Source organism: Kribbella sp. CWNU-51, assembly GCF_054073265.1.
Genome location: NZ_JBSXMZ010000004.1, coordinates 240,804 through 296,490, shown reverse-complemented (window position 1 = coordinate 296,490; position 55,687 = coordinate 240,804). Strand labels below are relative to the sequence as shown.

54 protein-coding genes, 1 tRNA gene, 1 pseudogene and 1 riboswitch (2 of these 57 only partly in view) are annotated in these 55,687 nt (G+C 68.7%); of the genes and pseudogenes, 18 read left to right on the top strand and 38 right to left on the bottom strand.

The annotated features are described in order from the left end of the window. Both ACXC9Q_RS03435 and ACXC9Q_RS03430 read right to left on the bottom strand, forming a co-directional pair. A protein-coding gene (locus ACXC9Q_RS03435) for a VOC family protein (RefSeq protein ID WP_328520679.1) crosses the window boundary here: on the bottom strand, positions 1–56 show its beginning. It extends 361 nt beyond the left edge of the window; the window shows 56 of its 417 coding nt (coding positions 1–56); its start codon is at positions 54–56; the stop codon falls past the left edge of the window. A gap of 175 nt (positions 57–231) precedes the next feature. Further along, positions 232–876, bottom strand: a complete 645-nt coding sequence (locus ACXC9Q_RS03430) for a CGNR zinc finger domain-containing protein (protein ID WP_457054988.1) — start codon at positions 874–876, stop codon at positions 232–234. A 51-nt stretch (positions 877–927) separates the two neighbouring features. Between ACXC9Q_RS03430 and ACXC9Q_RS03425 the strand changes: the two genes are divergently transcribed. The 3 genes from ACXC9Q_RS03425 to ACXC9Q_RS03415 are packed head-to-tail and all read left to right on the top strand — an operon-like array spanning position 928 to position 4,381. Next, positions 928–2,148, top strand: a complete 1,221-nt coding sequence (locus ACXC9Q_RS03425) for an MFS transporter (RefSeq protein ID WP_457054987.1) — start codon at positions 928–930, stop codon at positions 2,146–2,148. Then, the gene (locus ACXC9Q_RS03420) at positions 2,108–2,881 is read left to right on the top strand and encodes a fructosamine kinase family protein (protein WP_457054986.1); all 774 of its coding nucleotides are present in this window, start codon (positions 2,108–2,110) and stop codon (positions 2,879–2,881) included. The genes ACXC9Q_RS03425 and ACXC9Q_RS03420 overlap by 41 nt, the downstream gene beginning before the upstream one ends. Positions 2,882–2,920: 39 nt before the next feature. Beyond that, positions 2,921–4,381 carry a beta-N-acetylhexosaminidase gene (locus ACXC9Q_RS03415; RefSeq protein WP_457055759.1) on the top strand — a complete coding sequence of 487 codons (1,461 nt, stop codon included), beginning with the start codon at positions 2,921–2,923 and terminating at the stop codon, positions 4,379–4,381. Here ACXC9Q_RS03415 and ACXC9Q_RS03410 read toward each other — a convergent pair. Next, positions 4,378–4,653, bottom strand: a complete 276-nt coding sequence (locus tag ACXC9Q_RS03410) for a protealysin inhibitor emfourin (protein WP_329476918.1) — start codon at positions 4,651–4,653, stop codon at positions 4,378–4,380. The two genes, ACXC9Q_RS03415 and ACXC9Q_RS03410, sit on opposite strands and share 4 nt — an antisense overlap. Before the next feature lie 449 nt (positions 4,654–5,102). Here ACXC9Q_RS03410 and ACXC9Q_RS03405 point away from each other — a divergent pair, with 449 nt between their 5' ends. Next, on the top strand, positions 5,103–5,306 hold the full coding sequence (locus ACXC9Q_RS03405) for a cold-shock protein (protein WP_012921273.1): 204 nt from the start codon (positions 5,103–5,105) through the stop codon (positions 5,304–5,306). A gap of 111 nt (positions 5,307–5,417) precedes the next feature. Here the strand turns inward: ACXC9Q_RS03405 and ACXC9Q_RS03400 are convergent, their stop codons facing one another. The 9 genes from ACXC9Q_RS03400 to whiA form a co-directional block, all read right to left on the bottom strand. After that, a complete protein-coding gene (locus ACXC9Q_RS03400) occupies positions 5,418–6,272 on the bottom strand; it encodes an LLM class flavin-dependent oxidoreductase (RefSeq protein WP_457054985.1) in 855 nt (284 codons plus the stop codon). A 36-nt stretch (positions 6,273–6,308) separates the two neighbouring features. Continuing rightward, positions 6,309–7,289 carry an SMP-30/gluconolactonase/LRE family protein gene (locus tag ACXC9Q_RS03395; protein ID WP_457054984.1) on the bottom strand — a complete coding sequence of 327 codons (981 nt, stop codon included), beginning with the start codon at positions 7,287–7,289 and terminating at the stop codon, positions 6,309–6,311. Between the two features lie 125 nt (positions 7,290–7,414). Beyond that, positions 7,415–7,774, bottom strand: a complete 360-nt coding sequence (locus tag ACXC9Q_RS03390) for an RNA polymerase-binding protein RbpA (protein WP_405066820.1) — start codon at positions 7,772–7,774, stop codon at positions 7,415–7,417. Between the two features lie 13 nt (positions 7,775–7,787). Continuing rightward, a complete protein-coding gene (gene secG / locus ACXC9Q_RS03385) occupies positions 7,788–8,021 on the bottom strand; it encodes a preprotein translocase subunit SecG (RefSeq protein WP_328520671.1) in 234 nt (77 codons plus the stop codon). Further along, complete coding sequence (gene tpiA / locus ACXC9Q_RS03380) at positions 8,018–8,830, bottom strand: triose-phosphate isomerase (protein ID WP_457054983.1); 813 nt, start codon at positions 8,828–8,830, stop codon at positions 8,018–8,020. The genes secG and tpiA overlap by 4 nt, the downstream gene beginning before the upstream one ends. 5 nt (positions 8,831–8,835) lie before the next feature. Further along, a complete protein-coding gene (locus ACXC9Q_RS03375; protein ID WP_457054982.1) occupies positions 8,836–10,038 on the bottom strand; it encodes a phosphoglycerate kinase in 1,203 nt (400 codons plus the stop codon). Positions 10,039–10,127: 89 nt separating this feature from the next. Beyond that, complete coding sequence (gene gap / locus ACXC9Q_RS03370) at positions 10,128–11,135, bottom strand: type I glyceraldehyde-3-phosphate dehydrogenase (protein WP_457054981.1); 1,008 nt, start codon at positions 11,133–11,135, stop codon at positions 10,128–10,130. Positions 11,136–11,591: 456 nt separating this feature from the next. Next, a complete protein-coding gene (locus ACXC9Q_RS03365; RefSeq protein ID WP_457054980.1) occupies positions 11,592–11,978 on the bottom strand; it encodes a hypothetical protein in 387 nt (128 codons plus the stop codon). A gap of 92 nt (positions 11,979–12,070) precedes the next feature. Further along, positions 12,071–13,054 (bottom strand): DNA-binding protein WhiA, encoded by a 984-nt coding sequence (gene whiA / locus ACXC9Q_RS03360; RefSeq protein ID WP_328520667.1) that lies wholly within the window; start codon positions 13,052–13,054, stop codon positions 12,071–12,073. 137 nt (positions 13,055–13,191) lie between these two features. Here whiA and ACXC9Q_RS03355 point away from each other — a divergent pair, with 137 nt between their 5' ends. Together ACXC9Q_RS03355 and ACXC9Q_RS03350 are read left to right on the top strand one after the other, a co-directional pair. Further along, positions 13,192–13,698 (top strand): SigE family RNA polymerase sigma factor, encoded by a 507-nt coding sequence (locus ACXC9Q_RS03355; protein WP_457054979.1) that lies wholly within the window; start codon positions 13,192–13,194, stop codon positions 13,696–13,698. Then, a complete protein-coding gene (locus tag ACXC9Q_RS03350) occupies positions 13,695–15,137 on the top strand; it encodes a hypothetical protein (RefSeq protein WP_457054978.1) in 1,443 nt (480 codons plus the stop codon). Before ACXC9Q_RS03355 ends, ACXC9Q_RS03350 begins: the two co-directional genes overlap by 4 nt. Position 15,138: 1 nt before the next feature. Here ACXC9Q_RS03350 and ACXC9Q_RS03345 read toward each other — a convergent pair whose 3' ends face one another. From ACXC9Q_RS03345 to uvrC, 3 genes are read right to left on the bottom strand one after another with little or no spacing between them, the layout of a single operon-like run. Next, positions 15,139–16,080, bottom strand: a complete 942-nt coding sequence (locus tag ACXC9Q_RS03345; protein ID WP_457054977.1) for a gluconeogenesis factor YvcK family protein — start codon at positions 16,078–16,080, stop codon at positions 15,139–15,141. Then, positions 16,077–16,943, bottom strand: coding sequence for an RNase adapter RapZ (gene rapZ, locus ACXC9Q_RS03340; protein WP_328520663.1), 867 nt, complete (start codon positions 16,941–16,943; stop codon positions 16,077–16,079). The genes ACXC9Q_RS03345 and rapZ overlap by 4 nt, the downstream gene beginning before the upstream one ends. After that, entirely contained in the window at positions 16,943–18,973 is a 2,031-nt protein-coding gene (gene uvrC / locus ACXC9Q_RS03335) for an excinuclease ABC subunit UvrC (RefSeq protein ID WP_457054976.1), read from the bottom strand. The genes rapZ and uvrC overlap by 1 nt, the downstream gene beginning before the upstream one ends. An 82-nt stretch (positions 18,974–19,055) precedes the next feature. On the opposite strand from uvrC, the gene ACXC9Q_RS03330 reads away from it, so the two are divergent. Next, entirely contained in the window at positions 19,056–19,526 is a 471-nt protein-coding gene (locus tag ACXC9Q_RS03330) for a DUF6194 family protein (protein ID WP_457054975.1), read from the top strand. A 149-nt stretch (positions 19,527–19,675) separates the two neighbouring features. Further along, on the top strand, positions 19,676–20,899 hold the full coding sequence (locus ACXC9Q_RS03325; protein WP_457054974.1) for a S8 family peptidase: 1,224 nt from the start codon (positions 19,676–19,678) through the stop codon (positions 20,897–20,899). A gap of 62 nt (positions 20,900–20,961) precedes the next feature. Here ACXC9Q_RS03325 and ACXC9Q_RS03320 read toward each other — a convergent pair whose 3' ends face one another. Next, entirely contained in the window at positions 20,962–21,519 is a 558-nt protein-coding gene (locus ACXC9Q_RS03320) for a Rieske (2Fe-2S) protein (protein WP_457054973.1), read from the bottom strand. A gap of 293 nt (positions 21,520–21,812) precedes the next feature. On the opposite strand from ACXC9Q_RS03320, the gene ACXC9Q_RS03315 reads away from it, so the two are divergent. Further along, positions 21,813–22,709: a hypothetical protein gene (locus ACXC9Q_RS03315; RefSeq protein ID WP_457054972.1), complete on the top strand. Its 897-nt coding sequence runs from the start codon at positions 21,813–21,815 to the stop codon at positions 22,707–22,709. A gap of 82 nt (positions 22,710–22,791) precedes the next feature. Here ACXC9Q_RS03315 and uvrA read toward each other — a convergent pair whose 3' ends face one another. Next, the gene (gene uvrA, locus ACXC9Q_RS03310) at positions 22,792–25,785 is read right to left on the bottom strand and encodes an excinuclease ABC subunit UvrA (RefSeq protein ID WP_457054971.1); all 2,994 of its coding nucleotides are present in this window, start codon (positions 25,783–25,785) and stop codon (positions 22,792–22,794) included. Between the two features lie 235 nt (positions 25,786–26,020). Between uvrA and ACXC9Q_RS03305 the strand changes: the two genes are divergently transcribed. Together ACXC9Q_RS03305 and ACXC9Q_RS03300 are read left to right on the top strand one after the other, a co-directional pair. After that, on the top strand, positions 26,021–26,680 hold the full coding sequence (locus tag ACXC9Q_RS03305; RefSeq protein WP_457054970.1) for an MBL fold metallo-hydrolase: 660 nt from the start codon (positions 26,021–26,023) through the stop codon (positions 26,678–26,680). A 232-nt stretch (positions 26,681–26,912) separates the two neighbouring features. After that, a complete protein-coding gene (locus ACXC9Q_RS03300; protein WP_457054969.1) occupies positions 26,913–27,452 on the top strand; it encodes an N-acetyltransferase family protein in 540 nt (179 codons plus the stop codon). On the opposite strand, the gene ACXC9Q_RS03295 is transcribed toward ACXC9Q_RS03300, so the two are convergent. After that, positions 27,449–28,393 (bottom strand): S1C family serine protease, encoded by a 945-nt coding sequence (locus ACXC9Q_RS03295; protein ID WP_328520653.1) that lies wholly within the window; start codon positions 28,391–28,393, stop codon positions 27,449–27,451. The two genes, ACXC9Q_RS03300 and ACXC9Q_RS03295, sit on opposite strands and share 4 nt — an antisense overlap. Before the next feature lie 119 nt (positions 28,394–28,512). On the opposite strand from ACXC9Q_RS03295, the gene ACXC9Q_RS03290 reads away from it, so the two are divergent. Further along, positions 28,513–29,061: a TetR/AcrR family transcriptional regulator gene (locus ACXC9Q_RS03290; protein ID WP_457054968.1), complete on the top strand. Its 549-nt coding sequence runs from the start codon at positions 28,513–28,515 to the stop codon at positions 29,059–29,061. Between the two features lie 89 nt (positions 29,062–29,150). Beyond that, positions 29,151–31,322, top strand: a complete 2,172-nt coding sequence (locus ACXC9Q_RS03285) for an MMPL family transporter (protein WP_457054967.1) — start codon at positions 29,151–29,153, stop codon at positions 31,320–31,322. 123 nt (positions 31,323–31,445) lie between these two features. Here the strand turns inward: ACXC9Q_RS03285 and ACXC9Q_RS03280 are convergent. The 8 genes and pseudogenes from ACXC9Q_RS03280 to ACXC9Q_RS03245 form a co-directional block, all read right to left on the bottom strand. Next, positions 31,446–31,706, bottom strand: a pseudogene (locus tag ACXC9Q_RS03280) (group I intron-associated PD-(D/E)XK endonuclease); the annotation flags it as partial. Between the two features lie 478 nt (positions 31,707–32,184). Further along, positions 32,185–32,258, bottom strand: a tRNA-Pro gene (locus ACXC9Q_RS03275). 70 nt (positions 32,259–32,328) lie between these two features. Beyond that, positions 32,329–33,708: a ribosome biogenesis GTPase Der gene (der, locus tag ACXC9Q_RS03270; protein WP_328520649.1), complete on the bottom strand. Its 1,380-nt coding sequence runs from the start codon at positions 33,706–33,708 to the stop codon at positions 32,329–32,331. Next, positions 33,701–34,429 (bottom strand): lysophospholipid acyltransferase family protein, encoded by a 729-nt coding sequence (locus tag ACXC9Q_RS03265; protein ID WP_457054966.1) that lies wholly within the window; start codon positions 34,427–34,429, stop codon positions 33,701–33,703. The genes der and ACXC9Q_RS03265 overlap by 8 nt, the downstream gene beginning before the upstream one ends. A gap of 16 nt (positions 34,430–34,445) precedes the next feature. Continuing rightward, on the bottom strand, positions 34,446–35,132 hold the full coding sequence (gene cmk, locus ACXC9Q_RS03260) for a (d)CMP kinase (protein WP_457054965.1): 687 nt from the start codon (positions 35,130–35,132) through the stop codon (positions 34,446–34,448). 48 nt (positions 35,133–35,180) lie between these two features. Continuing rightward, positions 35,181–36,245 carry a prephenate dehydrogenase gene (locus ACXC9Q_RS03255; RefSeq protein ID WP_457054964.1) on the bottom strand — a complete coding sequence of 355 codons (1,065 nt, stop codon included), beginning with the start codon at positions 36,243–36,245 and terminating at the stop codon, positions 35,181–35,183. Then, positions 36,242–36,610 carry a chorismate mutase gene (gene aroH, locus ACXC9Q_RS03250; RefSeq protein ID WP_328520645.1) on the bottom strand — a complete coding sequence of 123 codons (369 nt, stop codon included), beginning with the start codon at positions 36,608–36,610 and terminating at the stop codon, positions 36,242–36,244. The genes ACXC9Q_RS03255 and aroH overlap by 4 nt, the downstream gene beginning before the upstream one ends. A gap of 32 nt (positions 36,611–36,642) precedes the next feature. Further along, a complete protein-coding gene (locus tag ACXC9Q_RS03245) occupies positions 36,643–37,581 on the bottom strand; it encodes a helix-turn-helix domain-containing protein (RefSeq protein WP_457054963.1) in 939 nt (312 codons plus the stop codon). A gap of 99 nt (positions 37,582–37,680) precedes the next feature. Here ACXC9Q_RS03245 and ACXC9Q_RS03240 point away from each other — a divergent pair, with 99 nt between their 5' ends. Beyond that, a complete protein-coding gene (locus ACXC9Q_RS03240; protein WP_457054962.1) occupies positions 37,681–38,556 on the top strand; it encodes a phytanoyl-CoA dioxygenase family protein in 876 nt (291 codons plus the stop codon). 1 nt (position 38,557) lies between these two features. Here ACXC9Q_RS03240 and ACXC9Q_RS03235 read toward each other — a convergent pair whose 3' ends face one another. The 7 genes from ACXC9Q_RS03235 to dop all read right to left on the bottom strand — a co-directional run bounded on the left by ACXC9Q_RS03235 (position 38,558) and on the right by dop (position 45,422). Further along, positions 38,558–39,403 (bottom strand): bifunctional 5,10-methylenetetrahydrofolate dehydrogenase/5,10-methenyltetrahydrofolate cyclohydrolase, encoded by an 846-nt coding sequence (locus ACXC9Q_RS03235; protein WP_457054961.1) that lies wholly within the window; start codon positions 39,401–39,403, stop codon positions 38,558–38,560. Positions 39,404–39,432: 29 nt separating this feature from the next. Next, positions 39,433–39,521: riboswitch (ZMP/ZTP riboswitch) on the bottom strand. After that, positions 39,522–41,270, bottom strand: coding sequence for a beta-N-acetylglucosaminidase domain-containing protein (locus ACXC9Q_RS03230; protein ID WP_457054960.1), 1,749 nt, complete (start codon positions 41,268–41,270; stop codon positions 39,522–39,524). Between the two features lie 12 nt (positions 41,271–41,282). Continuing rightward, positions 41,283–41,897: an NUDIX hydrolase gene (locus ACXC9Q_RS03225; RefSeq protein ID WP_457054959.1), complete on the bottom strand. Its 615-nt coding sequence runs from the start codon at positions 41,895–41,897 to the stop codon at positions 41,283–41,285. Then, positions 41,894–42,742 (bottom strand): proteasome subunit alpha, encoded by an 849-nt coding sequence (gene prcA / locus ACXC9Q_RS03220; RefSeq protein WP_457054958.1) that lies wholly within the window; start codon positions 42,740–42,742, stop codon positions 41,894–41,896. Before prcA ends, ACXC9Q_RS03225 begins: the two co-directional genes overlap by 4 nt. 39 nt (positions 42,743–42,781) lie before the next feature. After that, positions 42,782–43,624, bottom strand: a complete 843-nt coding sequence (gene prcB / locus ACXC9Q_RS03215; RefSeq protein WP_328520637.1) for a proteasome subunit beta — start codon at positions 43,622–43,624, stop codon at positions 42,782–42,784. A gap of 8 nt (positions 43,625–43,632) precedes the next feature. After that, positions 43,633–43,842 carry a ubiquitin-like protein Pup gene (locus tag ACXC9Q_RS03210; protein ID WP_344236069.1) on the bottom strand — a complete coding sequence of 70 codons (210 nt, stop codon included), beginning with the start codon at positions 43,840–43,842 and terminating at the stop codon, positions 43,633–43,635. Positions 43,843–43,901: 59 nt separating this feature from the next. Beyond that, complete coding sequence (dop, locus tag ACXC9Q_RS03205) at positions 43,902–45,422, bottom strand: depupylase/deamidase Dop (protein ID WP_457054957.1); 1,521 nt, start codon at positions 45,420–45,422, stop codon at positions 43,902–43,904. A gap of 73 nt (positions 45,423–45,495) precedes the next feature. Between dop and ACXC9Q_RS03200 the strand changes: the two genes are divergently transcribed. The 3 genes from ACXC9Q_RS03200 (at position 45,496) to ACXC9Q_RS03190 (ending at position 47,571) form a co-directional block, all read left to right on the top strand. Next, positions 45,496–45,996, top strand: a complete 501-nt coding sequence (locus ACXC9Q_RS03200; RefSeq protein WP_457054956.1) for an NUDIX hydrolase — start codon at positions 45,496–45,498, stop codon at positions 45,994–45,996. A 154-nt stretch (positions 45,997–46,150) separates the two neighbouring features. Next, a complete protein-coding gene (locus tag ACXC9Q_RS03195) occupies positions 46,151–46,732 on the top strand; it encodes an RNA polymerase sigma factor (RefSeq protein WP_457054955.1) in 582 nt (193 codons plus the stop codon). Next, positions 46,729–47,571, top strand: coding sequence for a hypothetical protein (locus ACXC9Q_RS03190; protein ID WP_457054954.1), 843 nt, complete (start codon positions 46,729–46,731; stop codon positions 47,569–47,571). The genes ACXC9Q_RS03195 and ACXC9Q_RS03190 overlap by 4 nt, the downstream gene beginning before the upstream one ends. Positions 47,572–47,587: 16 nt before the next feature. Here ACXC9Q_RS03190 and ACXC9Q_RS03185 read toward each other — a convergent pair whose 3' ends face one another. Beyond that, positions 47,588–47,941: a hypothetical protein gene (locus ACXC9Q_RS03185; protein ID WP_457054953.1), complete on the bottom strand. Its 354-nt coding sequence runs from the start codon at positions 47,939–47,941 to the stop codon at positions 47,588–47,590. 60 nt (positions 47,942–48,001) lie between these two features. Then, on the bottom strand, positions 48,002–50,830 hold the full coding sequence (locus ACXC9Q_RS03180) for an ATP-binding protein (protein ID WP_457054952.1): 2,829 nt from the start codon (positions 50,828–50,830) through the stop codon (positions 48,002–48,004). A gap of 124 nt (positions 50,831–50,954) precedes the next feature. On the opposite strand from ACXC9Q_RS03180, the gene ACXC9Q_RS03175 reads away from it, so the two are divergent. After that, on the top strand, positions 50,955–51,806 hold the full coding sequence (locus tag ACXC9Q_RS03175; protein ID WP_457054951.1) for an alpha/beta fold hydrolase: 852 nt from the start codon (positions 50,955–50,957) through the stop codon (positions 51,804–51,806). 63 nt (positions 51,807–51,869) lie between these two features. On the opposite strand, the gene arc is transcribed toward ACXC9Q_RS03175, so the two are convergent. The 3 genes from arc to ACXC9Q_RS03160 form a co-directional block, all read right to left on the bottom strand. Then, positions 51,870–53,615, bottom strand: coding sequence for a proteasome ATPase (gene arc, locus ACXC9Q_RS03170; protein ID WP_457054950.1), 1,746 nt, complete (start codon positions 53,613–53,615; stop codon positions 51,870–51,872). Between the two features lie 69 nt (positions 53,616–53,684). Then, complete coding sequence (locus tag ACXC9Q_RS03165) at positions 53,685–54,641, bottom strand: tRNA (adenine-N1)-methyltransferase (protein ID WP_329476838.1); 957 nt, start codon at positions 54,639–54,641, stop codon at positions 53,685–53,687. A 52-nt stretch (positions 54,642–54,693) separates the two neighbouring features. Beyond that, positions 54,694–55,687: the 3' portion of a site-2 protease family protein gene (locus ACXC9Q_RS03160; protein ID WP_457054949.1), read on the bottom strand. 158 nt of this gene lie beyond the right edge of the window; the window shows 994 of its 1,152 coding nt (coding positions 159–1,152); the start codon falls outside the window, past its right edge; it ends in the stop codon at positions 54,694–54,696.

Genomic DNA, 55,687 nt, shown 5'->3' with positions numbered 1-55,687 from the left:
ACCACCGAGCCGAGCCGCCCGGCAGTACTACCCGGCTGCTCTGCCACCTGCGTCATCTGTCCTCCAGCTTCTGTTACATGACTGCCTGCCCGTGTCGGGGCAGGACCGGCCAGGGCCCATCTGGTCGGAAGGCCCGGCCGCCTACGATGACAGGTCGAGTGGACACTTCGCATCTTTCGACACGCCTTCTTGACCGGTCAGGCGGTCGCGGACAGTCAACAGCTGCTGTTGTTACCGCTGACCGCCCTCGACGGTGGTAGCCCGGCGGCGCTCGCTCAGCTTCCGGATCTTGGCCTGGGTCCCGCAGTCCTCCATCGCGCACCAGCGCCGCGAACCGTTCCGGCTGCGGTCGAGGAACAGGAAGCCACAGCCTCCCTCCTCGATCGGACAGGCCCGCAACTGGCGCAGCTCGACCGTCCGCAGCAACTCGACCGCCGCCGCCACCAATCGGTCCGGAATCATCAGCGCCGGCGACGTGCCGACCTGAAGCTCGGCGAGAGCGCCGCCGGGCACAAGCACCGACCGAGCCGCGGCTGCCGACCATCGCAGCGTCAAAAGCTCAAGCGCAGCAGCCATTTCAGCGGATTCGTCCCGCCGGGCCAGCACGGTATAGACCGCCTCGCGGATTTCGATCGTCGCATGGAGTGCCTGCTCGGCCGTCCCAGCAGCGCTGTCCCACGCTGAGGCCACCGCAGTCGCCTCACTGTCGTCGGTCAACCCGATCCGCCGGCTCCAGGCCAGCAGTGCAGCCGGCGCCCGAAGGTAGTCGAGCTCGTCGGCCGCACCACCGGGCACGCGGGGCGCGACCGTATTCACCAAGTCGAGGGCCGGATGGCCACCGACGATCCGGAGTACGTCGTTGCGGTTGTCTGCCATGCATGACATGCTACCACCATAACCACTTTCACTGGAATCGCAGGTGACGTCATGTTCATTACGTCCCGCAGAGCCCGTGCCGCGCTGGTCATGCTCGGAGTCGGCACCTTCTCCTACGTGACCATCGAAGTGCTCCCGATCGGACTGCTGACAGTGATCGCCGCCGATCTGGGCCGCTCACGCTCCGACATCGGTCTCCTCGTCACCGGGTACGCCGCTGTCGTCGTCCTGACATCGATCCCGCTGGCCCGGCTCACCCTGCGGCTCCCGCGCCGCCTGGTCCTCGGCACCACACTCGGCCTGATGGCCGTCGGAGCCGCCATCACCGCGCTGGCGCCGACGTACGAGGTTCTCCTCGTGGCACGGCTGCTCACGGCGCTCTCACACGCGCTCTTCTGGTCGATCATCTTCCCGATCGCGACCGGATTGTTTCCGCCGACCGTCCGCGGCCGAGTGGTCGCGAAGATCTCGATCGGCTCAGCGCTCGCTCCCGTGATCGGCATACCGCTCGGTACCTGGCTCGGTGAGCAGTTCGGGTGGCGGATCCCCTTCGCGATCATGGCGGTGCTCGGGACCGCCACCTCTCTGGGCATCGCGTGCCTGCTCCCCCGGGTCAACGCCCAGGCGTCCGCGTCTGGCCGCGGCAGCACTCCCGACGTTCGCCGGTACGTCGTGCTCATCGCCACCACGGCTCTCGGCGTGGCCGGCTTCCTGACCTTCAACACCTACGTCGCGCCGTTCCTGCTGGATGTCAGCGGCTTCACCTCCGGTGCACTCGGTCCAGTCCTCCTGGCCAGCGGACTGGGCGGACTGACCGGGACTCTGCTCGTCGGCCGGATCCTCGACCAGCATCCGCGGGCTGCGATCGTCCTGCCGCTCACCCTGATCAGTGCGGCGCTGCTCGGCCTCTACACGCTCGGACACTGGCAGGTGCCGGCAGTCCTGCTGGTCGCCACTGCCGGAATGGCCTTCAGCGCGCTGGCGGTCGCCGTACTGAGCAGGACTATGCAGGTGGCTCCCGGCAACACAGACCTGGCGTCGGCGGGTATCAGCACGGCGTTCAACATAGGGATCGCGGCAGGAGCGCTCATCGGTGGCGGGCTGCTCGACAGCGCCGGCGTGCGCTGTGTCGCGCTTGTCGGCGGCCTGCTCGCGGTCGTAGCTCTGGTGATCATGGCTGCCGACCAACCGGTGCTGGCTCGGCGCGGCATGGTGATGGGAGAGTGCGAGGATGACCGTCCTGGGCGACAGGTTTGTGAAGAGGCGGCTTGACGCGCCGGCGGGGTACTTCGAGGTCGAGGCGGCCGGACTGCGCTGGCTCGCCGTACCCGGTGGAGTACCGGTCGCGGAGCCGCTCGACGTCTCCCCCGACCACCTGACCACCGTCAAACTCGACCTGCGGCCGCCGACCGGTGCAGCCGCTGACGAATTCGGTCGGCGGTTGGCTGTCACACATGACGCCGGCGCCCACCACTACGGCGTACCCCCTGACGGTTGGCTAGCAAACGGCTACATCGGCACGATCGGACTGCCGCATGCACTCGAGCCGCTGAAGTCGTGGGGTGAGTTCTACGCGAACCTGCGGCTGCGGCCGTACCTGCGGACGGCTTACAACCAGGGCACGATCGACGGCCACCAACTGCAGGTCTTCGAGCAGGTGTGCACACGACTCGAATCCGGGGCGTACGACGACCCGTCCGACGCGCCGAGCCGGATCCACGGCGACCTGTGGTCGGGCAACGTCGTCTGGGCAACCGACGGCGTACACCTGATCGACCCGGCCGCCCACGGCGGTCACCGGGAGACGGACCTCGCCATGCTCGGCCTCTTCGGCCTACCGCAGCTCGAGCGTGTGCTCCGCGCGTACGACGAGGCACACCGGCTCGCGGACGGCTGGCGCGACCGGGTCGGGCTGCACCGCTTGCACCCACTGCTGACACACGTGGTGATGTTCGGTGGGACTTATGTGCCGCAGGCGATCGCCATGGCGCACAAATATGGATGAGACTCTTCCTAACAACTCACGCACCCACCGGAGCCCACCCTGATTCCGCAACCTGTCACCCAGAGCCCCCTGCCCGACCAGACCTTCACGCTGCAGCCCTCTGCCACTGTCGGCCTGGTCGGTGACTCCGCAGCCGCCAACCAGGTGGCCGACCAGCTCACCGCCCAGCTACGCGTCTCCACTGGCTTCCCACTACCTGTCGGGCCAGGCACGGGCACCATCACGCTGTCCACCGACGGACCGAGCTCGCTCGGGCCGGAGGGCTACGAGCTGCGCGTGGACGGCACGGCTGTGTCCGTCACCGCCGCCACAGCGGAAGGCCTCTTCCGCGGAGTGACCACACTCCGTCAGTTGCTTCCCGCCAAGGCCGAGGCCGGCACCGAGCAGGCCGGTCCGTGGGAGATCGACGGGGTAGAGATCGCCGACGCACCGCGTTACCCGTACCGCGGCGTCATGGTCGACGTGTCCCGGCACTTCCGCTCTGTCGCGGAGATCAAGCGGTGCATCGACCTCGCGTCGCTCTACAAGCTCAACCGGCTCCACCTGCACCTGTCGGACGACCAAGGCTGGCGCGTCCAGGTGGACTCGTGGCCGGACCTGACCAAGCACGGGGCCGGCTCCGAGGTCGGTGGCGGGCCGGGCGGCCACTACACGAAGGCGGACTACGCCGAGATCGTCATGTACGCCGCCGACCGGTACATGACCGTGGTGCCCGAGATCGACACCCCGGGACACACCAACGCGGCGTTGTCGTCGTACGCGGAGCTCAACGCCGACGGCGAGGCGCCGCCGTACTACACCGCCACCGAGGTGGGGTTCAGCTCGCTCGCGGTGCACAAGGACCTCACCTACGAGTTCCTGGACGACGTGTTCCGGGAGGTGGCCGAGCAGACCCCGGGTGACGTCATCCATCTCGGTGGGGACGAGGCACACTCGACTCCGCACTCGGACTACCTCACGTTCGTGGCGAAGGCGGCCGCGTTGGTCGTCAAGCACGGCAAGCGGGTGATGGGCTGGCACGAGATCGCCGACGCCTCGCTGCCGCCCGGCAGCATCGTCCAGTACTGGGGAACCGACGACGACCGGGCGCAGGACCTGACCCGCAACGCCGCGGCCCAGGGTGCCGAGGTGGTGATGTCACCGGCCAACCGCGCGTATCTGGACATGAAGTACGACGAGGACACGCCGTACGGGCTCGACTGGGCTGGTCTGATCGGCGTGGAGAAGTCCTACCGCTGGGACCCCGCGACACTCATCCCAGGCCTCGCTGAGAGCGCCGTGATCGGGGTCGAGGGGCCACTGTGGTCGGAGACCCTCGACGACATGGCCAAGCTCGAGTTCATGGCCTTCCCGCGGCTGCCGGGGATCGCCGAGCTGGGCTGGTCGCCGGCGTCCGCGCTGGACTGGACGACGTACAAGGACCGTCTGGCCGGTCAGGCGCCGCGGTGGGACGTGCTCGGCGTCAACTTCTACCGCGCGCCGGAGATCGACTGGGCCTAGTGCCGCAGGACCCGGTCGAGTAACCACGCGGTGGTCTCGTCCAGGTCCTGTTCGGCGACGGTGTGGTGCGTGGCGTCCGCATCCGGGGCGTCACGCACCTCCAGCCGGTAGACGTAGCGGTCCGGCTGCGGACGGCCGGAGCCGAGGTCAGCCGAGCCCAGCGCCTGCACTGCGGCCTCGAGCCGATCCGTGTCCGGCTCGGCGCTGGTGTCCAGTTCGCCGTGAGCCTTCAGACCGGCGAAACCGCCGCTGCGAGTTACTTTGACGATCAACCAACGTCTCCCTCGGCTGGTGGTGGCTCACGATTGCGCGCGGCGCAACGAATGTCCAGAGCCGCGCGACACGCCGGGAAATTCGATCAGCACAACGCGTCCATCACCCGGCGTACCGGTGGATTGTCCTTCGTTGCCATCCCGCGAACCCCGCTCGCGGGCGCGAACCAGCAGGTCGGCGCGGGGTTTCCGGGTCCGGACCGGCCATCGCAGACCTGAATCCGACCGGCCACACAGCGTGGCGGGCGGCGACAATCAGCGACACGTGTTCCTGGTCACCTCTTCCACGCGGCCGCAGATCGGCTACAGTTATCGCGTTGCACTTTTGGACTCCCACTGACTTTCGCTGTGCTGCATGGCCGGTTCTGTCTTCTGGGGCCTTTCGGCGACACGTGGCTCATGAGGTGTGGGTCGCGGTTTGTTACAAGCCATCAAGGAGATAGACACAAATGGCTGTCGGTACTGTCAAGTGGTTCAACGCTGACAAGGGCTTCGGCTTCATCACCCCGGATGACGGTGGCGCGGACGTGTTCGCGCACTACTCGGCCATCCAGACCTCGGGCTTCCGTTCCCTGGACGAGAACCAGCGCGTCGAGTTCGAGATCACCCAGGGCCAGAAGGGCCTGCAGGCGGAGAACATCCGTCCGATCTGATCCTGGATCACCCTTCTCGCAACTGATGGAGGGGCCGCACACCACACCGGTGTGCGGCCCCTGCGCCGTTTCCGCAACCGGGTAACGCCGTCCCCGCTCGGGTCCGCCGTACTAGCGCAAGCGGGGAATGACGTCGGTGACGATCTTCTCCAGAGTGTCCTCGGAGCCGGCGTAGACGCCTTCGGGGCGTGGCCAGTGGGTGATCACGTCGGTGAAGCCGAGGGCGGCGGCGCGGCTCACGACGTCCTCGAAGGCTGCGGGGCTGGAGAGCGAGTAACGGGCCGAGTCGAGGGCGAGGTAGCGGTCGAACGGGCGGCTTTCCAGTACGTCGTCCAGGCGGTGGCTGAGGTCGGTGACCGCGGCGAACCAGGTCTCGAAGTCCGGCGACTTCGGGCCGGTCGTCACCCAGCCGGCGCCGAACTTCACCGCCAGCCGGAGTGAACGCGGCCCGTTGGCGGCCATGACGAACGGCACCCGCGGCTGCTGCACACACCCGGGCAACGTCCGGCCGTTGCGGGTCTCGAAGTACTCGCCCTGGAAGTCGACGCCGTCGGTGGTCAGCAGCTTGTCCAGCAGTACGACGAACTCCTCGAAGCGATCCACCTTCTGCCGCGGCGTCAGGTCCGGACCACCCTGGATGGTCGCGTCGAGGCTGCCACCCGAGCCGACGCCACAGAGGAACCGTCCGTCGGACACGTCGTCGAGCGCGAGGATGTCGCGGGTCAGCGCCAACGGATGACGGAAGTTCGGCGAGGTCACGAAGGTGCCGAGCTTGATCGTGGTCGTCACCAGTGCAGCCGCCGTCAGGGTCGGCGTCGTCCCGTACCAGGGCGAGTCCTGCAGGCCACTCCAAGTCAGGTGGTCGTACGTCCAGGCATGGTCGAAGCCGAGCTCCTCCGCCCGCCGCCACAACCGCGCGGCGTCCTTCCACCGGTACTCCGGCAGGATCGTGATCCCGAATCGCATGCCCGCACCCTAACGAATGGGCTTACAGGCAGCCGGCTAGCGCGGCGGGGTCCGGAAGGTGGCCAGGGAACTGGTTCCGATGCTGCCGAGCCACACCCTGCCGTCGCGCTCCCGCACGCCGGTGGGCATGTGGAAGTCGGGGTGCTTGGCCCGGAGGTCGTGCACCAGCGTGCCGGCGTCGTCGTACGCCTGGATCTCGATGATGTCGGCGGCCTTCGGCTTCAGGGCGTCGGGCAGGCTCCAGACGACCTTGCGCAGTGCCGGCTGCTTGGGGAGCAGGAAGTCGAGCACCGCGTTGCGGGGCGAACCGACGGCCACCCAGATCAGGCCGTCCGAGCCGCGAGCGATGTTGTCCGGCAACCCAGGGATCGCGGCCACCTGCACGGGCTCAGCGCCCTCTACCGTGAGATCGAGCTTGTACAGCGCGTACGTGGCCGTCTCGGCCCAGAAGAGGGTACGGCGATCGCCGCTGAGCGCAACGCCGTTCGGGAAGGCACGGCCGGTCGTCAGCCGCGTCACCTCGCCGTCCGGAGTCAGGCGGTAGACGCTGCCGGTCGTGGAGTGCTCGAGCAGATCCGCCATCCACTCGTCGACGCCGAACCGCGTGGACGAGTCGGTGAAGTAGATCGTGCCGTCCGGCGTCACATCCGCGTTGTTGCAGAAGCGCATCGGGCGGCCGTCGATCTCGGACAGCAGGGTCGTCACCCGGCCGTCCTTGTCGAGCGTCAGCAGACCGCGGTTCGCGTCGCAGATCAGCACCTTGCCGTCGGGCAGCCACTCGAGCCCGAGCGGCCGGCCGCCGGTGTCGGCGACGGTGGTGATCGTCTTGCCGTCCGCACTCACGCGCAGGATCCGCCCGTCCAGCAGGCCGGTCAGCACGCTGCCGTCATCGTCGATCAGAGCGTCTTCCGGACCCGGCCCCGGCACCGCGATCGCTTCCACGTCGACGGTCTTCGGGTGCCGCACCGGCGGCGCGGGCGGCGGTGTCCAGCGCACGGGCACGATCGACGACTTCATGCCGCAGACCTTAGCGGGTACTCCGCACCGACGGTCAGTGGGTGGACACGAAGAGACGCGAACGACACAGCCCCGACCGATGGTTATCGGTCCGGGCTGTCTGTTGCCTGAAAACCACTACCCCGTCAGAAGATGACCTCGCCGCGGGCACGCCGGGCGCGGAGCTTCTCCAGGGCCTCCTCGAGGATCTCGGCCGCCTCCTGCTCGGAGCGCCGTTCCTTCACGTAGGCCAGGTGTGTCTTGTAAGGCTCGATCTTCGGCGGCGGAGGCGGGTTGTTCACATCGGTGCTGGTCGGTAGACCGCACCGCGGACAGTCCCACGCCTCCGGGATGGCCGCCTCGACCGCGAACACCGTCGCGGTCTCGTGCCCGTTGGCACAGAAGAACACGATGCGCTGCCGGGGCGCGGTTTCACCACGCTCCTCCTCGCCCATCGGCCCGGCACCGACCCGGCTGCCACGAATAGCACTGCCACCACCAGCCACGGGAACCCGCCCCTCAGCCGAGCTTGTAGAGCAGGCCGAGCGCGACGATGGCGGCGAACCAGACCAGACCGATGCCGATCGTGATCCGGTCCAGGTTCCGCTCGGCGACCGAGGAGCCGCCCAGGCTGGACGACACACCACCGCCGAACAGGTCGGACAGACCGCCACCGCGGCCTTTGTGCAGCAGCACCAGCAGGGTGAGCATCAGGCTGCAGATGATGACGACGATCGAGAAAGCGAGAATCACGAGGAGTAGCCTAACTGAAGGTCCAGGTAACGGCAGATACCGGCGAACTCGTCGGCCTGGAGGCTCGCGCCCCCGACCAGACAGCCGTCGACATCCGGTTGGGCCATGATGCCACCTGCGCTGGCCATCTTCACCGATCCACCGTAAAGAATCCGTACCGAGTCGGCCACCGAGGGTGAGATCGTCTCCTCCAGCCGCCCGCGGATCGCCGCGCAGACCTCCTGCGCGTCTTCCGGAGTGGCCACCTCGCCGGTGCCGATCGCCCACACCGGCTCGTAGGCGAAAACGAGCTTCCGTACGTCGTCCTGCTTCAGCCCGGCCAGCGCGCCGTCCACCTGGGCCAGCGTGTACTCGACCTGCTCACCGGCCTTACGGACCTCGAGGCCCTCGCCGACACAGACGATCGGGACCAGCCCGGCCTCGAGCGCCTTGGCCGTCTTGGCGTTGACCAACGCGTCGTCCTCGTTGTGGTACTGCCGGCGCTCGGAGTGACCGGTCAGCACGTAGGTGCAGCCCAGCTTGCTCAGCATCGCGGCCGAGATCTCGCCGGTGTAGGCGCCGGCGTCGTGCGTCGACACGTCCTGGGCGCCGTACTTGATCTTCATCCGGTCACCGTCGACCAGCGTCTGCACGCTGCGGATGTCGGTGAACGGCGGCAGCACCGCGACCTCGACCCGGTCGTAGTCGTGCTTCTTGTCCTGCAGCGTCCACGACAGCTTCTGCAGCAGGTGCACGGCCTCGACGTGGTTGAGGTTCATCTTCCAGTTGCCCGCCATCAACGGCGTACGGGCAGCTGTGCTGTCGGCCATGTGTCTCAGTCCTCTTCCAGTACGGCGAGACCAGGGAGCTCCTTGCCCTCCAGGTATTCGAGCGACGCCCCACCACCGGTGGAGATGTGCCCGAACGCGTCGTCCGCGAAGCCTAGCTGGCGCACCGCCGCGGCCGAGTCACCGCCACCGACGACGCTCAGCCCGTCCATCTCGGTCAACGCCTGCGCGACGGCCTTGGTTCCGCCGGCGAACGCGGCCATCTCGAAGACACCCATCGGCCCGTTCCAGAACACCGTCTTCGCGCCGGCGATCTCGGCGGCGAACGCCTTGCCCGACTCCGGGCCGATGTCCAGACCGAGCTGGTCGGCCGGGATCGCGTCCGCGGCGACCACGGTGGCCGGCGAGTCCGCCTTGAACTCGGGCGCGACCACGATGTCGGTCGGCAGCACGATCTCGACACCCTTCGACTTCGCGGTCTCCAGGTAGCCCTTGACCGCGTCCAGCTGGTCGTCCTCGAGCAGGCTCTTGCCGACCTCGTGGCCGTGCGCCTTCAGGAACGTGAAGACCATGCCACCGCCGATCAGCAGCTTGTCGGCCTTGGCCAGCAGGTTGTCGATCACCGCGAGCTTGTCCGACACCTTGGCGCCACCGAGCACGACGACGTACGGGCGGGCCGGGTCCTCGGTCAGCTTCTTCAGTACGCCGACCTCGGCGAGCACCAGGCCACCGGCGGCGTGCGGCAGCTTGCGGGCAACGTCGTACACGCTGGCCTGCTTGCGGTGCACGACACCGAAGCCGTCGCTGACGAACACGTCCGCGAGCGCCGCCAGTTCGTCGGCCAGAGCACCCCGCTCGGCCTCGTCCTTGCTCTCCTCGCGCGGGTCGTACCGCACGTTCTCGAGCAGCAGGACCTCACCCTCGTCCAAGTTCTGTACGGCGGTCTGCGCGCTCTCACCGGTGACGTCGGTGGCGAAGTGCACCGTGATGCCTTCGGGCTGCAGCAGCTCGCCGAGCCGCTCGGCCACCGGCGCCAGGGTGAACTCCGGGTTGGGCTTGCCCTTGGGGCGGCCCAGGTGCGCGGTGACGATCACCTTCGCGCTCGCCCTGGCCAGCTTGATCAGCGTCGGCAGCGACGCGCGGATGCGGCCGTCGTCGCCGATCGTCTCGTCCTTGATCGGCACGTTCAGGTCGGAGCGAACCAGCACCCGCAGCCCGCCCAGGTCGCCGAGGTCTTCGATGGTCTTCACAGTTCAGCTTCCTTCAACGAACCGCTAACGTCCGAAGAACCGTGCGCTACCGGCCACAGTTCTTCGGACGCAACGCGAATGGGGAGACGTCAGAGCGAAGCGCCGACGTGGTTGACCAGGTCGACGAGGCGGTTCGAGTAGCCCCACTCGTTGTCGTACCAGCCGACGACCTTGACCTGGTTGCCGATCACCTTGGTCAGGCCCGCGTCGAAGATGCAGGAAGCCGGGTCGGTGACGATGTCGGTGGAGACGATCTCGTCCTCGGTGTACGTCAGGTAGCCCTTCAGCGTGCCCTCGGCGGCGGCCGCCTTGTAGGCGTCCTTGACCTCGTCGACGCTGACCTCGCGGCCGACGGTGACGGTCAGGTCGGTGGCCGAGCCGGTCGGGACCGGGACCCGCAGCGCGAAGCCGTCCAGCTTGCCCTTGAGCTCCGGCAGCACCAGGCCGATCGCCTTCGCGGCGCCGGTCGAGGTCGGCACGATGTTCAGCGCGGCGGCGCGGGCGCGGCGCAGGTCCTTGTGCGGGCCGTCCTGCAGGTTCTGGTCCTGGGTGTACGCGTGGATCGTGGTCATCAGACCCCGCTCGATCGTGAACGCGTCGTGCAGGACCTTGGCCAGCGGGGCGATGCAGTTCGTGGTGCAGGACGCGTTCGAGATCACGGTGTGCTTCTCGGCGTCGTACAGCTCGTGGTTCACGCCCATCACCACGGTCAGGTCCTCGTTCTTCGCCGGGGCGGAGATGATGACCTTCTTGGCGCCGTTGTCGGCGTGCGTCTTGGCCTTGGTGGCGTCGGTGAAGAAGCCGGTCGACTCGATCACCACGTCGGCGCCGACGTCGGACCACTTCAGGTTCGCGGGGTCGCGCTCGGCGAACGCCTTGAAGCTCTTGCCCGCGACGGTGATGTCGTCGTCGGTGGCGGAGACCTCGCCCGGGAAGCGGCCCAGGATCGAGTCGTACTTCAGCAGGTGAGCGAGGGTCTGGTTGTCGGTCAAGTCGTTGACGGCGACGACCTCGATGTCGGCACCGGACGCCTGCGCGGCGCGGAAGAAGTTACGGCCGATCCGGCCGAAGCCGTTGATACCTACGCGTACGGTCACGGGACTGCGTCTCCTCAGAACTAGCTTTCGAGCACTGCCGCTACAGCCCGAACATTAGCCCAACAGCCCAGTGAGCCAACTGGTAGTGTCCACAGCAGACCACCAACGCCTCATCCACGGTTTCAGACCAGACCACCGGCTGGTACGCGCTCCCCCGGCGTGAAGTCGGCCGCTGTCCGCGTTCCGGACCCTGCGGCAACGGGTAACGCGCCTTCCGGACATCGTTACGCGAGACGGGCGCTCGGAGCCGTGGCGATTTGAGGGATTGACCACCGAGATGGTGGGTTGCCCCCTCGGATTCTGAGTGGGCAACCCACCATCTGAGTGGCTGACCCCGGATGCGGTGCCCGCATCGTGGACGGTGTCGTCCGCGTTCCGGAGGCGATGGGGAACGTTCTCGAGACGCGCCAGTACGGCGGCCTGATCCCGACGGGACCGCGGTCGGCGTCCTGCTTGTCAGCGTCCGAAGGCCTGAGCCGTCCGGGTGTTCACGGCGGCGCCTCGGCGTTCCTTGGCGCCATCGGCCTGAACACCCGCCTTGTCGGCCACGGCATCAGTCGCCGGGGGCCGACCGTCGTTCAGGAGTCGGCCGGCGAACGCTGCGTCGCCGGGCGCACCAACGCCGAGTGCACCCTTCACCGCGTCCAGCCGGCTGGGCGGGGCCTGGACCTCGTTGTCCGGCCAGCCGATCGCCGCCGGCCCGTCGGCGACCATCTTGTTCTGGTTCTGCTGCTCCTGGAGCTTGCGGAGCTCCTCCTGGCGCTGCATCTCCTTGATCGCATTCTCGGTGCGGATGCGCTCGAGCTCGGCCAGCGCCCTGGCTTCTTCTTCCTGGGTACCCATCTGTCCTCATCTGTTCATCGGATGGAAACCCCCGTAGGGCAATCCAACCAACGCGGCAAGGTCGGCGTGGGCTGCCGGAGATAACAATCCGGTCAGGCCGGGTCGAGCATCTCCGGGGTCAGGTTGGCCTCGGTGTTGGGGATGCCGAGGTCGGCGGCGCGCTTGTCGGCCATCGCCAGCAGGCGGCGGATCCGGCCGGCCACCGCGTCCTTGGTGAGGGCCGGCTCATGCAGCTGACCGAGCTCCTCGAGGCTGGCCTGCTTGTGCTCGAGCCGCAGCTTGCCGGCCACCTGCAGGTGATCGGGTACGTCGTCGCCGAGGATCTCCAGCGCACGTTCGACCCGGGCGCCCGCCGCGACCGCCGCGCGGGCGGAGCGGCGCAGGTTCGCGTCGTCGAAGTTGGCCAGCCGGTTCGCGGTCGCGCGGACCTCGCGCCGCATCCGCCGCTCCTCCCACGCGAGCACCGACTCGTGCGCGCCGAGCCGGGTCAGCAGGGCGCCGATCGCGTCGCCGTCGCGGATCACGACGCGGTCGACGTTGCGCACCTCGCGGGCTTTGGAGCCGATGCCGAGCCGGCGGGCCGCACCGACCAGTGCGAGCGCCGCTTCCGGACCGGGGCAGGTCACCTCGAGCGAGGACGACCGGCCAGGCTCGGTCAGCGAGCCGTGCGCGAGGAACGCTCCGCGCCAAGCCGCCACCGCGTCACAGGACGCGCCGGAGACGACCGCGGGCGGGAGACCCCGCACGGGCCGGCCGCGGTTGTCCACGAGGCCGGTCTGCCGCGCCAGCGCGTCGCCGTCGCGCACGACGCGGACGACGTACTTGGTCTGCTTCCGGATTCCGGACGGGGAGATCACGACCACGTCCGACGGGTGCCCGAAGATCTCGGCGATGTCCTTGCGCAGCCGCCGGGCCGCGGCACCGCTGTCCAGCTCCGCCTCCACGACGATCCGGCCGGACACCAGGTGCAGCCCGCCCGCGAATCGCAGCACGGACGACACCTCGGCCTTGCGGCAACAGGGTTTTGTGACCTGAATACTGGTCAACTCGGACTTCACCTGTGCTGTCATCGCCATGAAGGCATCCTCCCACCGCTGTCAAAGACCCTCGGGGGTCGTACCAGGACCAACGGGCCGATCGGGGGCCCTGTTACGGGGGCTGCAACCTTTCCCGTGGTTGGTCGCGTTCCTTCCGCGAGAGTACGAGGAGGGGCATGAAAGCACGCGACGATGCCGAGTTCACCGAGTTCGCGGCGACCACGATCCGGCGGCTGCGGCGTACGGCGTACCTGATGTGCGGCGATTGGCACCGGGCCGAGGACGCGGCGCAGGACGCTCTGGTGAAGGTCTACCGGCACTGGAACCGCATCAACCGCACCGACAGCCTGATCGGCTACGCGCATCGCTGCGTCGTCACCGCGGTCCTCGACCAGTCCAGGAAGCCGTGGCGCCGCGAGCGTCTCGACGACACTGGCGAGGACCTCAGACCGTTACCGGACACAGTCGGATCGGTCGACGACCGCCTGCTCGTCATCGAGGCATTGCACCACCTGTCGCCCAGCCAGCGCGCGTGCGTCGTGCTGCGGCACTACGCCGACCTCAGCCTCGAACAGACCGCCGACATCCTCGGCATCAGTGTCGGCGGCGTGAAGAGCCAGACCTCCCGCGGCCTCGGCCGCCTGCGCGAACTACTCGACCAGATCGAAAGGAGCGCTTCGTGAGCACCGACATCGAACGCCTGCTGGCTGCCGCGGCCGACGACTCGGACCAGCCGCTGCACACCGACGTCGGGGACATTCTCGTCCGTGCCCGGCGTTCGGTCCGCAAGGGACGGATCGCCGCCGCGTCCACAGCGATCCTCACTACCGCCGCGATCCTCGGCGGCATCGCCGCCTGGTCCGCGACGCGTTCCGAGAGCGCGGGACCGGCGGGCACGCCGAAGAACCAGACCATCACGATCGACGCGAAGACCGGCCGGATCGTCGACAACGAGACCGGCAAGACAGTCGTTCCGGCACCTCCGGTGAGCCCACTGTCCGACGCCGAGGTCCTGCGCCGGTGCACGCAGAAGGACACCAGCTACGAGCGCTTCCTCCAGCACAGGGGCAAGACCCTCGACAAGACCGGTCGGGTCGACGCCCGGTGGAAGATCGTGGTGAAGAGTGGCGACCAGTCCGTGCTGAACGCGCTGTTCCTCGCACCGGACAAGTCGGTCGTCTCGACGTGCATCATGAACGGTCCGGAGAAGCCGGCGAGCCTGGGGCGCACCATGACGGCAGACGTCTCGTCCAGGAGTCGGACCCAGCAGCCGCTGAACGTGCACGCCGGCCTCCTGTTTCCGGTCACCGGTGTCACCCGGGTGCTGGTGGACCTTGCCGGCGAAAGCAGTCCTCGTGAGGCCCTGGTCGGCACGGACGGATTCGTCACCCTCGGCCACCCCGGCACGAACGACAAGCTGATCACGCTGACCCGGATCCGGGCCTACGACGCCGGCGGCACGAGGGTGTACGACCAGATCGTCAAGCCGATCACTCCCCCGGCGCAGCCGACCGTCGATCCGAAGGTGACCGTCAAGACCGCCGAACCGATCACGCCCCAGGTCGTGCTCACGAAGGATCCGCGAAGCGGAAAGGCCCTCGCTCCCGCACCGCCGGTCAGTCCGCTCAGTGATGACCAGATCCGCGATCGCTGCCGCCTCTGGGAGCAGGAGATCGCCACCAACCCCGCCTACGGTGGGCAGGGGCCGCAGGATCCGCGCGAGAAGGCCGCCGGTCCGATCACGAGTTCCTGGGACGTGGCGCTGAAGACCGGCACCGGCGACAAGTTCACCGCCGTGCTCATCTCCGCGGACCAGCGGGTCGCTGTGTGGTGCCATATGACGAAGCCCACCACGAAGGGCGGCGAGTCCGACTACACCCGGCACGCGGTGGACGCGGACGGCAAGGTCGCGGACAACCTTGGGTTCGCGATGGTGCCCGCGGGCGTTGCGCAGATGATCATCGACCTGCCGGCCGGACCGACCCGGGTGTTGATGGCCAACGGCTTCTACACCTGGGGACCGACCGGCGGAAACTCGGACATCAAGACAGTCCAGGTCGGCGGGTACGACGCCCAGGGCAAGCAGGTGTACGACACGAAGAAGCCGGTCGACGCCGGCTGAGTCAGCTGAAGATCTCCCGGTAGACCTTGGCCAGCTTGTCCGGGGCGTGGTGGAGGTGACGGTCATCGTCGGCGATGTCGGCGATGACCACCTCCGCTCCGAGGGATTCCGCCGTACGGCGCAACGACGCGGGATCCGGGACATGGCCGGTGTCGGCCAGCACGACGTCGATGCGGAGGTCGGGGGCGTGCGCGGCGAGCACCTCGAGGTGGGTCTCGGGAGAGAAGCCGTCGGTCTCGCCCTTCTGCTCGCCCAGGTTGAGCGTCACCAGACGACGCGCGCTGGTCTGCTCGAGAGCCCGGGACAACGCCGGGACCAGCAGGTTCGGGATCACGGACGTGAACCAGGACCCCGGTCCGACCACGACCCAGTCGGCCTCCGCGATCGCCACCAGCGCCTCGGGGCACGCCGGCGGGTCGGCCGGGTCGAGCGCGACGTCGACGACCTGCCCCTCGGTCGTCGCCACCTCGGCCTGGCCGCGGATCTCGGTGATCGCCTCCGGATGGTCCGGGTCCAGTCCGAGCACCCGCGCGGTGATGTCCAGCGGTACGGCGGACATCGGCAGCACGCGCCCTTGTGCGCCGAGCAATCGCGCCACCCAGTCGAGTCCGTCGACGGCCTCGCCGAGCAGCTCCCACAACGCGACGATCAGCAGATTGCCGACCGCGTGATCGTGCAGCTCACCGTTGCTGCGGAACCGGTGCTGCAGCACGTCCGCCCAGGTCCGGCCCCACTCGTCGTCGCGGCACAGCGCGGCCAGCGCCATCCGCAGATCCCCAGGTGGCAGTACCCCGAGCTCACGCCGCAGGCGACCGGACGAGCCGCCGTTGTCGGCGACCGTCACGACTGCCGTCAGCTGGTCCGTGACGTGCCGGAGTGCGGACAGGGAGGCGGCCAAGCCATGTCCCCCACCCAGTGCGACGACCCGGGGAGCTCGCGTCACTCCCGCCCCAGATCCCGGTGTACGACCAACGTCGGTGACCCTCTCTCCCGCAGCCGCCGGGCGATCTCCTCGGCCATCGCGACGCTGCGGTGCTTTCCCCCGGTACAGCCGATCGCGACGGTGACGAAGCGCTTGCCCTCGTTCAGGTAGCCGGTCCGCAGTGTGTCCAGCACGTCCACGTAGTTCTGCAGGAACTGCTGGGCCAGCGGATGGCCGAGCACGAAGTCTGACACAGGCTTGTCCTGCCCGGTCATCGGGCGCAGATCGGGCTGCCAGTACGGGTTCGGGATGAAGCGCATGTCGGCGACCACGTCGGCGTCCACCGGGATGCCGTACTTGAAACCGAACGACACCACGGTCGCCCTGAGCTCGGCGTTCTCCTCGTCGCCGAAGGCGTTCACGATCTTCGCGGCGAGCTGGTGGATGTTCAGGTTCGAGGTGTCGATGACCAGGTCGGCGCCGGCCCGGATGTCGCCGAGCAACGCGCGCTCGCGCTGGATCCCGTCCAGCAACCGGCCCTCGCCCTGCAGCGGGTGCGGCCGGCGGACGCTCTCCTGCCGGCGCACGATCACGTCGTCGGAGGCCTCCAGGAACAGCGTGAGCGGCCGGTACCCCTTCAGCCGGAGGTCGTGGATGGCCGAGCTCAGCTCCTCGAAGAACAACCCGGTCCGGACGTCGACGACGACCGCGAGCCGAGGCGCCGCGCCGGTGCCGATCACCTGCTCGACGAGGGTGGTCAGGAACATCGGCGGCAGGTTGTCGACGACGAACCAGCCGAGGTCTTCCAGTACGTCGGCGACCGAACTCCGCCCCGCGCCGGACATCCCGGACACGATGATCAGGTTGCCGCCTGTGTCGTCCATCAGCTCTCAGTTCTCCCTGGGTCCCCGTCGGGCGCCCCGGCCGGCGCCGGGACGTCGTCGCCCAGTATCTCGCCCGTGGCGGTATTCACCGACGGCGCCCGGCCGGTTTCGGCCGTCGTTGCGGCAGCGTTCACCGCCAGTACGACGGACTCCGCCGTCCGGCGGCCGAATCCGGGCAGCTCGGCCACCTCGTCGATCGTCGCCTGCCGCAACTTCTTCAGCGAGCCGAAATGGCGCAGCAGCGTCTTCCGGCGGACCTCGCCGAGCCCCGGGACCTCGTCCAGGACGCTCTCGACCATCGACTTCGAGCGCCGGTTGCGGTGGTGGGTGATCGCGAACCGGTGGGCCTCGTCACGCAGGCGCTGGAGCAGGTACAGCCCCTCCGACGTGCGCGAGAAGATGACCGGGTCCTCCTCGTCCGGGACCCAGACCTCCTCCAGCCGCTTGGCCAGGCCGACGACCGGGATGTCGCCCAGGCCGAGCTCGTCCATCGCCTGGCGCGCGGCCGCGACCTGCGGCGGACCGCCGTCGACGACGACCAGTCCGGGGGCGTAGGAGAACTTGCGGGCGCGTCCGGTCTCCGGATCGATCAGCGCTGCCGACGGGTCCTCGTCCTCTTGCAGCGTGGCCCGCTCGTCGAGCAGCCGCTTGAACCTTCGCGTCAGCACTTCCGCGATCGAGGCGACGTCGTTCTGCCCGTCGACGCCCTTGATCACGAACCGGCGGTACTCGCTCTTGCGGGGCAGGCCGTCCTCGAATACGACCATCGACGCGACCACCTCGGTGCCCTGCAGGTTCGAGACGTCGTAGCACTCCAGCCGCAGCGGTGCCTCGGGCAGGTCGAGCGCGGCCTGGATCTCCTCCAGCGCCTGGTTGCGGGTGGTCAGATCGCTGGCCCGCTTGGTCTTGTGCATCGTCAGCGTCTGCAGCGCGTTCCGCTCGACGGTCTCCATCAGCGCCTTCTTGTCGCCGCGCTGTGGGACCCGGATCTCCACCCTCGCGCCGCGGATCCCCTCGAGCCACTCGGTCAGCGCGTCCGCGTCTTCCGGCTTGGTCGGGACCAGGATCTCCCGCGGGATCGCGTCGCCCGAGTCGCCGGCGTACGTCTGCTGGATGAACCGGGACACGAGGTCGCCGGTGGTCGCCGTACCGTCGGCCTTGTCGGCGATGAAGCCGCGCTCACCGCGGATCCGGCCGCCGCGGACGTAGAAGATCTGCACCGCGACCTCGAGCGGGTCCTCGCTCAGCGCGATCACGTCGGTGTCGGTCCCGTCGCCGAGGACGACCGCGTTCTTGGCCAGGGCCTTCTCCAGCGCGGCGAGGTCGTCGCGGATCTTCGCGGCCCGCTCGTACTCGAGCTCGGCCGCGGCCGCCTTCATCTCCTTCTCCAGCCGGCGCACGTACGTCGCGGTCTGGCCGGACAGGAACGCGGCGAAATCGTCGACGATCTTGCGGTGCTCCTCCTGGCTCACCTGACCGGTGCAGGGGGCGGCGCACTTGCCGATGTAGCCGAGCAGGCAAGGCCGGCCGATCTGGCGGTGCCGGTTGAACACGCCCTTGCTGCACGAGCGCATCGGGAAGACCCGCAGCAGCAGGTCGACCGTCTCCCGGATCGCCCAGGCGTGACTGTACGGACCGAAGTACTTCACGCCCTTCTTCTTCTGGCCCCGGCCGACCATCACCCGCGGGTAGTCCTCGTTGAGGGTGATGGCGAGCCACGGGTACGACTTGTCGTCGCGGTACTTCACGTTGAAGCGCGGGTCGTACTCCTTGATCCAGGAGTACTCCAGCTGCAGTGACTCGACCTCGCTGGCGACGACGGTCCACCCGACCTTCGCCGCGGTCGTCACCATCGCCTGGGTGCGCGGATGCAGGTTGACCAGATCCTGGAAATACGACGACAACCGGGCGCGCAGGTTCTTCGCCTTGCCGACGTAGATCACCCGCCCGGCGGCATCGCTGAAGCGGTAGACACCAGGCGAGTCGGGGATCGACCCTGGAGCGGGACGGTACGAGGACGGATCAGCCACTCAACCACCCTAGTTCGGGTTGCCGACAAATCCGGAATTCCGCCAAAGTCTCCATTGCTACTTCAATGACACACTTGAAGGCATGACTGTTGAAGAGATGGATCGGGTGATCCGCGCGTACGACGGCATCCGGGTGCTCGAGGCACAAGATGATCTGTTCTACCTCTACGACCCGGCCGCGGACCTACCGCCGGAGCGGCAGCAGCCGTTCGCCACCATCGTCACCGGCGACCACTACGAGAAGGTGTCCCGGCTCGACGACCCCGGCGCCTGGCGACTCAACATCGGCCTGGCCAAGGCGACGTACACCTCGCTGTTCGGTGCGGTGCCGACCGAGCGCGACGCCGACTGGGTGCTCGACTCCGGCCACGACTACACCGCCCGCGACACCCTGATGCCGCACCCCTTCTACGCCTCACAGCACTGGGTCTGCATCGTCTCGCCGGCCGACGCCACTCCCCTGCTTCCGCTCCTCCAGGAGGCCTATGACTTCGCCGTCCGCAAGCACGTCAACTTCCAAGCGCGGCGCAGTAACCCCCTATTGGGCAAGTGAACGTTGCGGTCATGTTGCGGGTTGTCCCATAAGGCTGGTTTGACCCCCGGTTGGGATGAGCGGGAGTTCTAGCGTGTGACCCAGGGTAGACGTGCAGGACCTTTGCGTGAGGCAACCGGGCCTTGCGCTGACTCGAGGGAGTTCCGCCCATGTCCCCCAGAATTCGCAGACCGCGTGCCGTGTTCGGAGCGGTCGCCGCAGCCGCGCTCGCCGTCACCGGCATCGTCGCCACCGCGGCCGGCAGTGACGCGTCGCAGACGGCCGCCGTCACCATCCGCGGCGCCGGCACCCCGGACGCCATCCCCGGCAGCTACATTGTCGTCCTGGCCGGCCAGCGTTCGCAGGCCGAGACCCGGGCCACCAACGCCGGCCTCGCGACCAGCTACGACGTCAAGGTGCGCGACCAGTACGACGCCTCGATCAAGGGCTTCTCCGCGAGCATGAGTGCGGACCAGGCGAAGAAGCTGGCCGGCGACAAGCGGGTGGCCTACGTCCAGCAGAACCAGAAGATCACCGTCGCGCAGGGCGACCCGCCGTGGGGCCTGGACCGGGCCGACCAGCGTGACCTGCCGCTGGACAAGAAGTACGAGGCGTCCACCACCGCGGACAACGTGAACGTCTACGTGATCGACACCGGCATCTACGCCGCGCACAAGGACTTCGGCGACCGCGCCTCGGTGGGCACCGACACCGTCGGCGACGGCCAGAACGGCGTCGACTGCATGGGGCACGGCAGCCACGTGGCCGGCACCATCGCCGGTACGACGTACGGCCTGGCCAAGGGCGCCCACGTGTACGGCGTCCGGGTGCTCGACTGCTCGGGCTCCGGCTCGACCGAGTCCGTGGTGGCCGGCATCGAGTGGGTCACCAAGAACGCGAAGAAGCCCGCGGTGGCGAACATGAGTCTCGGCGGCGGCGCCGACGACGCGCTGGACGCGGCGGTGAAGGCCTCGGTCGGCTCCGGCGTCACCTACGCCGTTGCCGCTGGCAACGAAAGCGCGGACGCCTGCCAGGGCTCGCCGGCCCGGGAGCCTGCGGCGATCACCGTCGGCGCGACCGACGACCAGGACAAGAAGGCGACGTTCTCCAACTTCGGCAAGTGCGTCGACCTGTTCGCCCCGGGCGTCGACATCATGTCGGTCGGCATCACCGACCCCGAGGCGACCGCCAAGATGAGCGGTACGTCGATGGCCACGCCGCACGTGGCCGCTGGGGTTGCGCTCTACCTGGCCGACCACCCGGACGCCACACCGGCCGATGTCGCGACGGCCCTGGTCGGCGCGTCGACGCCGGACAAGGTAGGCGACCCGGGCACCGGCTCCCCCAACAAGCTCCTCTACGTCGGCAAGGTCGACCCAGCCACCCACAGCTGACAAACCGCTAACGTCCGAAGAAGTGAGGGCTATAGGCCTCACTTCTTCGGACGTTACGGTTGTCAGGCGGACTGGACGATGTTGCTGCCCTGAACCGCGACGTTTACCGCAGGGAGGGGCGACTGCGCGGGGCCGCTGACCGGGCTGCCGTCGGTGATGTTGAAGTGGCTGTTGTGGAACGGGCAGACGATCTGCCCGCCCTGCACCGACCCGACCGGGTTGCCCTGGTGGGTGCAGATCGCGGAGAAGCCCTTGAACTGGCCCGCGGTCGGCTGGGTCACCACGACCTTGGCGTCCGAGAACACCTTGCCGCCACCGACCGGTACGTCGGACACCGGGCCGAGGACCGTACCCCCGCTGGTGCTCGCCGGCGCGCTCGAGGACGGCGCCGTACTGGTCGGTGCGCTGGTCGGAGCCGAGCTCGTGCCGGTCGCGGGTGCGGAACTGGAGTCGCCGCCCCCGCTCGCGTCGTTGCTGCCGCCGCAGGCCGCAAGGATCGGTGCGCTGGCACCCGCGAGGGCGGCGATTGCCGCGCAGCGGAGCACCGACCTCCGGTCGCGCAGGTTGACCCCCTCCGGGGTCTGCTGCGGGGTGGTTGGTGCCATCGTGTCATCGCTCATGAATCTGGACCTCCAGGAGCCTGCCGGTCGAAGTGGTTGAACGCTTTGCTTCTGTGTAGCCGACCCTGCCAAACCGGGCCGATACCGGGTCAAACGACCGGATCATCGGATCGGTTCAACCAGCGCCGGATTCAACCGCTGTTTGAGAGTTCGCTGTGAATCAGCTGGTCGCGCGGGGTGACCATCTCGGCCGGCAGGGTTCCTTCTGCGGACCAGCCCGCGGACGTGGATAGGCCCGGCACTTCTTCTGATCCGGATGCGCGAGACACTTCAGTTGTGGCAGAGGTCGAGACATGACAAGCACGAGCGAGAGTTTCGCCGTCGTCGAGGTGATCGCGGACCTCGCGCCGATCTGGCTGCCCGGCTGTGTGGTGGACACGGAGGAGCGCACGGTCGAGGTCGGCTGGGGACGCGGCGCATTGCAGATGTCCGCCGTCGTCGGCGTCGGCGAGATCGTCGATCGTTGCCTCCAACTGCCGCAACAACGCTGGCCGGAACAGATCGAGGCCTGGCTGCGCGCCGTCGTCGCCGAAGGTGAGCTCGCCACCGAGGAACATCGGTACGGCGACGTCGGTGACCGGCAACGTGCTCTGCTGGTGCAGCGCGGTTGGTCAGCGCGGACGGCCGGACCGGTTGCGGACGCGCTGATCCCGTTCGGCGAACACTTCGAGGTGGTCGTGTTCATCCGGACCGGCGTGGAGCTCCGGCGGCTCACCACCGTCCGGCGGTCGATGCTCGGACTGGGTGATCCGGACGTGCCGTCGCCGGTGCAGCTGAGTCTGACGGAGATCGCGGACCTGGAGCCGGTCGAACACGACGGCATCATCGTGCTCAGCCGGGACCGCGATCCGCTGGTGTCGATGGCGCTCGTCGACCGGGAGAACCTGCTGCCGCGGGCTGGTCTGGGCGCGGGCGTGCTGGTCGGGGTACCCCGGCTGAGCACGGTTGCCTACTGCGCTGCCGATGCCGGGCAGGACCGGGCCGACGCGCTGGCGCGGTTCGTCACCGAGGCTTATCGCGACGCGCCGGACCAGTGCTGCCCGGACCTCTTCTGGCTGCAGGGCGATCGGCTGGTCCAGGTGCCGGTCACGCTGGCGACGCCGCCAACCGTCGTACTGCCGTCCGCGTTGAAGCCGCAACCCCGCCGGACGTGGCTAAGGCACCTGTTCGGCCAGGTCTTCGGCCGGTGAGCTCTTGACTTGATGAGGCGCCGAGGATCGCGACAACCCCGGTCCCATCGAGCCCAGGGCCGTCAGCGTGTGAACCAGACGGTCAGCTGGAGACGCGCTTCCTCGCCGGTACCTTCTTCGCCGGTGCCTTCTTGGCAACGGCTTTCTTGGCGACCGTCTTCTTCGCCGCGGTCTTCTTGACTGGTGCCTCCTTCGCGGCGACGGCCTGCTGCTTCGCGCTCGGCTTCGCGGCGCGACCCTCGAGGATCTCCGCCAGGAACTCACCCGTGTACGACGCAGGGTTCGCCGCGACCTCTTCCGGCGTACCTTCCGCGACCAGCGTGCCGCCGCGGCGACCGCCGTCCGGCCCGAGGTCGATGATCCAGTCGGCGGTCTTGATCACGTCGAGGTTGTGCTCGATCACCAGCACCGAGTTGCCCTTGTCCACCAGGCCGCCGAGCACACCGAGCAGCTTGCGGATGTCCTCGAAGTGCAGACCGGTCGTCGGCTCGTCGAGCACGTAGACCGTCCGCCCGGTCGACCGCCGCTGCAGCTCGGACGCCAGCTTCACGCGCTGCGCCTCACCACCGGACAGCGTCGGCGCGGGCTGACCGAGACGGACGTACCCGAGGCCGACCTCGACGAGCGTGGTCAGATGCCGCGAGATCGCCGGGATCGCTGCGAAGAACTCCGACGCCTCCTCGATCGGCATGTCCAGCACATCCGCGACGGTCTTGCCCTTGTAGTGCACCTCGAGCGTCTCGCGGTTGTACCGGGCGCCGTGGCACACCTCGCACGGCACGTACACATCCGGGAGGAAGTTCATCTCGATCTTCAGCGTGCCGTCACCCGAACAGGCCTCGCACCGGCCGCCCTTGACGTTGAAGGAGAACCGGCCCTGCTGGTACCCGCGGACCTTCGCCTCGGGCGTGTCCGCGAACAGCTTGCGGACGTGGTCCCAGACGCCGGTGTACGTCGCCGGGTTGGACCGCGGGGTCCGGCCGATCGGCGACTGGTCGACGTGGATGACCTTGTCGACCAGCTCCATCCCGGAGATCTTCGTGTGCCGGCCCGGCACCGCCCGAGCACCGTAGATCTGCCGCGCCAACGAGGTGTAGAGGATGTCGTTGACCAGCGTCGACTTGCCCGATCCGGACACCCCGGTCACCGCGACGAACACCCCGAGCGGAATGGTCACGTCGATGTCCTGGAGGTTGTTCTGCCGGGCGCCGTACACGGTCAGCTCGCGGCCCTCGGTCAGCGGTCGCCGGACCGGCGGGATCGGGATCTCCCGGCGGCCGGAGATGTACTGGCCGGTGATCGAGTCCGGGTGATTGCGCAGGTCCTCGACCGTGCCGGAGACGACGACCTGTCCGCCGTGCTCGCCGGCACCCGGGCCGATGTCGACCACCCAGTCGGCGTGGTCGATGGTGTCCTCGTCGTGCTCGACGACGATCAGTGTGTTGCCCAGCTCCTTCAGCCGGACCAGCGTCTCGATCAACCGTCGGTTGTCCCGCTGGTGCAGGCCGATCGACGGCTCGTCGAGAACGTACAGAACGCCGACCAGCCCCGAGCCGATCTGGGTCGCCAGCCGGATCCGCTGCGCCTCGCCACCGGACAGCGAACCCGCCGGCCGGCTCAGCGCCAGGTAGTCCAGACCGACGTCGAGCAGGAACCGCAGCCGCTCGCCGATCTCCTTGACCACCCGCTCGGCGATCTGCTTCTCCCGCGACGACAACTCCATCTGCGTGAGGAACCCGTGCACCTCGTCGATCGACATCGCGCTGATCTCCGCGATGTTCTTGCCGCCGAGCGTGACCGCGAGCGAGATCGGCTTCAGCCGGGCGCCGTTGCAGGCCAGACACGGCACCTCGCGCATGTACTCCTCGAAGCGCTCCCGGCCGGTGTCGCTCGACGCCTCCGCATGCCGTCGCTCGACGTACGGGATCACACCCTCGAAGGTGGTGTAGTACGAGCGCTCGCGGCCGTAGCGGTTCTGGTACGAGACGTGGACCTGCTTGTCGTGGCCGGTCAGCAGCGACTTCTTCGCCTTCGCCGGCAGCTCGCCGAACGGCGTGCTCGTCTTGATCTTCAGGTCCCTCGCCAGCGCCGCCAGCAGACGCTCGAAGTACTGCGAGACGTTCTGCCCGGACCACGGCTGGATCGCGCCCTCGTCGAGTGACTTGGACGGGTCCGGGATCAGCAGCTCCGGGTCGACCTCCATCCGGGTGCCGAGACCGGTGCACACCGGGCAGGCGCCGTACGGCGAGTTGAACGAGAACGACCGTGGCTCCAGCTCGTCGATGGCGAGGGGGTGGTCGTTCGGGCAGGCCAGCTTCTCGGAGAACCGGCGCTCGCGGTGCGGGTCGTCCTCCGGCAGGTCGACGAAGTCCAGCACGAGTAGACCACTGGCCAGACCGAGCGCGGTCTCGACTGAGTCGGTCAGCCGCCGCTTGGCCGAGCTCTTCACCGCGAGCCGGTCGACGACCACATCGATGTCGTGCTTCTTCTGCTTGTCGAGCTTCGGCGGGTCGGTGAGCTGGATCGTCTCACCGTCCACCCGGGCCCGGGACAACCCCTGACCGCTCAGCTGGCGGAACAGGTCGACGTACTCCCCCTTGCGGCCGCGGACGACCGGGGCCAGCACCTGGAAGCGCGTGCCCTCCTCGAGCTCCAGCACCCGGTCGACGATCTGCTGCGGGGTCTGGCGCGCGATCGGCTCACCACACTCCGGGCAGTGCGGGCGGCCGGCCCGGGCGAACAGCAGGCGGAGGTAGTCGTACACCTCGGTGATCGTGCCGACGGTGGAGCGCGGGTTCCGCGAGGTGGACTTCTGGTCGATCGAGACGGCCGGGGACAGACCCTCGATGAAGTCGACGTCGGGCTTGTCCATCTGACCGAGGAACTGCCGCGCGTACGCCGACAGTGACTCGACGTACCGGCGCTGGCCCTCGGCGAAGATCGTGTCGAAGGCCAGGCTGGACTTGCCGGACCCGGACAGCCCGGTGAAGACGATCATGGCGTCCCGCGGCAGGTCGACCGAGACGTCCTTCAGGTTGTGCTCACGCGCTCCACGCACGATCAGACGGTCAGACACAAGCTCACTCTCAGCCGTTCTCGAGGGTATCCAGGGCATGCCCGGTCATGCTAACGAGGCCCACCGACAAAAACTTCCGGCGGCGGATCGAGGTGCCCGAAGGACGCCCGATCGCACCGACTGCTTCGAAAGTATATTCGATCGCGGGCCGTGGTTCATGCAAGTCGGCCCCGAGATGACCGGACGGTCGCAGGAGTGCAAGGATCGGGGCTGTCACGACTTCCAGGGAGGGCGCATGCCGGAGTACCACGGGAACGTCAAGGTCGGCGGACCGGCTCAGACACACGAGCTGGCCCAGTTGATGATCACCAAGGTCGCGGTCGGCCCGATGGACAACAACGCCTATCTCCTGCGCTGCCGGCAGACTGACGAGCAGGTGCTGATCGATGCCGCCAACGACGCGGACACGCTGCTCAAGCTGATCGGCGACGGTGGGCTCGCCCGCGTCGTCACCACCCACCGCCACCAGGACCACTGGGAGGCGCTCGCCGAGGTCGTCGCCCGGACCAGCGCCACCACTGTCGCCGGCCGGTACGACGCCGAGGGCATCCCGGTCCCCACCGACCAACTCGTCGACGACGGCGACCACATCGCCGTCGGCCAGTGCAGCTTGCGCGTCATCCATCTGGTCGGCCACACACCCGGTTCGATCGCCCTCGTGTACGACGACCCGGACGGCGCACCGCACCTCTTCACCGGTGACTCACTGTTCCCGGGCGGCGTCGGCAACACCCAGGGCGATGCCGAGCGCTTCACGACCCTGATCAACGACGTCGAGACCAAACTCTTCGCCGACCTCCCCGACGAGACCTGGGTCTACCCCGGCCACGGCTCCGACACCACCCTCGGCACCGAACGCCCGCACCTGAAGGAATGGCGCGAACGCGGCTGGTGAGTCGTTAGATCCGCGAGCGGGCCGCCTCGATCTGGACGCTGATCATCACGGCTCCCACCGAAGCGGCCGTGCATGACCTGGCCACGACCGATCAACAACGCGGCCTCGACCGCGTCGAGCTCACGATCGGCTTGCGGCAGTACGTCGTACTCGCCGTTGAAGATCGCCCGCTCGTACAGTTCCTTGGCCCCCGCCAGCTGTTCGTCCACGCGGCAGATCCTAGGCTGACGTCGTGAGCAACTTCGCCGAATACGAGCCGGACACCGGCCGGCAGATCACTGACACTCCGGTCGAGATCCGCCCGATGAGTGCCGACGACCTCGACGTCTGCGCCCAACTGATCGTCTCCCGCACCGGCGGACCGGTTGCTGAGCGTCGAACCCGCCTGCTGGCCGACCTCAACGATCCCACCCGCTACTCCGTCGTCGCGTGCGTCGAGAATCAAGTGGTCGGCTACGCCGCCGTGATCCACCACGAGGTCTCCCCCGACGACCCGCCAACCACGGCCCCCACCGGCTACTACCTTGTCGGCCTGATCGTGTCCCCGGACTGGCGCCGCCACGGCATCGGGGAACTCCTCACCACCGCTCGCATCCGCTGGACGGCCGAGCGCGCCGACGCGGTCTACTACTTCGCGAACCTCGCGAACAGCCCGATCCTCGACCTCCACCAGAGCTTCGGCTTCACCGAAGTCACCCGCGACTTCACCTTCCCCCGCGCCCCTCTCAAACCCGGCACCGGCGTTCTCCTCCGCGCCGAACTGAGCAGCTAGCGGTCGGTCAGTTCGGTGGGATGGGCTATGACATCCACGAGGGCGTTGTTGCGAATCGCGGTGATTTCGGTGCGGCGGGAGATGGCGTCGGCGAAGAGGAGTCGTTGGAGAGACTGAGCGTCGCGGAGCGGGGCGCCGTCGACAGCCAGGACCAGGTCGCCAGGGCGAAGGCCGGCGTCCGCGGCGGGGCTGTTCGCGATCACCTCGACGACGCGGAGAGCAGTGCGCTGGTCGAAGCGTTCGGCCAGGGCGGGCCGCAGCGGCGCGGGGGTGGTGACGAGGCCGAGGTACGCGCGGCGGACGCGGCCGTCATGCAGGAGCGAGTAGATGATCCGGCGCGTGGTCTGGTTCATCGGGACGGCCAGCCCGAGACCGATGCCGGCCACCGCGGTGTTGATGCCGACGACCCGGCCGTTGCCGTCGGCAAGTGCTCCGCCGGAGTTGCCCGGGTTCAGCGCCGCGTCGGTCTGGATCACGTCCTCGATGATCCGCTGCGCCGACCCGCTCCGCACCGGCAGCGACCGGCCGAGCGCACTCACCACGCCCGCGGTCACGCTCCCGGCCAGCCCCAGCGGGTTGCCCACGGCAACCACCAGGTTCCCCACCTTCAGGTGATCCGCGTCGCCGTACTCCGGCGGATCCGGGATCTCCCGGTCGGCTCGCAGTACGGCGAGATCGGACAGCCGGTCGACCCCGACCACTCGGGCCTGCGCCGTCGTACCGTCCGCGAACTCGGCGTTCGCCTGCTCGCCCTCGCCGACGACATGCGCGTTGGTCAGCAGGTGCCCGTCGCCGGTCAGGACGACCGCCGATCCCGACGAGTCGCCGCGCCGGCTGTGGATCCGCAGGCTCGCCACCCGCGGGATCAGATGTTCCGCCACGCCCGAGACCACTCGGGAGTAGGCATCCAGTACGTCGTCGCCGGCAATCTCATCAGCCATGGTTCTGCCTCCCGAATTACATCATTACACCGCAAGCAAGCCCCGGCCATCGCGTGAACCAAGCCACAATCCTGACCGATCGGTTGAAAACTGGCCGATCGGTCAGGATGATGGCTGACATGGCAGTCACCACCCCCGCCCGGGAGCGGACCCGGCACGAGATCGTGCGGCAGGCGATGGACCTGTTCCAGGCCAAGGGCTACAACGCGACGTCACTGCAGGACATCGCGACCGCGGCCGGCTGCTCGAAGGCGACGGTGCTCTACCACTTCAGCGGCAAGCCCGCCGTCCTGGCCGCCGTACTCGAGCCGGCCGCCGCCGACCTGTCCGAGCTCGTCGCGACAGCCGCCACGATGACCCAGGTCGAGGCGCAGGAGTTCGCGATCGAGCGCTTCATCGACCTGGCCGTCGTCCACCGCGGCGTCATCGACGTCCTGCACGACGTCATCCCGGTGATCGTCGAAGTGCCCGAGATCGCCGGACTGGTCGCCGACGGTGTGCGGATGACCGAATACCTGGCCGGCTCCGACGACCCGGTCGAGCACCACCTGGCCAAGTTCGCCGTCAACGGCCTGCTCGGCGAGTGCCGGCATCCCGGCGAACGCACCGACGACGAACTGCGAAGACTCTGCGGCATCGCACTCCACCGTCTACTCAGACGCGGTTGATCTGACCCACGCCCGACCGGCGCACCACATTCGACGGCCGGTTCTCCCCTGCCTGTACGCCGTACCGACCCGAAACGGACGCTCTACCGATGGCCAATCTGCTGTACCGGCTCGGCCGGTTCTCCTACCAGCGCCGGCGCCTCGTCGCCGCCGTCTGGGCGTTGTTCCTCGTCCTGCTGGGTGTCGGCGCGTTGACGCTGGGCGGCAAGACCGCGAACACCTTCTCCATCCCGGGCACCGAGTCGCAGCGCGCGCTCGACGCCCTCAAGCAGGAACTGCCCGCGGCGAGCGGCGCCTCGGCCACGGTCGTGGTGAAGGCACCTGACGGCAAGACGCTCGCGGACCCGGCGGTGAAGGCGGCCGTCGGCACAACCGTCGGCAAGGTCGCGAAGGTGCCGGAGGTGATCGCCGCGATCGATCCGTTCACCAGCAAGGCGATCAGCCCCGACGGCACGACCGGCCTGATCAGCGTCCAGTTCGACAAGCCCGCCGACGAGCTCTCCAAGGACAGCACCACGGCGTACGACGGACTCAGCGGACTGAGCACCGGGGACCTTCAGGTGGTCCCGGGCGGCCAGGTGGCCGGCGGCGTACCCGAGATCGGAGCCACCGAGGTGATCGGGGTCGCGGTCGCGGCCGTCGTACTGGTCGTCACGTTCGGTTCGCTGGTCGCGGCCGGGATGACGTTGCTGACCGCGCTGCTCGGCGTACTGGCGGGGATGGCAGGGCTGTTCCTGGTCACCGCGTTCGTTGATGTGTCGTCGACCGCGCCGATCCTGGCGTTGATGCTGGGACTCGCGGTGGGTATCGACTATGCGCTGTTCATCAGCTCGCGGCATCGGACACAGCTTGCCCAGGGCATGGATCCGGAGGAGTCGGTCGGGCGGGCGACGGCGACCGCGGGGTCGGCGGTGTTGTTCGCCGGCGCGACGGTGGTGATCGCGCTGGCCGGGTTGAGCGTGGTCGGCGTACCGTTCCTGACTGCGATGGGGCTGGCGGCCGCGGCGACCGTACTCACCGCGGTGCTCGTCGCGCTCACGCTGCTGCCGGCCATGCTCGGGTTCGTCGGGAACCGGGTGCTCCCCCGCAAGATCCGCAAGGCGCCGACGGCCGCTCCGGTCAAGGAAGGCTTCGGCTTCCGTTGGGGCCGGCTCGTGACCAGGTTTCGCGTGCCGATCGTTGCCGTCGGCATCCTCGGGCTCGGGTTGCTGGCGATCCCGGTCAAGGACATGCAGCTCGCGCTGCCGGACGGTGCCTCGGCCGCGGCCGGCACGAACCAGCGGGTCGCCTACGACCTGACGGCGGCCTTCGGGCCGGGCGCGAACGGTCCGCTCGTCGTCGTTGTGAAGAGCAACAACCCGGCGACGTCCGAGGCGCTGGTGAAGCAGGTACTCGCGAAGTCGCAAGGGCTGAACGATGTCGTGGCGGCCCAGCCCGGGCCGGCCAGTGCGGACGGATCGACGCGGTTGTTGCAGGTGATCCCCAAGAGCGGCCCGGCGAGTCAGCAGACCTCAGAGCTGGTGAAGGACCTGCGGTCGGCGGTACAGCCATTGGCCACCGGTGACGCGAGCATCTCGGTGACGGGCAACACCGCGGTCGGGGTCGATGTGTCGAACAAGTTGTCCAACGCACTGCCGATCTACCTGCTGGTCGTGATCGGACTGTCGTTCCTGCTGTTGCTGCTGGCGTTCCGGTCGGTGCTCGTGCCGCTCAAGGCGACGCTGGGCTTTGTGCTCACGGTCGGGGCGACATTCGGCATCACGGTCGCGGTGTTCCAGCTCGGATGGGGTGCGAACCTGCTCGGTGTGGACTCCCCCGGGCCGCTGGTCAGCTTCCTGCCGATCATCATGCTGGGCGTGCTGTTCGGGCTCGCGATGGACTACGAGGTGTTCATCGTGTCCCGGGTCCGCGAGGAGTTCGTGCACGGCAAACACGCGACCGAGGCAACCATCGAGGGTCTCGGCCACGGCGCCCGCGTGGTGACCGCGGCCGCCCTGATCATGGCATCGGTCTTCGCCGGCTTCATCATGGTCCACGACCCGATCATCAAAGCCATCGGCTTCGGCCTCACCATCGGCGTCCTGATCGACGCGTTCGTGGTCCGGATGACGCTCGTACCAGCCGTACTGTCGCTACTCGGCGACCGCGCGTGGTTCTTCCCCAAGTGGCTCGACCGCATAACCCCCAAGGTAGACATCGAAGGCGAAAGCCTGCGAGTCAACGAGGGGCCGGAGACCAAGGAACTCGAGAGCGTGCGCTGACGCGAGGCGTGGCGTGTCGGCGCCCGCTGACACCCCAGGCAGCAAGCTCGATGCGTCACCGACGCGGTACGGCGCGTAGGACTCGGCATAGATGCGCACCCGCCCGGCCAGCACGGAGCTGGGTATGACGTAGATGCTGCCGTCACCCAGCACGATGAAGAACAGGTCGATCGAGTCCGGATCGTAGGGCATCTTGCTTGCCGACTTGTCCAGTACGTACGGCCGCCGGCCGATCCCGACCGACCAGTGACCTTTACCGTCCCGGCGCGCGCAACTCTTCACCTGCACGCGCTGAATCCCCTTTCCCGTTGTTACCAGCAGGTCGTACGCCTGCGGCTCAACTGGCAGCGCAACCGCACAGCCCCGCAGCTCGAACCACGCCATGGCCAGCGCAGGCGCCGCTGTTCGCAGCATCTCCGGCTGAGCTGGCTCGTCGAACACTTCACCTGCCCGCGACGGAAGATCCGTCGTCCTCAGATGGGTGCAATCCAGACCGAGGCGGACAGCGTGTCCCTTCATCCGTACCCGGTTCTGCGGGATGTCGGCGACACCGAGGCCGGCGAGGACGTCTGCCCAGCAGGTTGCCTTGAGCATCACCGCACGCAACTGTGGATCGGACCACTGACGCTGACCAGTGAAGTGTGACGTGTCCAGGTCGAGACGAGATGCATGCCGCTGGAGCGACCTGATCGTGCCTGCGGATGTCCCTTTCAGTCCCAGAGCCCGCGCGACCGCGCGCCAAGACGTGCTGTCCGCCACTGCCTGGCGCAGTTGGTCGTCGGTCCAGATTCGTGTGTCCCCAGGTGTACTCATGGTGACAAAACTAATGAGGGGCACCGACAAAAGCGGTGCCCCTCAAGGGTCGGGCTGACAGGATTTGAACCTGCGGTCTTCTGGCCCCCAGCCAGACGCGTTACCAAACTACGCCACAGCCCGATGCCCACCTCAGTGAGGCGAGCGGAGTAAACCTTACCTCATCCCGGAGGGTGGTTTTTACCGGGTTGGGTCAGCGCTTCTTGTTCTTTTGGCGGGCTCGGATCTGGACGTGGACGGGGCTGCCGACGAAGCCGAAGTCCTCGCGGAGGCGGCGTTCGATGAAGCGCTGGTACGACGCCTCGATCTGGCCGGAGGTGAAGATCGCGAACGTCGGCGGCATCGTCGTCGCCTGGGTGCCGAACAGGATCTTCGGCTGCTTGCCGGACCGGACCGGGTGTGGGTGTGCCGCGACCAGGCGGCCGAGGAACGCGTTCAGCTGGCCGGTCGGGACGCGGGTCTGCCAGCCGTCCAGCGCCGCCTCGATGGCCGGGACCAGCTTCTCCATGTGCCGGCCGGTGAGCGCGCTGATGTTCACCCGCGGCGCCCAGCGGAACTGCACCAGGTCGCGGTCGATCTCGCGCTCCAGGTAGTACCGCCGGTCCTCGTCGACCAGATCCCATTTGTTGTAGGCGATCACGAGTGCCTTGCCGGCCTCCTCGACCGCGCTCATGATCCGCAGATCCTGCTCGGCCATCGGCTCGGACGCGTCGATCACGACCACGACGACCTCGGCCCGCTCGATCGCCGCGTTGGTCCGCAGCGAGGCGTAGTACTCGTGCCCCTGGGCGCTCTTCACCTTGCGGCGGATGCCGGCGGTGTCGATGAAGCGCCACTCCTTGCCGGCCAGCGTGATCAGTTCGTCCACCGGGTCGACCGTCGTACCGGCGACGTCGCTGACGACGACGCGGTCCTCCTTGGCGACCTTGTTCAGCAGGGAGGACTTGCCGACGTTCGGCTTGCCGACGATCGCGACCCGGCGCGGGCCGCCGGTCTCGGGGTCGCGCTCCGGCGGCGCCTCGGGCAGGGCGGCCAGTACGGCGTCCAGCATGTCGCCGGTGCCGCGGCCGTGCATCGCCGAGACCGGGAACGGCTCACCGATGCCGAGACTCCACAGGTTCATCGCTTCGGCCTCGACCCGCTGGTCGTCGACCTTGTTCGCCGCGAGCACGACCGGCTTCCCGGACTTCCGCAGTACCCGTACGACGGCCTCGTCCGCATCCGTGATGCCGACCGTCGCGTCGACCACGAACAGCACCGCGTCGGCCGCGTTGATCGCGACCTCGGCCTGCGCCGCGACCAGGGCCGCCATCCCGACCGCGTCCGGGTCCCAGCCGCCGGTGTCGACGACCGTGAAGCCGCGGCCGGCCCAGTTGGCGTCGTACGAGACGCGGTCCCGGGTCACGCCCGGGGTGTCCTCGACGACGGCCTCGCGGCGGCCGATGATGCGGTTGACCAGCGTGGACTTGCCCACGTTCGGCCGGCCGACGATCGCGAGCACGGGCAGCGGCCCGGTGTCCTCACGGTCGTGCGTAGGCTCGGCGAAGTCGTAGCCGGTGGGCAGGTCAGTCATCAGGGTCCTTCTTGTCTGGCGCGCCCGGGAGGGGGTGGCCGGTGGCTTCGACGGCCGCCCTCACATGGGCTCGCAGCACGTCGCCGATCTGGTCGGCAACCGCGCGTACGTCGGAATGCCTCCTGGGAAAGGGTACGCGCTCCACCGTGAACGGCTCGCCATAGACCACATCGACCCGGCTCCCGGCCGGTGGGAAACCCTCGACGTCGCCGTGCGGCAGCCTGGTCCCGAGCAGCGCCACCGGGAGGATCGGCGCGCCCGTCACCATGGCCAGATACGCCACTCCGATCCGGATCCGGCTGAAGTCGCCCGGGCCGCGGGTGCCTTCGGGGTAGATGTTCAGCACCCGGCCGTCGCGGAGCACCTTGATCGACTGCCGGACCGCGAGGACGTCGTACGCCGATCGGTCGACCGGGATCTGCCCGATCCGCCGGAGGATCTTGCCCTGGAGTCCGCCGAACACCTCGATCTTGCCGAGCTGGTGCAGCATCCGGGGCGCGATCGCCCCGAGCAGCGGCCCGTCAAGCAGGCTCAGGTGGTTCGGGGTCATCAGCACCGGACCGGTTCGCGGGAACCGGTCCTCGTGGTGAACGGTCAGCTTGTACTTGCGCCGGAAGTACGGCTTGGCGACCGTGCGCATCGGCAGCGCGAGCCGGTACGGCAGCCGAGGCAGATCGTCGGTGCGTGGCAACTCCAGGTGCCCGGTCAGCTCCGCGGTCATGCTGCGATGCGCTCTGTCATGACTTCGGCCCGCGCGGGGCGGCCTCGGCCTCCTTCGCGAGACGGCTGATCACGTCGATGACCTCCTCCAGGGACAGATGCGTCGAATCGATCGTGACCGCGCCGTCGGACGCGACCAGGAACTCCGACACGGTCGCGTCGTCGGCGTCCCGGCGGACGATCTGGTCGCGGAGTTGCTCGGCGGTCACCGCCCCGGCCGCCAGCTCGGCGCCGCGGCGCGCCATCCGGGCGTCCTGGTCGGCGGTGAGCAGCACCTTGAGCTCGGAGTCGGTCGCGACCACGGTGGCGATGTCTCGGCCCTCGACCACGATCCCGCCGGTCGGCTGGGCGTCGTCGATGATCGCCCGCTGGCGCCGGATCAGCTCCTTGCGGACGTCCAGGTTGGTGGCGATCTTGGAGACCGTCTCGCTGATCCGCGGCTCCCGGATCGCGGTCGTCACGTCGGTCCCGTCGGCGATCACGAACTGGTGCGCCGGGTCGGTGCTGACCTCGAGCCGCAGATCCCGGGACCGCTGCGCGACCGCCGCGGTGTCGTCCAGGTCGAGGCCGTGCTCGAGGGCCGACCAGGTCACCGCCCGGTACGTCGCTCCGGTGTCCAGGTAGCGCAGCCCCAGCCGGCTGGCGACGCCTCGCGCGGTGCTCGACTTACCGGAGCCGCTCGGGCCGTCCACAGCGATGATCATGCCCCGAAGATTACCTGTGGCAGGGGACAATCCGCCGATCAGGACCGGCTACCGGTGGACGACCCAGCCGCGCTCGGTCAGTACGTCGACCAACTGGTCGACCGAACCGGGTTTGACCGCCAGCTCGACCTCACCGACCGGACGGCCCGGACTGTGGTCGATCCGCAGGTCCTCGACGTTCGCGCCGGACTCGGCCGCGTCCGCGAACAACCGGGCCAGCTGACCGGGCCGGTCGGGGATGGTCACCAGCACGGTCACCAGGTCGATATGCGGCGTACCGTGCTTGCCCGGCACCCGGACCGCACCCGAGACGCCGAGCCCGAGGATCGAGGTCAGCTCCTCGGCGGCCTCTTCCTTGCCCAAGGCAACGAGTAGGCGATCGAGCTCACCGCGGATCTGCTCGAGCAGGCCGGTCAGGGCGGTCGAGTTCGCGGACACGATCTGGGTCCACAGCTTGGGGTCGCCGGCCGCGATCCGGGTCACGTCCCGGACGCCCTGGCCTGACAGCTGCAGGTGCGAGGTCGGCGCGTCGGCCAGCGTGCCCGCGGCGAGCGCCGACATCAGGTGCGGCAGGTGTGACACCCGGGCGACGCCGAGGTCGTGGTCCTCGACAGACAGCTCGACGGTCCGTGCCCCGGCCGCCTCGGCCAGCCGCCGTACCAGCTCGATCGCCTCGGGCGAGCTGGTGCCGTGCGGGGTGATCGCCCAGGTCGCGCCGTCGAAGAGGTCCGCGCGGGCGGCGAGTGGCCCGTTGCGCTCGGAGCCGGCCATCGGGTGACTGCCGACGTACCGGCTGAGGTCGCCGGTGAGCTTGCCCGCGTCGGCGAGCGGCTTCGACTTCACGCTGGCGGCATCGGTGACGACCGCGTCGGTCTGCTCCAGCTGCTCGGCGATCACCGCGCCGACGTGATCCGGCGGTACGGCGACCACCACGAGCTGCGGCTCGATCTGGACCAGCCGCGAACCCGCGCCGATCCGCTCGGCCATCAGCGCGGTGTCCGGATCGGCATCGACGAGCTCCACCACGACACCCAACCGCGCCAGCGCCAGGCCGATCGACGTACCGATGAGTCCGGTGCCGACGATCCGAACCGGACCGCGCAGCTCGGTCACTGGGCGCCCGTCAGGTCTGGACGGAGAGCTACCGCGCCGTGCAGGTAGACGTGCTGGATCTTCTCCCGGGAACGTGGGGTCTCGGTGTGCACCATCAGCCGGACCACGCGCGGCAGGGCGTGCGGGACGGCGATCTCCTGCATGCACATCAGCGGTACGTCGGTCAGCCCGATCTGGCGGCCGGCCACGGCGGGAAACTCCGAGTGCAGATCCGGCGTGACGGTGAACAGGATGCTGATCAGATCCTCGTTCTCCAGATCGTTCGCCTCCAGGACCGCCCGCACCAGCTCCGCGGACCGCTCGAGCAGATGCTCGCGCTCGTCCACGTCGAGCTGAGTGGCACCCCGGATCGCCCGTACCGCCACGTCTTCGCCTCCTTGGTCGTCTGTCTCCAACCCTAGAGCAGAGTGGTCAGAGAGTGGACAGCCGTCTCGGATAGTGCCGCCTCGAGCAGCCTCCGGGCCACCGGAAGCAGCCCGGCGTCCCGGACCGGTGCGAGCGGATCAGTCAGTTGCCGACGACGGCGGAACGATCCCGGCGGTTGGCCGTACGCGGCGGAGAATCGGCGGGAGAAGTGGTACGGATTGCTGTAGCCACAGTCGGACGCGATCTCCGCGATCGTCGCGTTGGTGCGCAGGAGCGCGGTCGCAGCCCGGGCCAGCCGGATCAGATCCAGGGCGTACGCCGGTCCGCAGGCGTACCGCTCCCGGAAGAGCCGGTGCAGGTGTCCAGCCGACAGATTCGCCGCGGCGGCCAGCTCCGGGACGGAGATGATTCGCGGGCCGCTCCTCGCCCACACGGTCGCGACATGGTCGACCAGGCGCCGGACAGCATCCGGCAGCTCCTCGCGCGACTGGCCGGCCGGAGCGCTGAGGAAGACCTCCAGCATCGTCGCCACAAGCCGGTCGCTATGTCCCCGGACCGACGATGACGGTACGCCGGCAAGGTCCAGCAGGTAGGTGCACAGCCCGTCCAGCAGGCTCGGATCGGACCGGGATCGCACCGACGGCCAACTCGACGGATCGCCGAGTCCGCCGAAGTCCTCGATCTGGAAGTGCACGTACGCGTGTCGCGACGAGCGATCGCAGTCCCAGATATAAGCATCCCGGTTCCCGCGCCGAGCCAATGCCACCGTGCCCGGGCGAAGGTCCTCCTCCACGGTCGCCTGCCGGACGCCGGCATCGTCGTACACGTCGGTCCGCCACCGCGCCGAACCGCTCAGGATCCACAGCAGTTCGTAGTTCGGCAGCGTGCGTGGGCCATAGGTCGCCCCGGGCGGATAGTCCGCGACCTGGACCACGGAGTTCACGCTGATCACCGGGGGTTGCGATGTCACGAACAGATAGTAATCCGCACGCGCGCGACATTGGCCGGGCCTGGTCTGCTCTGAGACCGTGAAGCCGGTCATCGCCCCCGAGGCCGGATGGAGCATCAGATGCAGCCTGTCACCGCCGTACCGAGCTTCGCCGAGGTCACCGACGAGTTGGTCGAGTCCTTCCGGCGGGACGGCTTCGTCGTCCTCGATCAGGCTGTGTCGCCTGACCAGGTCACCGCGCTCCATGCCGCGGCCGAGGCTCTCTGCCGCGGTGACCTCGGCGTCATCGACGGAGGTCCGGCCGCCGAGCCGACCGCGGACGTCCTGCGCAAGTACCTGTGCATCCACCAGCCGCACAAGGTGTCCGACGTGGCGCTCGCGGCGTTGCGGGCGCCACGGGTGGTCGCGGCGCTGACCGCGGTGATCGGGCCGAACGTCAAGGCCATGCAATCGATGCTGTTCATCAAGCCCGAGGGGAAGCCGGGCCAGGCATGGCACCAGGACGAGTTCTTCATCCCGACCAGGGACCGCTCGCTGACCGCGGTGTGGATCGCGCTCGACGATGCCACCGTGGAGAACGGCTGCCTGTGGGTTCTGCCGGGCTCCCACCGCCGCGGTGTCATCTACCCCGACCGGGAGCAGGACGATCTCCGCTTCGACTGCACGGTGGAGGCGTTCGACTTCCCGTACACCGACGACGACGCCGTCCCGGTCGAGGTGCCCGCGGGTTCGGCGGTGATCTTCAACGGCTATCTGCTGCACCGATCACTGCCGAACACCGGCCGGCACGGCCTCCGCCGGGCGCTGGCCAACCACTACATGAGCGCGGAGTCGCTGCTCCCCTGGCAGTCCGTGCCACCTGGAGTCCACGTCGGCAAGCACGACTACCGCGACATCGTGATGGTGGCCGGGACCGATCCGTACGCCTACAAGGGCATCGACGATCTCGCTCGCCCGCACTCCCGCCGGGACAAGGACGGCGGGTGCGACCGCTGACTCAGCCCGCCTGAGCCTCGGCGGCGTCGACGGCCTGCTCCAGCAGGAGGGCGATCGTCATCGGTCCGACGCCGCCCGGGACCGGCGTGATCAGGCGGGCGACCTGGGCCGCCTCCTCGAAGTGCACGTCGCCGATGTTGCCCTCGTTGTATCCGGCGTCGACCACGACCGCTCCCGGCTTCAGCCAGTCGCCGCGGACGAAGTCCGGTTTGCCGACCGCCGCCACCACGATGTCCGCGGTCCGGACGATCTCCGGCAGGCCGACGGTCCGCGAGTGCGTGTAGGTGACGGTCGCGTTCGATGCCAGCAGCAACATCCCGACCGGCTTGCCGAGAATCGGGCTGCGGCCGATCACGACCGCGTGCGCCCCGGCGATCGGTACGTCGTACGCCTCCAGCAGGCGTATGATCCCGCCGGGCGTCGCGGACCGGAACCCGGGATCCCCGAACGCCATCGCGGCGAACGACCGCATCGTCACGCCGTCGACGTCCTTGGCCGGATCGATCGCCTCGAACGCGGCCCGCTCGTCGATCTGCGCCGGCACCGGATGCTGCAGCAGGATCCCGTGCACCGCCGGGTCGCTGGAGAGCTTGTGAATCTCGGCGACCAGTTCGCCGGTGGTCGTCTCCGCGGGGAGTACGACGCTCCGCGACGCGATGCCGGCCTTCTTCGACCGGTTCTGCTTCATCCGCACGTACGTCGCCGACGCGGGGTCATCGCCCACCAGCACCGTCGCCAGACACGGCTGCACGCCGGTCTTCTCCTCCAGAGCCTTCGCCCTGGCGGCCGCCTGAGCCACGATCTCCGCGGCGAGGTCGGTCCCGGTCATCAGTTCTGCAGTGGTCATGCGCGCACTCCTTCGGGCGTCGACAACAGGTCAGATGCCCAGGCGCGCGGCGCAGCCGGATTTCCGGCAGGCCGTTCCCCGGTGGTTCCCCACCTCAACGCCAGTCGCGGCCCACCGGTCAGGATACCCGGGCGGTCACCTCGGCGATGAACGTGTCGGCGACGCCGTCGCCGATGCGGGGGTAGGTCTGGGAGTGCGGGAGGCGGATGTCGCGGATCTCCTCGGCCTGGGTGACCAGGTGGTTGATCTGGGCCCGGCTGGTGGCGACGTCCGAGCTGTTGCCCTCGGCTCCTGCTTCGAGGACGCGGAGGGCCTCGCGGAGCGCCTGACCCCAGTAGAAGCTCGCGTCGAGCCAGGCATCGGTCTCGTCGGCGAAGGACGGGTCGGACACACCGGCGCGGATCTGCGCCGGAGCGTTCTCGATCGCCTCGAAGTACGGCTCGAGCTCCGCGATCGCGCCGGCCAGGTCGCCGCCCTCCCAGGTCGCCCAGAACTCGGCGATCTTCGCGGCCAGCACCGGCGCGTTCGCCAGGTGCAGCTTCCCGTCGTACGTCGTCAGGTCGGCGAAGACCTCGAGCGCCGCGATCGTCTCCGGATCGCCGGAGGCCCGCTCGGCGATCGCGCGACGCCAGGACGCCTGCTGGTCGTACGTCGCCGGGTTCCAGCCGAACTCCGCGAACGAGTAGAGCGCAATCTTGCTGGCCCCGGCCTGGTTCATCGGGTTCGAGATCACGCCAACGACCTGGTCGGCCAGGCCTGGCTCGCGGTTGCTGTAGTCCGCGAGCAGGATCCGGCCGTGCGCGTAGTCGTTGACCGGGTAGTTGTCCCAGATCAGGATGTCGTGCCCGAACACCGCCTTCGCCTCGGCCGCTTGTGCGCTCGTGATCGAGTGCGGGACGACACCGATCCCGGTCCAGTGCACGACGACCGCACTGTCCAGCTGCTCCCGGAGCGCCTGCTTGTACGGCGACTCGGTCACGTCGTAGTACTCGGTCGGCACCATCTGCAGCGGGGCGAGATCCGGCTTGGTCGCCACCCACTCGCGCTGGATCCGGTTCAGCAGGTCGCTCTGCGCCCGCCCGGCCCCGCCACCACCGGCGCCGTACATCTCCTCGTCCTCGGCGCTGTGCCACTTCTCGTACTCGATGTCGTCCAGCGGGACATTGAACGCCCGGACGCCGAGCTCGTAGAGCGCCTCGAACTTGGCGATCAGCGCCTGGAATTCGGCGTCGTCGGTGTAGCGGATCGAGAGGCCGGGTGAGAGCGCGAAGGTAAAGTCGACCTTGTTCCGCAGCGAGCGCTCGATCAGCTCGCCGAGCTCGGCCAGCTTGTCGGCCGGGTACGGGTCACGCCACTGCTCGCGGTGGTACAGGTCGTCCTTCGGGGCGTACTGGTACGTGTTCATCCGGTGCGCGCCGAGGTAATCAAGGTGATCGAGCCGGTCGGCGTGCGACCACGGCGTGCCGTAGAAGCCTTCGATGGAGCCGCGGTACCGCATCGTCGGCCAGTCGCGGATCTCGACGCCGTCCAGGTGGTTGCCCTGGACAAGCTGTGCGAAGGTCTGCGCGGCATAGAAGGTGCCGCGCCCGTCGACGCCCTCGAGCACGACCTGATTGCTCCCGACGGCAACGACGTACCCCTCGGCCGGCAGCCCTTCAGCGGGCCGTACTTCGAGGCCGCCTCCGCCCAACCGGATCGTGACGGCCGCTTCTCCGTCGATGATGGTCTGTACGCCGGCGCGCGTCAGCGTCTCGCGGACGACGCGCTCGGCGTCCGGGTCAGTGGTCGGACCGTGCACCAGCCCGATCGTGTCGCCGAGGTCGAAGCCGTCGTCGCGGCGGGTGGTCTGCTGCGGTTCTGGGGTCACGATCCCAAGCTTTCAGAGAAGTCCGGCGTGGTCGAGAGCGAGGTACGCGGCATCGATTCCCGTCATCGCGCCCGGAGTCCGGAGCTCGGTGCGGAACGCGTCCACTGTCAGCTCGACCGGGACACAGTCCTCCGTCTCGTCCAGCGCCTGCTTCCCGTCGGGACGGCAGCCGCGCGCGATCGCGACGTACTTGCGATAGATCGAGGACGCGGACGACCACTGCCAGCCGACCAGGTCGAGCGACTCGCAGGTGTACCCGGTCTCCTCCTCGAGTTCGCGGGCACCGGCCAGCGCCGGGTCCTCCCCTGGCTCGACCAGCCCGCCGGGAAGGTTCGTGACGATTCGATCCGGTCCGGCCCGGAACATCCGGACGGTCACGATCCGGCCCTCGGGGGTCAGCGGCAGGACAGTGATGCCCGCCGTGATGCCCTCCGCGGACTTCGGGCCGAACACGTCCCACTCCACCACGCGCCCGTCCGGCAGCCGGTAGCGCCGAAGGTTCACGGTCAGGAACCGGTGGAACCCCGGCTCCTCGCCGAGCAACTCCCACGGCTCCGGGTCGCCGGGACGAGACAGCTCAGCCGCCGCGGAGTCCGCGGCGGCTGAACCTTCAGCTGACTCGCTCACAGCGGCCGGTTGTCGTCCGGCTCCTCAGGCGGCGCGATAGGTACGTCGTCGTCCGCCGGCGCGACCGGGGTGTCGTCGGCCGAGGAAGCCGGCGTGGCGTCCTCAGCGGGCTTTGCCTCGACGGGTTCGGTCGGAGTCTCGTCCGGGCTGGACTCGGACAGGATGCGCGCCAGCGTCTCCTCGGAGATCCGCTTGAACTTGCGCACCTGCGTCCGGGTCCGGTCCAGGACGGCAACCTCGATCTGGTCCGGGGTCAGCTGGCGGACCTCGGTGCCGTCGTGGCTGAGCGCATCCACGGCCAGCCGGAGCGCGCCGGCCAGCGAGATGCCCTCCTTGAAGTGCTCGCCGACGTAGTCCGCGACCTGCTCAGCCGGTCCACCCATCACGGCGTACCCGCGGACGTCCGCGATCGAGCCGTCGTAGGTGAGCCGGTAGATCTGGTCCTCGGCCGTGCTGACGCCGACCTCGGCGACCAGGATCTCCACCTCGAGCGGCTTCTCACCGCCGGAGGAGAAGATCGCGCCGAGGGTCTGCGCGTACGCGTTGGCCAGCGCGCGGCCGGTGACGTCGCGCCGGTCGTAGGAGTACCCCCGCATGTCGGCCAGCCGGACGCCGGCGATCCGCAGGTTCTCGAACTCGTTGTACCGGCCGACGGCGGCGAACGCCATCCGGTCGTAGATCTCGGCCACCTTGTGCAGCGCGGGCGAGCGGTTCTCCGCGACGAACAGGATGCCGTCGGCGTACTGCAGGGCAATCGCGCTGCGGCCCTTGGCGATGCCCTTGCGGGCGAAGTCGGCCCGGTCCCGCATCAGCTGCTCGGGCGAGACGTAGAACGGAACGCTCATCGAAGGTGTCGTCCTCTAATCAGTCGATGGGGATCAAGGTCAGGTCAGGGACGCCGAGGCCGGGCCGTCGGGACGGTTGTGGCGCTCGGCCCAGGCCGCGTCGACGATCGCGGCGACCTCGTCCTCCGGCATCCGCCGGTAGCCGTCCGCGGTGACCACGCCGACCACCGGGAAGATCCGCCGCAGCATGTCCGGACCGCCGGTCGCCGAGTCGTCGTCGGCGGCGTCGATCAGGGACTGGATCACGGCCGTGACGCAGTCGGTCACCGAGCTGTCCTCGCGGTAGAGCTTCTTCAGCGCGCCGCGGGCGAACACCGAGCCCGAGCCGACGCTGTGGAAGTGGTGCTCCTCGTAGCGCCCGCCGGTCGGGTCGTAGGAGAAGATCCGGCCGCCCTTGATGTCCGGGTCGTAGCCCGCGAACAGCGGCACCACGGTCAGGCCCTGGAGCGCCATCGAGAGGTTGCCCCGGATCAGCGCGCTCAGCCGGTTGGCCTTGCCGTCCAGGCTGAGGGTGGCGCCCTCGAGCTTCTCGTAGTGCTCCAGCTCCACCTGGAACAGCCGGACCATCTCGATCCCGAAGCCGGCGGTGCCCGCGAACGCGACCGCGGAGTACTCGTCGGCGGGGAACACCTTCTCGATGTCACGCTGGGCGATGATGTTGCCCATCGTGGCCCGCCGGTCGCCGGCCATCACCACGCCACCGGGGAAGGTGGCCGCGACGATCGTCGTACCGTGCGGGACGTCCTGGGAGAAGTCGGCCGACCCCAGGCTGCGCCGTCCCGGCAACAGGTCGGGCGCGTGCCCGGCCAGGAAGTCCATGAACGACGAGCCACCTGGGATCAGGAAGGCTTCCGGCAACCGGCCGGAGGCATCAAAAGTCATCGAGCGGTTCACTCCCCACCCTTTTGCACGAATCCGCGGACGAACTCCTCGGCGTTCTCTTCGAGGACCTCGTCGATCTCGTCCAGGATCGAGTCGACGTCGTCGTCGAGCCGCTCCTTACGCTCCTGGACGTCCTCCGACGCCTCGACCTGCTCGACCTCTTCCTCGGTCGACGAACGCTTCGGCTGCTTGTGCTGCTGACCGCCGTCCTTCGCCATGGCCACACACCTCCTAGAACCGCTGGAAAGGCCGCCCAACCGACCCTTCTACAGCGACCCTACCCGGCAGCACCCCCAGTGATGGTGCGAACCAGGTCACTCGCGGTGTCGCATTGGTCAAGAAGTGCCCCGACATGCGCTTTCGTGCCCCGCAGCGGGTCCAGCGTCGGGATCCGCTGCAGCGACTCCTTGCCCGGCAGATCGAAGATCACCGAGTCCCAGGAGGCGGCCGCCACCTGCGGCGCGTACTGCTGCATGCAGCGGCCGCGGAAGTACGCCCGGGTATCGGTCGGCGGGTGCGAGACCGCCATCCGGATCTCCTCGTCGGACACCAGCCGCTGCATCCGGCCGGCCTTCACCAACTTGTAGTAAAGCCCCTTGTCCGGGCGCAGGTCGGCGTACTGCAGGTCGACGAGATGGAGTTTCGAGTCGTCCCAGTCCAGGCCGTCGCGGTCGCGGTACGACTGGAGCAGTTTGTACTTCGCCACCCAGTCGAGCTGGTCGGCCAGCCTCATCGGGTCGGTGGCGAGCTGGTCGAGCACCTGCTCCCAGCGGTGCAGCACGTCCTTGGTCTGCCGGTCCGCGTCGTCGCCGTACTTGTCCTCGACGTACTTGCGGGCCTGCTCGAGGTACTCCGTCTGCAACTGGACCGCGGTCAGCTTGCGGCCGTCCTTGAGCGTCAGCAGGTGCGTGCAGGTCGGGTCGTGGCTGACCTCGTGCAGCGCGCTGACCGGGCGGTCCACGCCGAGGTCGTCGGTCAGCCAGCCGTCCTCGATCATCGACAGCACCAGCGACGTCGTCCCGACCTTCAGGTACGTCGAGATCTCGGACAGGTTCGCGTCGCCGATGATCACATGCAGGCGGCGGTAGCGGTCCGGATTCGCGTGCGGCTCGTCGCGGGTGTTGATGATCGGCCGCTTCAGCGTCGTCTCCAGCCCGACCTCGACCTCGAAGTAGTCGGCGCGCTGGCTGATCTGGAAGCCGTGGGCGGCGCCGTCCTGGCCGATGCCGACACGGCCGGCGCCGGTGACCACCTGACGGCTCACGAAGAACGGCGTCAGGTGCCGCACGATCGACGCGAACGGCGTGGACCGGCGCATCAGGTAGTTCTCGTGCGAGCCGTACGACGCGCCCTTGTTGTCGGTGTTGTTCTTGTACAGGTTCAGCGGCGGGGCGCCGGGGATCTGGCGGGCCTGCCGGGCGCCTTCCATGATCACCAGCTCGCCGGCCTTGTCCCAGACCACGACGTCGCGCGGGTTGGTGCACTCGGGGGCGGAGTACTCCGGGTGGGCGTGGTCGACGTACAGCCGGGCGCCGTTGGTGAGGATCACGTTCGCCAGGCCGGTCTCCTCGTCGGTGAGCTGGCTGGAATCGGCCACCTCCCGGCTGAGGTCGAAGCCGCGCGCGTCCCGCAGCGGGTGCTCCTCGTCGAAGTCCCACCGGGTCTTCCGCGCGAGCGGCTGCGTCTGGGCGTAACCGTTCACCACCTGGCTCGAGGTCAGCATCGGGTTGGCCCCGGGCTGGCCGGGCACCGAGATGCCGAACTCCGTCTCGGTTCCCATGATCCGCCGAACACTCATGCGAACGAGCCTACGCGGTGCGGCCGCCTAAAGGTGTTGCTGTGTCCACAGGGTTACGTGTGAAACTGCGTCCGTGGACGAATTGGTGGCGATCCTGGACGAAGACAACCGGGTCGCCGGATCGGCACCCCGCTCGGTCATGCGCCGGGACAATCTGCGCCACGCGGCCACCGGCGTACTCGTCCGGAATCCGGCCGGCGACATCTACGTGCACCGTCGTACGCCGACCAAGGACGTCTACCCGGGCCGGTACGACTTCGCCGCCGGGGGTGTCGTCGCGGCCGGCGAGGACCCGTACGACGCCGTGGTCCGAGAGCTGGCCGAGGAGCTCGGGATCACCGGTGCCGAGCTGGTGCGATTGCCGGAGGGCGACTATGCCGACGAGCACACCCGCTACCGCGCGTACCTGTACAGCTGCGTCTGGGACGGCCCCGTGAAGCACCAGCCGGAGGAGGTCGAGTGGGGCGCGTGGATGTCCCCGGCCGACCTCGTCGCCAAGCTGGACGACCCCACCTGGTCCTTCATGCCCGACACCGCCGCCCTGCTCGGCCCGCTGGTCCGGACCCTGGTGTGACGATCCCGCAGGGCTGGGACACCCACGCCTGGATCGAAGGCCCGTGGTTCGCGGACTCGACGACATCCTGGCCTCGCTCTGATGCAACCATCGGGTCGGTCTCCGGTCATTACCCGGTGTGAAGATCATCCTGACTGACGATACGGAGCCGGTCATGGCTACGGGATCCGATCCGGAGCTTTGGGAGCGGTTGCGCACCGGCGACCACTTCGCGCTGGGCGAGCTCTTCGACCGCTACGCGGACGACGTGCACGCCTTCGCGTTCCGGCGGACCGCCTCCTGGAGTACTGCCGAGGACGTGGTCCAAGCGACGTTCCTGAGCACTTGGCGGCGATTCCAGCGCAACCCACCAGGCCCACTGACCGGGCCCAGCGCCCGCGGCTGGCTGCTGATGGTGGCCGGCAACGAGTGCCGGACCCTCTTCCGTACGGCGAGCCGGCTGCGCAGACTGCTGGATCGTCTGCCTGACCCTGCGCCCGACGGCGATCACGCCCCAGAGGTCGCCCGCCGGCTGGACGACGAGCGCCGCATGTCTGCCGTCCGTCGTGCCGTGGCCAAACTTCCCCGGCACGAACGGGAGACTCTCGAGCTCGTTGTCTGGTCCGGCCTCACGATGGCCGAGGCCGCGGACGCGCTCGGCGTACCGGTCGGAACCGTCAAGGCGCGGCTCCACCGCACCCGTCGCCGTTTCCCGGACCTGCTGACGCGGGTCGCACTCACCGAGGAGCTCTCATGAACATCCGCCTCGACCCGCCACCCGTCCCCCCGTTGACCTCGTCCCAGCGGTCCCAGCTCCGCAACCGGGTGATGGACAAGTCGATGCCCGGACGAGACCACTCGACCCGGCGCTGGGTCGCGCCGGTGGTTGCCGTCGCAGCCGTGGCAGCCGTGGTCGCCGGCACGCTCGTGATCACCGGCAGGCCTTCCAGCGATCCCGGAGTCGCCGGCACACCGTCCCAGACCCCGACCCAGGCGCAGGCCCCCGCCAGGATCGGCGTCGATCTCGGAGCGGTCCCGCGGGGCGACGCATCCAGGCTCCTCAGCGACTGCACCTTTCCGCGGTCGGACAAAGGCGGCGTCGTCAAGATCCTCTGGAGCCGCCACGTACGGGGCATCACCCGGGACAGCACAACGTCGGTGGCGGTGGCCCTGAACTCAAGGGGCTCTCATCCCGCATCCGCCAGGCTGGGATACAGGGTCTGCATGACGCGCGTGCCGCCGTCCGCCAAGCTCGGCGCCGTCGGCAGCGTCGGTATCGTCGCCGATCAGGCCTGGACCGCCCGCCCGACGGCTGAGCGAGGCTTGGTGACGCTCGGCGGGTCGGACACCGACTTCACGAACGACCTCGGCACCCTGCAGGCGTGGACCATCTACCGGGCCCGGTCGGATATCGCCAGAGTCGAAGCCCGGTACGTGTTGAACGGCAAGGCCGGTGAGTGGACCAAGGGGGTCGTTGACGGCGGCTTCGCGTACACGGAGGTCCAGGCGCACGGGAAGTTCACGGTGGGCCAGCGCCTCAAGGCGGAGGTCCGCGCCTTCGACGCCGCCGGCAAACCGGTACCCGTCAAGGGGTAGCCGGGCCGGGCTCGGGTCAGCGCCGGCGGTAGTCCGGCCTGCCCGCGATCCGCGAGATCGAGCGAGCCAGGTTGATCCCGACCAGACCACCCCAGCAGACGATCACCGCGATCGTGCCCTCCTGAGTGGCCGCGATCGCGGTGATCGGAATACCCATGACCACGGACACGATGGCGAGCGCGAGACCGCCCGGATCGCTCTCCCGGCTCTCCTTGACCGGCTTGGCCGGCGCGGCGACGGGGACCTGAGCGGCGCGCGCATCCAGCTTCTCCAGGAAGCTGTCGATCAGCTCCGCCTCGTACTCCGGTCCCAGTTCCTGCCGCGCGGCCACCGCCGCACGCAGGTCCTTCCGCGCCTCATCCGTCGCCATACCAGCAAGCTAAACCCGCCCCCACCTCCCCGTAATCAGGGGAAACCCCGGTCGCACCCTTCAGCTGGACCTGGACATCCGGTGTGCGATCGCGGCGGCCTCGATCCGGTTGGCCGCGCCGAGTTTCTGCAGGATGTGCGACACGTGGACGCCGACCGTCCGGACGCTGATCACCAGCGCCACCGCGATCTCCCGGTCGGTGCAGCCACGGGACAGCAGGGTCAACACCTCGGCCTCCCGTGCTGTCAGCCCGAGAACCTCGTCAAGTCCGTCGCCGGGTTCAGCCTCGGCCGCCGGGGTCGCGAGCCGCAGACGGGCCAGTTCGGCGAGCAACTCGAGCTCGCGCCGCAACGGCTGCGCACCGATCCGGACTGCAGCCTCGTAGGCCGAACGGGCGGGAATGCTCGCCTCGGCCCGGGACGCTCCGGCCGTGACCAAGGCCTCCACCTGGCGCCACCGGCAGTAGGCCATGAGCGGTACGCGATCGAGATCTGCCCAACGGCCCGCGGCGTCGGCCCACAGCTCAGGATCGACGACGCCCCGGGCGCGCTGGTACTCGGCGTCGGCCAGCCCGAACCAGGCGCTGCCGACCGGCGTCACCGATGCGGCGTCCTCGGCAGCACGACGGGCGAGCGCGATCAGTTCATCGGCGTGGTCGAGCACGCTCCGCTCCGAGGCCGCATCGCGTCGGGTCCTGGCAACCGCGGCAAGCTCTGCCTGTGCCCGCAAACCCTTTGCACAGAACCAAACCCGAAGCTGTGCGGCCCCGACAGAGCCGATCCGTTCCAAGGCCGCGTTCGTGTGATCCGCGGCGTCGGCCCACCGCTGGTCCCACAGCGCGAGTTCGGCCAGGTAACCGTCGTAGATGCCGAGCCCACGGTCCGGACGCAGGGTCTCGAGCGCGGCGTCGAGGTGCTCCCGTGCCGCGACGAAGTCACCGCGGCCGATCTCGAGATCGGCTCGAAGCATCAGCAGCATGTAGGGGAAGCTCGCCATCGTCGATCGCAACGCGGCCGTGCTCAGTGCGTCGGCCTCGTCCCACTCGCCCAGGGCGAGCAGCGCCTCGATCAGATTCGAGACCAGTACGGCGCTGTCGATGCCGTACCGGTGGACCGCCTCCAGACCCTGGCGGCCGACCTGGACGGACTCCCGTAGCCGGCCCAGCATCGTCAGGGCATCGGTCAGATTGACGTACACCCGATCCAGCCCGATCCCGTCGCCGATCTCCTCGGCCAGCCGCAGCGCCTCGCCGAGATCGGACAGGCCCTCCTCCGTCCTGCCCAGGTAGACGCGGTCGGCGCCACGCACGGTCAGCGCGCGAACCAGAGCCTCTCCGGCACCGGCGTCACGGGCGAGCGCCAACGCCTGTTCGGCCAGCCGCGCGGACTCCGCGTGGCGCCAGGCGACCATCAGGCCGCCGGCGAACGAGGCGAGTACGTACGCCCGGTCCGGCAACGGCTCGGCCCGGGCAAGTTCGACCGCGCGCTCGAGCGCCGCGAGGCCGGACAGATCGCTGCCGATCTCGTGGAGGTACTCACCCAGCCGCATCTGCAGCAGCGCCGCGCGGCGCCGATCGCGGTCTCCGACCAGCTCGATCGCGCGCCGGGCGAGCTCGACCGCCCGCGGCGCCTCGCCGGTCTCGCTGGCGAGCTCGGCGGCCCACGCACAAATGCCGGCCAGATCGGACCCGGCGAGCTCGGCCGCGTTCGCCACCGCCGGCCACAGCGAGATGGCCCTTTCCAGATGGGTGCGCGCCTCGGCGAGACCGGCGACGGCCACCGCCTCGCGAGCGGCGGCGACCGACGCCGCCAGCGCCTCAGGGGCGCGTCCCGCCGCCGCCCAGTGCGGTGCCAGCTCAGCCGGGGCGGCCGCTTCACTGCGCGCCAACTCCTCAGCGAGGCGTTCGTGGATCTCCTCGCGCTCACCCGGCAGCAGAGTCGCGTAGACCGCCTCCGCCAGCAGCGCATGGCGGAATAGAAAGCTGCTCGCCGTCGGCTCGGCGACCAGCACGCCGTGCTCGACCGCCTGCCGCAGCGCCGCGCGAACGTCCTGCTCGGGCATCAGCGCGACTGCTCGCAGCAGCGCGTATCCGACCTCCCGGCCGGCGGCCGAGGCGATCCGGACGACCGCCCGGGCCTGCTGATCGAGCCGGTCGACCCGTTGCAGCAAGAGCTCACGCAAGCTTCGCGGCAGACCGCTGTCGCCGGCCGCGGCGATCAGTTCCTGCGCGAAGAACGGATTGCCCTCGGACCGGACCACGATCGCATCGGCGTTGGCGGTGGCCCGTGGCGGGACGTCGTACGCCGCGACGAGTTTGGACAGATCATCACGGTCGAGCGGTCCGAGATCCACGAGCAGTGCCGATCCCGAGCGCCGTACTCCGTTGGCGAGCCGGAGCATGCGCTCACTCGACGACGGCTCGTCCGCTCGGTACGTCGCCACCAGCAGCACCGGCCGGTCGTCGACGTACTGGGCGAGGTACACGACGAGATCGAGCGTGGACGTGTCCGCCCAGTGCAGGTCCTCGAGGACGAGGAGCACCGGTGCGGACTCTGCCCGGTCCGTGAGCAGACCCAGGATGTTCTCGAAGACGCGAAACTGCTGGCCGTCCGCCCGAGGGAGGTCACCGACCGGACGCAGCGCCTGCGCGAACGGCTGGTAGGGCAGCTCGGTGCCGACCAGATCGATCGAGCGCCCGAGCAGGACTTCGAAGCCGGCGTCCCGGGCGCGTGCGGACAGCTCGGCCGTCAGCCGGGTCTTACCGATGCCGGCGTCGCCCGCGATCAGGACGGTCCCGCCACGGCCCGTCCGGGCAGCGTCCAGTACGCCCGCGAGCGCCTCGAGTTCACGGGCGCGCCCGACGAACACATCGCTCGCGCGAGCCTTCATCTGGTCAGTATCACGCCGCACCGACTACGTAGGCCGCAGAGCAGGGATACGTAGCCCGTTCCGGATGCCGTCCTTGCCGCCGCACGGTGACGATCGAGTCGACCGAACGAGCCGAGGAGGGGCCATGACAGCAGTCATCGAGCAGCCGACAGTCCATACCGTGCTGGGCGGTGGCGGCCTGCGCCTGCACGTGCGCGAATGGGGCCGGACGGACGGGCCACCGATCGTGTTCATCCACGGTCTGTCGCAGAGCCATCTGTGCTGGCGCAAGCAGTACGAGAGCGCGCTGGCCGGCGAGTTCCGGCTCGTCGCTTACGACCTGCGCGGCCACGGCATGTCCGAGGCGCCGCTGGACCAGGAGCAGTACACCGACGCCCGCCTGTGGGCCGACGACCTCGCCGCGGTCATCGAGCGGTTGCAGCTCGACCGGCCGGTCCTGGTGGGTTGGTCGTACGGCGCGTTCGTCATCTGCGACTACGTGCGAGCGTACGGCGAGGACCGGATCGGCGGGATCGACTTCGTCGGTGGCGCGGTCCGGCTCGGTCCGTCGGCGTACGGCACTCTGATAGGCCCCGGCTTCCTGGACAACTTCCCCGACCTGATCGCCGACGACCTGCCGGCCAACATCCGCGGTGCGCGTGGTCTGATCCAGGCCTTCCCGGCCACCCCGTTCACGGCCGACGACACAGAGCTGTTGCTCGCGGCGAGTATGACCGTCCCGGCCCGGATCCGGGCCAACCTGGCGGCCCGCGAGATCGACGAGGACGACGTACTGCGGACCCTCACGGTGCCGCTCGTGGTCACCCACGGCCGCGCCGACACGGTGGTGCTCCCGGCGATGGCCGAACACGTGCTGGCGACCTGCCCGACCGCCGAGGCCGCCTGGTACGACGGAGTCGGCCACACCGTGCACCTGGAGCAACCCGAGCACTTCAACCGGGAGCTGGCGGCGCTCAGCCGGCGGGTCGCCGGGTAGGCCTGGAATGCCGAACGGCCGCCGGTCAGCTCAGGGGCTGATCGGCGGCCGTTCGCGGTGTTCTTACAGGTACTGACCGGTGTTGGTGGCGGTGTCGATGGAGCGGCCGGGCTCGGTGCCCTGCTTGCCGGAGATGAGGGTACGGATGTAGACGATCCGTTCGCCCTTCTTGCCGGAGATGCGGGCCCAGTCGTCCGGGTTGGTGGTATTCGGGAGGTCTTCGTTCTCCTTGAACTCGTCCACGCACGCCTGCAGCAGGTGCTGCACCCGCAGGCCCTTCTGGTTCTCGTCCAGGTAGGCCTTGATCGCCATCTTCTTGGCCCGGTCGACGATGTTCTGGATCATCGCGCCCGAGTTGAAGTCCTTGAAGTACAGGACCTCCTTGTCACCGTTCGCGTAGGTGACCTCGAGGAACCGGTTCTCGTCGGCCTCGGTGTACATCCGCTCGACGGTGCGCTGGATCATCCCGTTCACGCACTCCGCCTTGTCGCCGCCGAACTCGCTCAGGTCGTCGGCGTGCAGCGGCAGGGTGGTGGTCAGGTACTTCGAGAAGATGTCCCGGGCCGCCTCGGCGTCGGGGCGCTCGATCTTGATCTTCACGTCCAGCCGGCCCGGCCGCAGGATCGCCGGGTCGATCATGTCCTCGCGGTTGGAGGCACCGATGACCAGCACGTTCTCCAGGCCCTCGACACCGTCGATCTCGCTCAGCAACTGCGGGACGATGGTGTTCTCGACATCGGAGGAGACACCGCTGCCCCGGGTACGGAACAGCGAGTCCATCTCGTCGAAGAACACGATCACCGGCATGCCCTCGGAGGCCTTCTCGCGGGCCCGCTGGAAGACCAGCCGGATGTGCCGCTCGGTCTCACCGACGTACTTGTTCAGCAGCTCCGGGCCCTTGATGTTCAGGAAGAAGGACTTCTGCCCGTCCACCCCGGTCCGCTCGGCGACCTTCTTGGCCAGCGAGTTCGCCACCGCCTTCGCGATCAGCGTCTTGCCACAGCCCGGCGGGCCGTACAGCAGGACGCCCTTCGGCGGCTTGAGCTCGTGCTCCAGGAACAGGTCCTTGTGCAGGTACGGCAGCTCGACCGCGTCCCGGATCTGCTCGATCTGACCGCTCAGACCGCCGATCTGGGTGTAGTCGATGTCCGGGACCTCTTCGAGGATCAGCTCCTCGACCTCGGACTTCGGGATCTTCTCGTAGACGTAGCCGGAGCGGGGCTCCAGCAACAGCGAGTCACCGGCCCGCAGGGCCTGGTCCATCAGCGGCGAGGCGAGCCGGACGACCCGTTCCTCGTCGGCCTGCGCGATCACCAGCGCCCGCTCGCCGTCGGCCAGCAGCTCCTTCAGCATCACCACGTCGCCGACGACCTCGAACTCGCAGGCCTCGACCACGTTGAGCGCCTCGTTCAGCATCAGCTCCTGGCCGAGCTTGAGCGCGTCCAGGTCGACCGATGGGCTGGCCGCGACCCGGAGCTTGCGGCCACCGGTGAACACGTCCAGCGTGTCGTCTTCGTTGCGTCCGAGGAAGGTGCCGAATCCGGACGGCGGTTGGGCCAGCCGGTCGACTTCCTCCTTCAGGGCGATGATCTTCTCTCGCGCCTCCCGCAGCGTGTCGGCCAGCCGCTCGTTCTGAGCGGTGACACTCGCCAAGGAGGCCTGGGTTTCGGACAGTCTGCTTTCGAGCGACCGGCTGTCCGCCGGGTGCTCGAGCAGCCGACGTCGCAACGCCGCGACCTCGGCTTCCAGGTACCGGACCTGGTTACGCAGCTCTGCCGCGGTAGGACTCTCGTCTCCAGCCACGATCATCACCTCACCATGTGGGGCTCGACCCTATGGACCTTACCCAGAAAACCTCGCCGGGCAAGCTGTATCCCATCACGTGTCGGTTGCGGATGAATCAGTTGCCTTCGGCATGTCGTCGGATGTCTCGGCACGGCGCGGCCCCACGTAGTCGTCGCCGTACGCGCCTGGTGCGGGCCGGCGCTTCTTGCGGGGTGCCTGCACCCCGTGCGCCATCCGCCTGGCGGTGACCAGAAAAGCTGTGTGACCTTGCATTCGGTGTCCCGGGCGGACCGCGAGACCCTCTACATGCCAGTCTCGCACGAGCGACTCCCAGGCGCGCGGCTCAGTGAACTCACCGTGTGCCCTCAGCGTCTCCACAAACCGGCTCAGCTGCGTCGTGGTGGCCACATAGGCACACAGCACCCCACCGGGTGAAAGCGCCTCAGCGGCGGCGTCAACGCACTCCCAGGGCGCCAGCATGTCCAGGACGATGCGGTCCACGTCCTGCTCGTTCAGCTTCTCGACCAGATCGCCGACCTCGAGCCGCCAGGCCGGGTGCTCGCCGCCGAAGAAACCGGTCACGTTCTTTCGTGCGACCTCGGCGAAGTCCTCCCGCCGCTCGAACGAGACGACCTGCCCGTGGATCCCGACCGCCCGCAGCAGCGCCGTGGTCAGCGCGCCGGAGCCGGCCCCGGCCTCGACCACCTTCGCGCCCGGGAAGATGTCGGCCATCGTCACGATCTGCGCGGTGTCCTTCGGGTAGATCACCGCGGCGCCCCGGGGCATCGACACCGAGTAGTCGGCCATCAACGGCCGCAACGCCAGGTACTCGACGCCGCCCTTGGACCTGATCACCACCGCGTCCGGCCCGTCGATCAGGTCGTCGTGCGCGATCCCGCCCTTGGTGGTGTGGAAGATCTTCCCGCGCTCCAGGAACACCGAGTGCCGCCGGTTCTTGGAGTCCTGCAGGGTGATCCACTCCCCCGCCTGCAACGGGCCGTGATGGACCCCGGAGAACGCCTGGTCGGGAAAGTCGCGCAAGTCAGCCATAAGGCGCTCACCTTAACTTTGAGTCACCCGTGAGCAGTAATTCAGCGGCCCGTCAACGACCTCTGAACGCCCGTTCGATGTCGGCGGTTGCGAGTACGCCGTACACGGCGCCGGCGGCGTCCAGGACCAGGTACTCCGACGCGGGGTGCTCGCGGACGGTGGCGAGGATCTCCTCGCCGGTGTCGTTGACGCCGATGATGTGGCCCGCGCCGATGCGCGTCGCGACCTCGCTCACGGTGGTCCACGGGCGCTGGTTCGGCGCCACGGCGGTGACCGCGGACTCGGACACCAGCGCGTGCGGCTTGCCGTCTCCATCGATGACCACAACCGCTCCGGCCTGCGACGCCCCGGCCAACCGGACCGCTTCGGAGATCGGCGTACCGGAGTGGACCGCGATCGCGCGCCGGGCCAGCGTGCGGACCTGGAGGGCGGGCAGCTTGCGCCGGAGCCGGGCCTGCATCAGCGACGCGGTGGAACCCATCCACAGGAACCATCCGACCAAGGCCGCGATGATGAAGTCGATGAACGACGGCTGCCGGTTCCAGATCTCCTCGATCAGGACGGGGGCCGCCAGCACCAGCAACGCGAGCACCCGGCCGGCCCAGGCGGCCACGACGGTGCCGGTGTGCATGTTGCCGGTGAACTTCCAGACCGCCGCCCGCAGCACCCACCCGCCGTCCAGCGGCAGCCCGGGGAGCAGGTTCGTGACGCCGACGATCAGGTTCGCGATGCCGAGCTCCCAGAGCGCGACGTACCCGACACCCTCGTCGAAGGCGCGGGAGCCGAGATAGGCGAGCCCGCCGACGATCAGCGAGGCAACCGGGCCGACCACCGAGACGGCGAATTCCTCGAATGGTGACTTCCGCTCGCCCTCGATGTGCGTGCCGGCCGCGAAGAAGCCGAGGTTGATCTCGGACACCGGGATGCCGAACCGCATCGCCATCAGCGCGTGCGCCAGCTCGTGCACCAGGATCGACAGTGTGAACGCGACCACGAACGCGAACGCGGCCAGATAGCGCCAGCCGCCCAGGTCCGGGAACTGCTGC

Bases quoted from the DNA above. Each gene is read 5' to 3' on its own strand.
- ACXC9Q_RS03430 (WP_457054988.1), bottom strand. From the start codon at position 876: ATGGCAGACAACCGCAACGACGTACTCCGGATCGTCGGTGGCCATCCG.
- ACXC9Q_RS03425 (WP_457054987.1), top strand. From the start codon at position 928: ATGTTCATTACGTCCCGCAGAGCCCGTGCCGCGCTGGTCATGCTCGGA.
- ACXC9Q_RS03420 (WP_457054986.1), top strand. From the start codon at position 2,108: ATGACCGTCCTGGGCGACAGGTTTGTGAAGAGGCGGCTTGACGCGCCG.
- ACXC9Q_RS03405 (WP_012921273.1), top strand. From the start codon at position 5,103: ATGGCTGTCGGTACTGTCAAGTGGTTCAACGCTGACAAGGGCTTCGGC.
- ACXC9Q_RS03400 (WP_457054985.1), bottom strand. From the start codon at position 6,272: ATGCGATTCGGGATCACGATCCTGCCGGAGTACCGGTGGAAGGACGCC.
- ACXC9Q_RS03395 (WP_457054984.1), bottom strand. From the start codon at position 7,289: ATGAAGTCGTCGATCGTGCCCGTGCGCTGGACACCGCCGCCCGCGCCG.
- tpiA (WP_457054983.1), bottom strand. From the start codon at position 8,830: ATGGCCGACAGCACAGCTGCCCGTACGCCGTTGATGGCGGGCAACTGG.
- ACXC9Q_RS03365 (WP_457054980.1), bottom strand. From the start codon at position 11,978: ATGGGTACCCAGGAAGAAGAAGCCAGGGCGCTGGCCGAGCTCGAGCGC.
- whiA (WP_328520667.1), bottom strand. From the start codon at position 13,054: ATGGCGATGACAGCACAGGTGAAGTCCGAGTTGACCAGTATTCAGGTC.
- ACXC9Q_RS03355 (WP_457054979.1), top strand. From the start codon at position 13,192: ATGAAAGCACGCGACGATGCCGAGTTCACCGAGTTCGCGGCGACCACG.
- rapZ (WP_328520663.1), bottom strand. From the start codon at position 16,943: ATGGACGACACAGGCGGCAACCTGATCATCGTGTCCGGGATGTCCGGC.
- ACXC9Q_RS03330 (WP_457054975.1), top strand. From the start codon at position 19,056: ATGACTGTTGAAGAGATGGATCGGGTGATCCGCGCGTACGACGGCATC.
- ACXC9Q_RS03325 (WP_457054974.1), top strand. From the start codon at position 19,676: ATGTCCCCCAGAATTCGCAGACCGCGTGCCGTGTTCGGAGCGGTCGCC.
- ACXC9Q_RS03320 (WP_457054973.1), bottom strand. From the start codon at position 21,519: ATGAGCGATGACACGATGGCACCAACCACCCCGCAGCAGACCCCGGAG.
- ACXC9Q_RS03315 (WP_457054972.1), top strand. From the start codon at position 21,813: ATGACAAGCACGAGCGAGAGTTTCGCCGTCGTCGAGGTGATCGCGGAC.
- ACXC9Q_RS03305 (WP_457054970.1), top strand. From the start codon at position 26,021: ATGCCGGAGTACCACGGGAACGTCAAGGTCGGCGGACCGGCTCAGACA.
- ACXC9Q_RS03295 (WP_328520653.1), bottom strand. From the start codon at position 28,393: ATGGCTGATGAGATTGCCGGCGACGACGTACTGGATGCCTACTCCCGA.
- ACXC9Q_RS03290 (WP_457054968.1), top strand. From the start codon at position 28,513: ATGGCAGTCACCACCCCCGCCCGGGAGCGGACCCGGCACGAGATCGTG.
- ACXC9Q_RS03285 (WP_457054967.1), top strand. From the start codon at position 29,151: ATGGCCAATCTGCTGTACCGGCTCGGCCGGTTCTCCTACCAGCGCCGG.
- der (WP_328520649.1), bottom strand. From the start codon at position 33,708: ATGACTGACCTGCCCACCGGCTACGACTTCGCCGAGCCTACGCACGAC.
- ACXC9Q_RS03265 (WP_457054966.1), bottom strand. From the start codon at position 34,429: ATGACCGCGGAGCTGACCGGGCACCTGGAGTTGCCACGCACCGACGAT.
- cmk (WP_457054965.1), bottom strand. From the start codon at position 35,132: ATGATCATCGCTGTGGACGGCCCGAGCGGCTCCGGTAAGTCGAGCACC.
- ACXC9Q_RS03240 (WP_457054962.1), top strand. From the start codon at position 37,681: ATGCAGCCTGTCACCGCCGTACCGAGCTTCGCCGAGGTCACCGACGAG.
- ACXC9Q_RS03235 (WP_457054961.1), bottom strand. From the start codon at position 39,403: ATGACCACTGCAGAACTGATGACCGGGACCGACCTCGCCGCGGAGATC.
- prcA (WP_457054958.1), bottom strand. From the start codon at position 42,742: ATGAGCGTTCCGTTCTACGTCTCGCCCGAGCAGCTGATGCGGGACCGG.
- prcB (WP_328520637.1), bottom strand. From the start codon at position 43,624: ATGACTTTTGATGCCTCCGGCCGGTTGCCGGAAGCCTTCCTGATCCCA.
- ACXC9Q_RS03210 (WP_344236069.1), bottom strand. From the start codon at position 43,842: ATGGCGAAGGACGGCGGTCAGCAGCACAAGCAGCCGAAGCGTTCGTCG.
- dop (WP_457054957.1), bottom strand. From the start codon at position 45,422: ATGAGTGTTCGGCGGATCATGGGAACCGAGACGGAGTTCGGCATCTCG.
- ACXC9Q_RS03195 (WP_457054955.1), top strand. From the start codon at position 46,151: ATGGCTACGGGATCCGATCCGGAGCTTTGGGAGCGGTTGCGCACCGGC.
- ACXC9Q_RS03190 (WP_457054954.1), top strand. From the start codon at position 46,729: ATGAACATCCGCCTCGACCCGCCACCCGTCCCCCCGTTGACCTCGTCC.
- ACXC9Q_RS03185 (WP_457054953.1), bottom strand. From the start codon at position 47,941: ATGGCGACGGATGAGGCGCGGAAGGACCTGCGTGCGGCGGTGGCCGCG.
- ACXC9Q_RS03180 (WP_457054952.1), bottom strand. From the start codon at position 50,830: ATGAAGGCTCGCGCGAGCGATGTGTTCGTCGGGCGCGCCCGTGAACTC.
- ACXC9Q_RS03175 (WP_457054951.1), top strand. From the start codon at position 50,955: ATGACAGCAGTCATCGAGCAGCCGACAGTCCATACCGTGCTGGGCGGT.
- arc (WP_457054950.1), bottom strand. From the start codon at position 53,615: ATGATCGTGGCTGGAGACGAGAGTCCTACCGCGGCAGAGCTGCGTAAC.
- ACXC9Q_RS03165 (WP_329476838.1), bottom strand. From the start codon at position 54,641: ATGGCTGACTTGCGCGACTTTCCCGACCAGGCGTTCTCCGGGGTCCAT.